General features: G+C 28.4%; 49 protein-coding genes (1 of these 49 running past the window's edge). 14 read left to right on the top strand and 35 right to left on the bottom strand.

Annotated features, from left to right (window positions below; translation table 11 throughout):
- The 6 genes from Q0Y03_RS05045 to nagA all read right to left on the bottom strand — a co-directional run.
- Positions 1–864, bottom strand: the start of a protein-coding gene (locus Q0Y03_RS05045; protein ID WP_297712749.1) for a helicase-related protein. It extends 894 nt beyond the left edge of the window; the window shows 864 of its 1,758 coding nt (coding positions 1–864); it begins with the start codon at positions 862–864; its stop codon lies off the left edge, out of view.
- Between the two features lie 465 nt (positions 865–1,329).
- Positions 1,330–5,553, bottom strand: a complete 4,224-nt coding sequence (locus Q0Y03_RS05040) for a discoidin domain-containing protein (protein ID WP_297712748.1) — start codon at positions 5,551–5,553, stop codon at positions 1,330–1,332.
- A 96-nt stretch (positions 5,554–5,649) separates the two neighbouring features.
- Entirely contained in the window at positions 5,650–7,551 is a 1,902-nt protein-coding gene (locus tag Q0Y03_RS05035) for a discoidin domain-containing protein (protein WP_297712747.1), read from the bottom strand.
- 403 nt (positions 7,552–7,954) lie between these two features.
- On the bottom strand, positions 7,955–8,806 hold the full coding sequence (gene fba, locus Q0Y03_RS05030) for a class II fructose-1,6-bisphosphate aldolase (protein ID WP_297712746.1): 852 nt from the start codon (positions 8,804–8,806) through the stop codon (positions 7,955–7,957).
- A 44-nt stretch (positions 8,807–8,850) separates the two neighbouring features.
- The gene (locus Q0Y03_RS05025; protein WP_297712745.1) at positions 8,851–9,375 is read right to left on the bottom strand and encodes a hypothetical protein; all 525 of its coding nucleotides are present in this window, start codon (positions 9,373–9,375) and stop codon (positions 8,851–8,853) included.
- Positions 9,376–10,515, bottom strand: a complete 1,140-nt coding sequence (gene nagA / locus Q0Y03_RS05020; RefSeq protein WP_297712744.1) for an N-acetylglucosamine-6-phosphate deacetylase — start codon at positions 10,513–10,515, stop codon at positions 9,376–9,378. It lies immediately after the preceding gene.
- A 181-nt stretch (positions 10,516–10,696) separates the two neighbouring features.
- Here nagA and Q0Y03_RS05015 point away from each other — a divergent pair, with 181 nt between their 5' ends.
- The 3 genes from Q0Y03_RS05015 to yajC are packed head-to-tail and all read left to right on the top strand — an operon-like array spanning position 10,697 to position 12,632.
- On the top strand, positions 10,697–11,875 hold the full coding sequence (locus Q0Y03_RS05015) for an SIS domain-containing protein (protein ID WP_297712743.1): 1,179 nt from the start codon (positions 10,697–10,699) through the stop codon (positions 11,873–11,875).
- A 44-nt stretch (positions 11,876–11,919) separates the two neighbouring features.
- On the top strand, positions 11,920–12,351 hold the full coding sequence (gene agaF, locus Q0Y03_RS05010; RefSeq protein WP_297712742.1) for a PTS galactosamine/N-acetylgalactosamine transporter subunit IIA: 432 nt from the start codon (positions 11,920–11,922) through the stop codon (positions 12,349–12,351).
- Between the two features lie 2 nt (positions 12,352–12,353).
- Positions 12,354–12,632 carry a preprotein translocase subunit YajC gene (yajC, locus tag Q0Y03_RS05005; RefSeq protein ID WP_297712741.1) on the top strand — a complete coding sequence of 93 codons (279 nt, stop codon included), beginning with the start codon at positions 12,354–12,356 and terminating at the stop codon, positions 12,630–12,632.
- 160 nt (positions 12,633–12,792) lie between these two features.
- Here the strand turns inward: yajC and Q0Y03_RS05000 are convergent, their stop codons facing one another.
- Complete coding sequence (locus tag Q0Y03_RS05000) at positions 12,793–13,959, bottom strand: AraC family transcriptional regulator (RefSeq protein ID WP_297712740.1); 1,167 nt, start codon at positions 13,957–13,959, stop codon at positions 12,793–12,795.
- A 365-nt stretch (positions 13,960–14,324) separates the two neighbouring features.
- Here Q0Y03_RS05000 and agaV point away from each other — a divergent pair, with 365 nt between their 5' ends.
- From agaV to Q0Y03_RS04985, 3 genes are read left to right on the top strand one after another with little or no spacing between them, the layout of a single operon-like run.
- The gene (gene agaV / locus Q0Y03_RS04995; RefSeq protein ID WP_297712739.1) at positions 14,325–14,801 is read left to right on the top strand and encodes a PTS N-acetylgalactosamine transporter subunit IIB; all 477 of its coding nucleotides are present in this window, start codon (positions 14,325–14,327) and stop codon (positions 14,799–14,801) included.
- A gap of 21 nt (positions 14,802–14,822) precedes the next feature.
- A complete protein-coding gene (locus tag Q0Y03_RS04990; RefSeq protein WP_297712737.1) occupies positions 14,823–15,638 on the top strand; it encodes a PTS sugar transporter subunit IIC in 816 nt (271 codons plus the stop codon).
- Positions 15,628–16,473, top strand: coding sequence for a PTS system mannose/fructose/sorbose family transporter subunit IID (locus tag Q0Y03_RS04985; protein ID WP_297712794.1), 846 nt, complete (start codon positions 15,628–15,630; stop codon positions 16,471–16,473). Before Q0Y03_RS04990 ends, Q0Y03_RS04985 begins: the two co-directional genes overlap by 11 nt.
- An 86-nt stretch (positions 16,474–16,559) precedes the next feature.
- Here the strand turns inward: Q0Y03_RS04985 and hcp are convergent, their stop codons facing one another.
- From hcp to Q0Y03_RS04965, 4 genes are all read right to left on the bottom strand, one after another.
- The gene (gene hcp / locus Q0Y03_RS04980) at positions 16,560–18,209 is read right to left on the bottom strand and encodes a hydroxylamine reductase (RefSeq protein ID WP_297712736.1); all 1,650 of its coding nucleotides are present in this window, start codon (positions 18,207–18,209) and stop codon (positions 16,560–16,562) included.
- A 99-nt stretch (positions 18,210–18,308) separates the two neighbouring features.
- Entirely contained in the window at positions 18,309–18,989 is a 681-nt protein-coding gene (locus Q0Y03_RS04975) for a Crp/Fnr family transcriptional regulator (RefSeq protein WP_297712735.1), read from the bottom strand.
- Positions 18,990–19,004: 15 nt separating this feature from the next.
- The gene (locus tag Q0Y03_RS04970) at positions 19,005–19,310 is read right to left on the bottom strand and encodes an ATP-binding protein (protein ID WP_297712734.1); all 306 of its coding nucleotides are present in this window, start codon (positions 19,308–19,310) and stop codon (positions 19,005–19,007) included.
- Positions 19,311–19,434: 124 nt separating this feature from the next.
- Positions 19,435–19,623 carry a two-component regulator propeller domain-containing protein gene (locus tag Q0Y03_RS04965; protein WP_297712733.1) on the bottom strand — a complete coding sequence of 63 codons (189 nt, stop codon included), beginning with the start codon at positions 19,621–19,623 and terminating at the stop codon, positions 19,435–19,437.
- 153 nt (positions 19,624–19,776) lie between these two features.
- Here Q0Y03_RS04965 and Q0Y03_RS04960 point away from each other — a divergent pair, with 153 nt between their 5' ends.
- Entirely contained in the window at positions 19,777–21,126 is a 1,350-nt protein-coding gene (locus Q0Y03_RS04960; RefSeq protein WP_297712732.1) for a [Fe-Fe] hydrogenase large subunit C-terminal domain-containing protein, read from the top strand.
- 79 nt (positions 21,127–21,205) lie between these two features.
- Here the strand turns inward: Q0Y03_RS04960 and Q0Y03_RS04955 are convergent, their stop codons facing one another.
- Complete coding sequence (locus Q0Y03_RS04955) at positions 21,206–21,478, bottom strand: CarD family transcriptional regulator (protein WP_297712731.1); 273 nt, start codon at positions 21,476–21,478, stop codon at positions 21,206–21,208.
- A gap of 55 nt (positions 21,479–21,533) precedes the next feature.
- Here Q0Y03_RS04955 and Q0Y03_RS04950 point away from each other — a divergent pair, with 55 nt between their 5' ends.
- Positions 21,534–22,775: a LysM peptidoglycan-binding domain-containing protein gene (locus tag Q0Y03_RS04950; RefSeq protein ID WP_297712730.1), complete on the top strand. Its 1,242-nt coding sequence runs from the start codon at positions 21,534–21,536 to the stop codon at positions 22,773–22,775.
- A gap of 72 nt (positions 22,776–22,847) precedes the next feature.
- On the opposite strand, the gene Q0Y03_RS04945 is transcribed toward Q0Y03_RS04950, so the two are convergent.
- Together Q0Y03_RS04945 and Q0Y03_RS04940 are read right to left on the bottom strand one after the other, a co-directional pair.
- The gene (locus tag Q0Y03_RS04945) at positions 22,848–24,698 is read right to left on the bottom strand and encodes an ABC transporter ATP-binding protein (RefSeq protein WP_297712729.1); all 1,851 of its coding nucleotides are present in this window, start codon (positions 24,696–24,698) and stop codon (positions 22,848–22,850) included.
- Positions 24,691–26,934 carry an ABC transporter ATP-binding protein gene (locus tag Q0Y03_RS04940; RefSeq protein ID WP_297712728.1) on the bottom strand — a complete coding sequence of 748 codons (2,244 nt, stop codon included), beginning with the start codon at positions 26,932–26,934 and terminating at the stop codon, positions 24,691–24,693. Before Q0Y03_RS04940 ends, Q0Y03_RS04945 begins: the two co-directional genes overlap by 8 nt.
- 183 nt (positions 26,935–27,117) lie before the next feature.
- Here Q0Y03_RS04940 and Q0Y03_RS04935 point away from each other — a divergent pair, with 183 nt between their 5' ends.
- Positions 27,118–27,558, top strand: coding sequence for a MarR family transcriptional regulator (locus tag Q0Y03_RS04935; RefSeq protein WP_297712727.1), 441 nt, complete (start codon positions 27,118–27,120; stop codon positions 27,556–27,558).
- Positions 27,559–27,656: 98 nt separating this feature from the next.
- On the opposite strand, the gene Q0Y03_RS04930 is transcribed toward Q0Y03_RS04935, so the two are convergent.
- A complete protein-coding gene (locus Q0Y03_RS04930) occupies positions 27,657–28,964 on the bottom strand; it encodes an NCS2 family permease (RefSeq protein ID WP_297712726.1) in 1,308 nt (435 codons plus the stop codon).
- A gap of 308 nt (positions 28,965–29,272) precedes the next feature.
- Between Q0Y03_RS04930 and Q0Y03_RS04925 the strand changes: the two genes are divergently transcribed.
- Genes Q0Y03_RS04925 through Q0Y03_RS04910 form a run of 4 tightly spaced genes read left to right on the top strand, consistent with a single transcriptional unit; the run spans position 29,273 to position 32,337 of the window.
- Positions 29,273–30,244 carry a metal ABC transporter substrate-binding protein gene (locus Q0Y03_RS04925; RefSeq protein ID WP_297712725.1) on the top strand — a complete coding sequence of 324 codons (972 nt, stop codon included), beginning with the start codon at positions 29,273–29,275 and terminating at the stop codon, positions 30,242–30,244.
- Positions 30,241–31,035: a metal ABC transporter ATP-binding protein gene (locus tag Q0Y03_RS04920; protein WP_297712724.1), complete on the top strand. Its 795-nt coding sequence runs from the start codon at positions 30,241–30,243 to the stop codon at positions 31,033–31,035. The genes Q0Y03_RS04925 and Q0Y03_RS04920 overlap by 4 nt, the downstream gene beginning before the upstream one ends.
- 3 nt (positions 31,036–31,038) lie before the next feature.
- Positions 31,039–31,881, top strand: a complete 843-nt coding sequence (locus Q0Y03_RS04915; protein WP_297712723.1) for a metal ABC transporter permease — start codon at positions 31,039–31,041, stop codon at positions 31,879–31,881.
- Positions 31,882–31,911: 30 nt separating this feature from the next.
- Positions 31,912–32,337 (top strand): Fur family transcriptional regulator, encoded by a 426-nt coding sequence (locus tag Q0Y03_RS04910; protein WP_297712722.1) that lies wholly within the window; start codon positions 31,912–31,914, stop codon positions 32,335–32,337.
- Positions 32,338–32,374: 37 nt separating this feature from the next.
- On the opposite strand, the gene Q0Y03_RS04905 is transcribed toward Q0Y03_RS04910, so the two are convergent.
- The 20 genes from Q0Y03_RS04905 to Q0Y03_RS04810 all read right to left on the bottom strand — a co-directional run bounded on the left by Q0Y03_RS04905 (position 32,375) and on the right by Q0Y03_RS04810 (position 56,739).
- Entirely contained in the window at positions 32,375–33,436 is a 1,062-nt protein-coding gene (locus Q0Y03_RS04905) for an aldose epimerase family protein (protein ID WP_297712721.1), read from the bottom strand.
- Between the two features lie 76 nt (positions 33,437–33,512).
- Positions 33,513–34,325, bottom strand: coding sequence for a nucleotidyltransferase domain-containing protein (locus Q0Y03_RS04900; protein WP_297712719.1), 813 nt, complete (start codon positions 34,323–34,325; stop codon positions 33,513–33,515).
- 108 nt (positions 34,326–34,433) lie between these two features.
- Positions 34,434–36,422, bottom strand: coding sequence for a type I pullulanase (gene pulA / locus Q0Y03_RS04895; RefSeq protein ID WP_297712718.1), 1,989 nt, complete (start codon positions 36,420–36,422; stop codon positions 34,434–34,436).
- Positions 36,423–36,725: 303 nt separating this feature from the next.
- Positions 36,726–37,922, bottom strand: coding sequence for an LCP family protein (locus tag Q0Y03_RS04890; RefSeq protein ID WP_297712717.1), 1,197 nt, complete (start codon positions 37,920–37,922; stop codon positions 36,726–36,728).
- A gap of 210 nt (positions 37,923–38,132) precedes the next feature.
- Positions 38,133–38,291 carry a zinc-ribbon domain-containing protein gene (locus Q0Y03_RS04885; protein ID WP_133015639.1) on the bottom strand — a complete coding sequence of 53 codons (159 nt, stop codon included), beginning with the start codon at positions 38,289–38,291 and terminating at the stop codon, positions 38,133–38,135.
- A 240-nt stretch (positions 38,292–38,531) separates the two neighbouring features.
- Positions 38,532–39,992 (bottom strand): hypothetical protein, encoded by a 1,461-nt coding sequence (locus Q0Y03_RS04880; RefSeq protein ID WP_297712716.1) that lies wholly within the window; start codon positions 39,990–39,992, stop codon positions 38,532–38,534.
- Position 39,993: 1 nt separating this feature from the next.
- Entirely contained in the window at positions 39,994–41,397 is a 1,404-nt protein-coding gene (locus tag Q0Y03_RS04875) for a HAMP domain-containing sensor histidine kinase (RefSeq protein ID WP_297712715.1), read from the bottom strand.
- Positions 41,378–42,079 carry a response regulator transcription factor gene (locus tag Q0Y03_RS04870; RefSeq protein WP_297712714.1) on the bottom strand — a complete coding sequence of 234 codons (702 nt, stop codon included), beginning with the start codon at positions 42,077–42,079 and terminating at the stop codon, positions 41,378–41,380. Before Q0Y03_RS04870 ends, Q0Y03_RS04875 begins: the two co-directional genes overlap by 20 nt.
- Positions 42,080–42,184: 105 nt before the next feature.
- Positions 42,185–43,141: a polysaccharide deacetylase family protein gene (locus tag Q0Y03_RS04865; protein ID WP_297712713.1), complete on the bottom strand. Its 957-nt coding sequence runs from the start codon at positions 43,139–43,141 to the stop codon at positions 42,185–42,187.
- A gap of 214 nt (positions 43,142–43,355) precedes the next feature.
- Positions 43,356–44,051: a nicotinamide riboside transporter PnuC gene (gene pnuC, locus Q0Y03_RS04860; RefSeq protein ID WP_297712711.1), complete on the bottom strand. Its 696-nt coding sequence runs from the start codon at positions 44,049–44,051 to the stop codon at positions 43,356–43,358.
- Complete coding sequence (locus tag Q0Y03_RS04855; RefSeq protein WP_297712710.1) at positions 44,048–45,022, bottom strand: PfkB family carbohydrate kinase; 975 nt, start codon at positions 45,020–45,022, stop codon at positions 44,048–44,050. The genes pnuC and Q0Y03_RS04855 overlap by 4 nt, the downstream gene beginning before the upstream one ends.
- Positions 45,023–46,015 (bottom strand): ADP-ribosylglycohydrolase family protein, encoded by a 993-nt coding sequence (locus tag Q0Y03_RS04850; RefSeq protein WP_297712709.1) that lies wholly within the window; start codon positions 46,013–46,015, stop codon positions 45,023–45,025. It abuts the gene before it with no gap.
- A 185-nt stretch (positions 46,016–46,200) separates the two neighbouring features.
- Positions 46,201–47,028 carry an energy-coupling factor transporter transmembrane component T gene (locus Q0Y03_RS04845; protein ID WP_297712708.1) on the bottom strand — a complete coding sequence of 276 codons (828 nt, stop codon included), beginning with the start codon at positions 47,026–47,028 and terminating at the stop codon, positions 46,201–46,203.
- The gene (locus Q0Y03_RS04840; RefSeq protein ID WP_297712707.1) at positions 47,025–48,731 is read right to left on the bottom strand and encodes an ABC transporter ATP-binding protein; all 1,707 of its coding nucleotides are present in this window, start codon (positions 48,729–48,731) and stop codon (positions 47,025–47,027) included. Before Q0Y03_RS04840 ends, Q0Y03_RS04845 begins: the two co-directional genes overlap by 4 nt.
- A gap of 275 nt (positions 48,732–49,006) precedes the next feature.
- Positions 49,007–49,558 carry an ECF-type riboflavin transporter substrate-binding protein gene (locus Q0Y03_RS04835; RefSeq protein ID WP_297712705.1) on the bottom strand — a complete coding sequence of 184 codons (552 nt, stop codon included), beginning with the start codon at positions 49,556–49,558 and terminating at the stop codon, positions 49,007–49,009.
- Positions 49,559–49,604: 46 nt separating this feature from the next.
- Positions 49,605–50,462 (bottom strand): S-adenosyl-l-methionine hydroxide adenosyltransferase family protein, encoded by an 858-nt coding sequence (locus Q0Y03_RS04830; RefSeq protein WP_297712704.1) that lies wholly within the window; start codon positions 50,460–50,462, stop codon positions 49,605–49,607.
- Between the two features lie 319 nt (positions 50,463–50,781).
- Positions 50,782–51,945 carry a galactokinase gene (locus Q0Y03_RS04825; protein WP_297712702.1) on the bottom strand — a complete coding sequence of 388 codons (1,164 nt, stop codon included), beginning with the start codon at positions 51,943–51,945 and terminating at the stop codon, positions 50,782–50,784.
- A 56-nt stretch (positions 51,946–52,001) separates the two neighbouring features.
- Positions 52,002–53,525: a UDP-glucose--hexose-1-phosphate uridylyltransferase gene (galT, locus tag Q0Y03_RS04820; RefSeq protein WP_297712701.1), complete on the bottom strand. Its 1,524-nt coding sequence runs from the start codon at positions 53,523–53,525 to the stop codon at positions 52,002–52,004.
- A gap of 64 nt (positions 53,526–53,589) precedes the next feature.
- The gene (locus tag Q0Y03_RS04815; RefSeq protein ID WP_297712700.1) at positions 53,590–54,810 is read right to left on the bottom strand and encodes an ROK family transcriptional regulator; all 1,221 of its coding nucleotides are present in this window, start codon (positions 54,808–54,810) and stop codon (positions 53,590–53,592) included.
- A gap of 198 nt (positions 54,811–55,008) precedes the next feature.
- Positions 55,009–56,739: a glycoside hydrolase family 13 protein gene (locus tag Q0Y03_RS04810; RefSeq protein WP_297712699.1), complete on the bottom strand. Its 1,731-nt coding sequence runs from the start codon at positions 56,737–56,739 to the stop codon at positions 55,009–55,011.
- A gap of 130 nt (positions 56,740–56,869) precedes the next feature.
- Between Q0Y03_RS04810 and Q0Y03_RS04805 the strand changes: the two genes are divergently transcribed.
- Positions 56,870–57,541, top strand: a complete 672-nt coding sequence (locus tag Q0Y03_RS04805; protein WP_297712698.1) for a helix-turn-helix transcriptional regulator — start codon at positions 56,870–56,872, stop codon at positions 57,539–57,541.
- The last annotated feature ends 130 nt before the right edge of the window (positions 57,542–57,671 follow it).

Genomic DNA, 57,671 nt, shown 5'->3' with positions numbered 1-57,671 from the left:
AGGTATATTTCTATGATATTCCTTAATTTCATAATCATCTTCACAATCCTCTAATACTTTAATTAATAATTCCTTAGCATTCATTGCACCACAAATATGAATTTCATTACATCTAAGCCCTAAAACTGCTCTACTCCATGCTATTCCTCTTTGCGTGTCATTAATCATTTGAATTTCATCAATTACAGCAATATCATAGCTTTGTTTTAAATTAACCTTTTCTATAGTACAAGAAACATGTGTTGAATTTTCTTTTATTATTTCTTCCTCCCCTGTCATCAAATCACAAACTATGCCTTCATTATTTAATTTATCATAGTTCTCTAAGGCAAGAATTCTAAGTGGAGATAAATATACGCCTTTTTTAGCTGTTTTAAGTCTTTCTACTGCATTATAAGTTTTTCCTGTGTTTGTATCTCCAAGATGAATGTATATTTTTCTTTTCATTCTTCTTGTTACCATATATTCATCTTTTGGATTGTCTGGGAATGCCTCTTCAAAAGCTTCCCCAATAAGCTTTGGTACATGTTGTTTAGTAAGAACTGTCATAACACCTGAATTTAAAAATGTATTATAATTTCCTCTAACTACTTCATAAAAATCAAAATCAGTATTATTTTTTTTATTATAATCTTCAAGTATTCTCTTAGAAGCATCTTCTAGTATTTCTTCATATCTATCACATACATCTTGATACTCCTTAAACCCTTCCTTTTCCATTTCTTTAAGTAATCTAATCTTCTTTCTAATAGAAGTTTCTTGTTCTATTAATGCTCCTACCTTAGAATGATGTACTATTTCTTCTATTTGATTTATTTGACTTTTTAATTTTTTAAATTCTCTTAATGCTGCATTCTTTTTCATTTACTTCCTCCGATATACTATTAATTCTTTTTATTACATAATTATTTTTCTATTTTAAATTCTATAACATCTATATCTATAGCCTTTGCTATTCCTTGAGCTATTAATCATTTTCTTCTAACGAATACAATATTAATAAATTTCTTACTTAATAATTACTTCCTTGTTTACATTCCTTAATATAAAACTATTATAAATCACTTTACATTATTACCCAAGTACAATTCTTATATTAATTTAAACACATCAACTTCATTAAATTGAAACACAATTGACAAATTTATATACTATACTTTAATCATAAAGTATTAAATAAATTTTCCCCCATTAAAAACGTTCCTAGAAAATACCTTCCCCCGGTATATATTCTAGGAACGTTTTTATTTTTACTTATAAAAAATATAAGAGCTAGCTAGAAAGGTATTATTTAATAACTTTCTAGCTGCTCCTTATTTAGCTTATATCCTATTTAACATTATTATTTATTCTTTTTTTATTAAATAAAAAGAATGTTCCTATAACTATTAATACTATAGAAGCTAATGCTACTACTATAGAATTAGTTCCTCCTGTTTGTGGTAAATTATTCGTATTAGAATTATTTTTACAAGATTCTTGTCCACCTGAATTATTTCCTGATTGATTTGTATTAGTTGATGGATCTTTAGTCTTTTCTTTTAAGTTCTTAATAGCTTCTTCTAAATTAGCTAAAGCTTTATCAACCTCCTCTTGAGTAGTTTTACTATTATCTAGTACCGCCTTTGCTTCGTTTAAAGAAGTATTAAATATATTCCAAGAAGCATCTGTATAATTATCCTGCTTTTTATTTTTGTTTGCATCATACAACTCTTGTAACTTATCTTTATTTACTTCTTCTGTTTGTGGCTCCTCTTGTTTTTCTTCTAATTCATCAATTGCTTTTACTAAACTATCTAAAGCATTATTAACTTGTTCTTGTGTTGCATTTTCATTTTTAAGGATTGCATCAGCTATTTTCAATGCATTTTGGAACGTATTCCAACTACTGCTTGTATAACCTTCATCCTTCTTATCTTTATTTGCGTTATATAAGCTTTCAAGTTCTGATTTATCAACCTTTGGATATGCTTTCTCAAGGTTGTCTTTTGCATCATTAAGTGCTTTAATAAGCTCATTAATCTTAGATTCACTTATATCAGAATTATCTTTAACTGCTGCTTCTAAATATTCTTTAGCTTTTTCAAATGTGTTCCAACTTTCTTCTGTATATTCATCCGCTTTAAGATTTTCTTTTTGTATACTAGTTAAAAGCTTTTCTGCTTCTGTCACATCTGCACGTTTTTCAAGTGCATTTAATGAATCTTCTAATGACTTTGTTGCTTCATTAACTTGATCTTGTGTAACAGTATTACTATTCATAAATTCTATAGCACGATTATATGCAGCTTTCATAACATCATAAGATGTATTTGTATAAGCGTTTTCATCTACTTTTTCAGCTTTCTCAATAGCCTTCTTAAGTTCATCCTTATTTACTTCTGTTACAACAGGAGCTTCTACAAGGGCATTTTTTGCACTTTCAAGAGCTGTTTTTGCAGCATCTACATCTGCTTGTGAACTATTGCTATTATCTTTAACAATAGCAACTGCTTCATCAAGTTTAGCCTTATATGAATCCCATGACTCTTTAGTATAATCTGATTCTTTTAATGCTTCATAAGATTCTATTAAATCTGCTAATTCTTCTGTGTTACCACGATCAACAAGTTTATCGCTTGATTTAGCCACATTTAACTCTTCAATTATTGTTTTGATACTTTCTGTAGTTCCATTAATTAATAAAGCTTCTGCTTCTTCTACTTTAGAAATTAATTCTTTAGCACTACTAGTTGTCTTTATAGCTACAACATCTTTTGCTTCTTTAATAGCTGTTTTAAGTTCACTTGTATTAACTAAAATTTCTTCTGCATTTTCTAGTTTAGCAAGCATATTATCAATATCTTCTTCTGTCTTAACATTTGATAATAAGTCATATCCTTCTTTCATTAATTTATTGAACTCTATTACACTATTTTTTGTAGCATTAGTAGTATCTACCTCATTTAGTTCAGTAAGTCTATCAATTAAAGTAGTTATATCAATAGATACTTCTGGATCCCTATTTTGTTTTCCCATAACTTCTAGCTCTATTATATGATTTGTATCACCTGCACTGCTTCCATGCATATAAACACGTACATATCTTGCTTTTGTTACTTCCTTCAATTTAATTGCTTTTCCAGCTTCAGTTTCTGCATAAGTAGAATCTGTTCCTACACCTAATCCATGTACATTTTCAGCATCTGAATTATAAACTATTACAGGATTATCAAAAGCTTCTGTTTCAGATAATGCTATAACAGTTCCATTGTATCTTCTTCCACCATTCCAGTAACGGTATAGGTTAATAGATTCAACATCACTAACTTTACCAAGATCAACTTGAATATAAGAAGAATCTTTACTATCATCTTTTCCAAAATCCGCATAGTCATTTAATGTCTTATTACCATTAACTGCATTTGATAATGGTTTATCTCCATTTACATTTACATTTTCATTAGTTTTTGTCCATTTACCAATAACCTCTTTATTTAATGCAAGATTAGTAGATACTTCTTTCTCTCCGAAAACCTTAATATCACCAACAGTCATAAACTTATTAACATTTTCAGCTTGCCAGTGATAAGACTCTGTTCCACTAATACGAATATTAGTAGCTTCAACTGGATCAAAGGTTATTTCAGTAGTTCCTCCATTTCCCTTTTCAGTAAATGATTCATCTTTAAATGTTTCTCCTGATTTAACCTCACTCCATGTTTTACCACCATCATTGCTTATTTCTAAAACATAATCGCGTAAGTTACCAGTACACTTCCAAATATTCTCTGATGCATTGTAAAAACGTTTTGTATAATCTACCCTATCAATGATATATGAACCATTAAGATCAATTTCTAGGTATGGATTACCCTTAGTAATACCATCACTTACTTCAGCGCTTGTCCAGAAAGTTGTAGGATCATTATCAAAAATCTTATCCTTATTTCCTTCACTAGTATTTGGTACACTTACTGTCATTCCGGTAGTATCTAGAGGTTTACGTTCATTACTTGGGTTAGAAAGTTCTCTTACTACATCATAACCGTAAGCAGTATCATATACAGTAACTCCAACTTTTCCTATAAAGTCTTTACTTCCAATTGTGGTTGCTCCAGCATTCACTTTAAAGTATCTATTTTCTTTATTATATGCAGATCCAACAAGCTCTCCATCAACATATAATTTTAGAATACCGTTATTTTCTTTTACACCAGTTATCACATGTTCAACATTATCATTAATAGCCTCTTCAGATATTGCTGTTGCACCATTTAATGTGAAGCATGCTTTTCCATCTTTATTGATTCCTAAATCATAACCATTTTCTTGTGAAACAGTACTTCCCTTTGATTCTGTCTTTACTGTTGCAGAAACAGTAAATCCATTGTTTGAATTAAGAGATTTTTCTGCATCTGATATTTTCTTACCTTCACTTACATCTATAGTATCACTTTCAATTACTTTATTATCTTTATGATAAGTTGTAGTAATTGTTTTATCTTCTAATTTATTTCCTGCTAAATCTTTAATATCTTTAGCCTTAATAGTTACAGTATTACCATCTTCAAGCGATTCTGTTAACTTAATAGTATATGTTATTCCATCTGCACTCTTATTAATAGAAGCTATTTTTGATCCTTCTACTTCAAATAATTTACCATTTACTTTTTCATTAAACTTTACAGTAATTGTCTTATCCCCATCTGTATAAGCTCTTGTATATTTAGGTGCTGTTGTGTCTCCATCCTTAGATACACGAAGAATTCTTACTTCATCGGGTTGTAATGTGATTTTGTATGTTTTTCCATACTCAAGTGTTCCTGTTGTATCTGTTCCTTCTGTAAGATTATATGAATGTTCTAAATGATACTTTAATTTACCTGCATTTTCTGCTACCCCCATAGTACGATCAAAAGTAAACGTAATTTCCTTAGGTGTTGTAGCAGGATTTCTTAATGAAATTATACCATCTGTTCCATCAAATCCTGAGAATCCATATGCATAGTTTTCTCCTTTTCCATTTCCACTAAGAGTAGTACCAGTGTTAGGATTTCCTCCAAACATCTTTGAATTTTTAAGCATACGATAGCTTTCTTCTGCCCATTGAAGGAATTCTCCTGTAACTTCATATTTACCTTCTGTCATAATACTATCAGAGTAATAGAGTTCCCAGAATGCAGTTCCACGAGTAGATAGCATATATAAATAATTCTTAAATTGCTCATCTGTTGCAGTAGTAAGATCCATTCCTGTTCCTTCTTTACCATATACAGGATCATGATTGTAAATATTAGATAATGGGAATTGGAATTCATGGTTCTTTATAAAATCATAATAAGCTGCATCACGATAAGTTATTTGACGATCCATCTTACTACTACTGCTTCCTGCATCTGCTTGGTCAGCAGTACATTGCAGCCATACGCTATTTGCCCATTGTAAATACCAAGGACTTGGATTTACATAGCATGTTAAAGAAATCCATAATTTATTTATATCTTGTCCATTTTCACGAACTAATTCAAACATATCAATCCATGCTTCCCACATATCTGTTACATGATACATATGTTGATATCCACCAGTCATATGACGATTAGCATATCCTGGAACCCCATCTGCAGCTGGAAAAGCATTATATTGTGCACGGTCTACAAAACCATCTCACTTCCAATAATTAACACCATATTCATTTTGCCAATCTACTGCCATTTCTCCAAAGTTTTTTACATACTCACGATCAGCAACATCAATTGAACCTCCAGCTTTACTTCCTTTTCCACTCTTTGTAAGAATATCAGCTAATGACCCATAGAAATTATATCCACCACGTGGCCCAATCCATATACCAAAATCACTTCCAAATTTATTAACAAGCTCACTTGAAGTAGTAAGTCCATTAGGGAACTTTGTGTTAAACTCCCAGAAACCTGTTTCATTTAATGACGTACCAGAACGTACTTCATCAAGAACATGAGTATCATTATAGTTGTTCCATCCATCATCTACTACATAAGATTCAATAGGACGAACCTCTACCTTGTTAAGCTCTCTATCTACCTCTATAAATGATTCAAGAATATTTTTATCATCAATTCTCATCATATTATCAAACCATGAATTGTACTGAATACGGAACTCAGATGGAGTAGCAATAGATGATATATACTCAAAGAAATCAGCTTGAATAACTTCATTTTCTGTGCTTCTTGCTGCACCAGCAACTGTTTGCCATGTAACATATTTTGCACTGCCATCCTCTGTTTTAGCAAGTTGATTATCTAATCCTAATCTTTCAAAAGACTTTCCTGAGTAATATCTTATATATCCAGTTTCATCTACAATTTCTGTATCTGTTAAAGGGAACTCAGAACCAAAGAACATTCCTTGAATATAAATTGGTTGTCCAAGATTTGCTTTAAACTGATCCATTTCAACAATACCACCAGCATCTGTTTGTATTGTCCATGTAGCATCGTTTTCATTTACATTCATTGATTCTAAATCAATATAATCAATTACCGCATCTGCTTTTTGAGAATCTGGAACACTGATTTCTAAATATTTACGCATAAAGTGATCACCTTCATACATAACAATATTTTCAGAAATAGTATATTCAACCCCTTTGAATGTATAAGGTTCAAAATTAAATGTTACTTTTTTACCTGTTTTATCAACATTATTTATTGTTGCATTAGTATCTGTAATAACAGGATCTCCATCTAATTCTAAATTACTTGTAGCAAACTCTCTATCATTTGCTACGATTGGTGCTTTTTCTTCATGTAAATTAAATTCAGCACCTCCTGCAAAATTTTGTCCATTATTTGAAGATGTAGCTACAAATTTTAATTGATTTGCACTTACTTCTTTATCTAAGTTAACATAAATAGGATTTACTCCATCATACTTAAAGTTACCTTCTGCTACTTTTGTCCATTCACTAGAATCTACAGTAAGTTCACTATCACTTGTTGCCGCCCAAAGCTCATACCCCTTAATATTTCCATTAGTACCTTCACCCTCTTGTCGTGGTGTGTAAGAGAATGATTGAAATTTTTCAACTTTATTTAATCTAAAAAATACATTATAAGGATATTCCTTACTACCTTGTCCTCCATTGTAGTTTGTATGCCATATTGATGATACATTTCCATCAATAAGATTAGATGCAGGTCCATCACTAGCCCCTGATTCATTTTGATAACTATCTGCTGTTGCAGTCCATTTATCCCTAGAAATAGCTGGTAATTCTATAGGCTTTGAGTCTTTTTTTGTTACTCTAATTTTAAATTCCTCACTACCTTCTGCTGGAATAAATTCAGTATAGCCATTACTTGTTCTCTTATTTGTAATTTTCTCTGTTTTTAACTTATCTTCAATCGTTGAAAAAGTACGTCCTATATAGTCATTTTCAATTATTAATTTCCCATCTTTATAAGTCGCACGAACTTTTCCTCCTAAAATCTCTGCCTTTACTGTCTTATATGGAGTCGAAATTAATGTTAGAGCCATAACTCCCGCCAATGTTGTAGCCCCTACCCTTTTAAGTTTATTAAACATAACTTTCTCCCTTCACTTTAATATTAATTTTTAGTTTAAATAATTACTCCTCCTTTCATTATTTTAATAGTCATACATAAATTTTATAACTTGCAGAACTCAAATATATAAAAAGCTAATGTTAACGCTTTCACAAAAGATTATACACTACTTAACTTTCATAGTATTTGCACTTCCTAGTTAAAATTTTATATTTTTTCATTATTTTATATTTTCTAACTATTTAATTCTAAATATTGGTAAATAAAAAATAATCTCCATTTTCTTTAGTTAAGTGGATTTTGGTTTTTCATTTAACAGTAAATTAATATAATTCTCCAAAGAAAAAAATAAGGTCAGCTTACACCAACCTTATTTAAATATTTAGTTATTTCTTTTAATTAAAAGCTTGTCTTTTTATATTTTATGCTTTATTTTGACAACCACAAACTTGAATTTTTTCTTTTACAAACTTCTTAACTTCTTCAAGCCCAGCTTTATTATACTTTTTAGGATCTATTTCATTTGGGTTTGCTTTTAAATATTCATTAACTCCATGTGTAAATGCAATTCTAAGTTCTGTAGCATAATTTACTTTGCATATTCCTCTATTGATAGCTTCTTGCACCTTTGAATCTGGAATTCCTGATCCACCATGTAATACAAGTGGAACTGATACAACATCTCTTATTTCAGATAGCCTTTCCAAATCTAACTTAGGTTCTCCTTTATACATACCATGAGCTGTACCTATAGCTATAGCTAATGAGTCAACTCCTGTTCTTTCTACAAACTCTCTAGCTTCTTGTGGATCTGTATATGCATCTCCCTCACCACCATCTAAATCATCTTCTTTTCCTCCAACTTTTCCAAGTTCAGCTTCAACTGCAATTCCTGAAGGCTTACACATATCTACAACTGCTTTAGATAAAGCTATATTCTCTTCAAAACTTTCATGGGAACCATCTATCATAATTGAAGTATATCCAGCTCTTAATGCTTGAGCCGCTAAATCAAAGCTTGACCCATGATCCAAATGCATAACTACTGGTACACTTGCACTACTTGCCGCAACCTTTACATTTGCTAAAAAATAATCTAATCCTGCATATTTTACTGTAGATGGAGTAGTTTGCATTATTACAGGTGCATTCATTTCTTCTGCTGCACTTATAACTGCCATTACCATCTCCATATTTTCAACATTAAAAGCACCTATTGCATAATGTCCTTCTTGAGCCCTTTTTAATATATTTTTTGTTGTAATTAGTTCCATAATATCTCTCCCTTTCCCATTAAACTTATCTTGTATAAAAATTTTTATTTGTTTTTCATTTTACTAAAAGCTATCCCATTAATTATTGCTGAATAAATTCCATATATGGCTACTATGAAACTTAAAATCATAAAAATCATATTATAATTTTGTTGTATAGCATTTATAACTATAAGTATGCTTAAAAGCACATAAGCACATAATTTCATAATGGTTTTCTCTTTTGCCTGGCTATTAATAATAATTTCTAATTTTGAAAGCTTTCTTTCTCTTTTAAAATTTTTTATAGATTTTAATTTTTTTAGAAATATTACCCTAAAATATAACTCTGCTATAACTGTAGCTGAAACACCAACTAAAATTGTACTTTGAAGTGTTTTAAAATAATCTCCTAATAAAATTAAAGCTATTATGATAATAGAATATCTATAATAAATGACTCTAAATTTCTGCTCAACTTGTGGAGATATAATATATCCATTTTTATCAAATGGGTTATAATAAACTGTATCTCCATACATATCTAGATAAATATTTTTTCCTGCTAAAGCTACAGTATTTTTATTCATTTACAACATCGCCTTCCCTAAACAATAAGTTTGATGAACCGAATAATCATCGTTAAGCACTACTAAATCACTATCATATCCAACACCTATTCTACCTTTGCGGTTATCAATACCTAAACATCTTGCTGGATTAATAGTACATGCATTTATCGCATAATTAAAAGGTACCATAGCTTTTTCTACTAATATCCTAAGACCTTCATTCATTCTTAATGTTGAACCTGCTAATCCTTTTGTACTAACTAAATGAGCACTACCATCTTCATATATTTCAATTTCATTTCCACCAAAAATGAATCTTGAACCTGGCTCAAACCCTTTTGCCATTAATGCATCTGTAATCATAATTCCATAATCAGGTCCCTTTGCATTAAAGAAATTATATAATGCTGTTGGAGTAGAATGATTACCATCACAAATAATTTCTCCATACATTCCATTAACTCTTAAACTAAATCCAACTAATCCATTTTGTCTATGATTAAATGGAGTCATACCATTATAAACATGAGTTTGAGATCTAGCTCCATGAGCAAAGGCAAATACTGCTTCTTCATAAGTAGAAGCTGAATGTCCTATACTTACAACTATTCCATTATCATATAAATACTCTGTTAGTTCATAATCTTCATCTGTCTCAGTTGCTAAAGTCACATATTTTATTAATCCCTTTGCTGCTCTTTGATAAGTTTGAAATTCTTTAACTGTAGGTTTTGCTATGAACTGTTTTGGTTGAGCCCCCTTATATTCCATATCAAGATATGGTCCTTCAAAGTGTATACCTAGTATCTCTGCACCTTCATATCCCTCTTCAACAACTTTCGCTACATTAGCTACTGCATTGGTTAAAACTTCTCTACTTTGAGTTATAGTTGTTGCTAATAATGCTGTAACACCTTCAGTTGGTATTTTCTTCGTCCAATTTCTAAGCCCTTCTTCATTAGCATCATTTGTATCAAATCCATATGCACCATGGCAATGAATATCTATAAAACCTGGAACAATTCTCCTATTTCCATATTCATATGCCCCATCTTTTTCATTATACTTGTAGATATTTATTATTTTATTATCATCAATTTCAATTTGAGCTGAAATAAATTGATCTGCTATCCAAACATTTCTACTTTGTATTAACATAGTATACCTCCTCTTTTAATATTACCTTTATTATACATAAGATTATTGTTACAATATTTGCACTTTTTAACATAGATATTATATCTTTTAGTACTTACATTGTATTTGTTAGAGTCTTAATTATAATTAAAATTAGTAAAGCTTTTGATAGCTATAATTAAAATATGGAGGGTATAAATTTATGAAGATTTTTAATATCAATGAAAATCAAATGAAAGATACTAAATCAACATTTACTTTAAATGAAATTTTTCAACAACCTAAAACATGGATAAAAACATTAGAACAAATTAAAGCTAATAAAATTTCTATACAATCATTTATAAATAACGTAATAACTAAAGAGGATTATGATGTAATATTAACTGGTGCAGGTACTAGTGAATTTGTAGGTAATGCATTATATTCTCATTTAAATACACTACTTAATTATAAAGTTAAATCATATGGTACAACTGATATAGTTGCAACACCTGAAAATTATTTATCTAGAACTAAACCAACTCTACTTATAAGTTTTGGCCGTTCTGGTAATTCTCCTGAGTCAATAGGAGCAGTTGAAACTGCTAATGTTGTTTGTGATAATATTTATCATTTATTTGTAACTTGTAATAAAAATGGTGCTCTTTCAAAAATGGCTGAAGACTTAGATAATTGTTATGCAATAAATCTTACTAACGAAACTCATGATCAATCATTTGCCATGACATCAAGTTTTAGTAATATGTACTTAGCTGCATACCTTTGCTTTAATCTTGATAATTTGGATGAAAAATCAAAAGAAATAACTAATATTTGTTTATCTACTCAAAGATTCTTAAATGGAGGTTTTGAAACTATAAATAAAATAATTAATGAATATAACTTTGAAAGAATAGTTTATTTAGGAAGTAATACTTTAAAAGGAATATCACAAGAATCTGCATTAAAAATGCTTGAATTAACAGCAGGGAAAACCGTTGCACTATTTGATACTCCACTTGGATTTAGACATGGTCCAAAATCAATTATAGATGATTCTACATTAACGGTAGTATATGTAAGTAATGATGAATTCACTTATAAATATGAATTAGATTTAATAAAAGAAATAAGTTCTCAAAGAAAAGGAAATAAATTAGCTGTTGTATCAGATAAGCATTCTGATGAATTAGCATCCTTAGCTGATTACTACTATGCTTATAATGCTGCTGGAAATCCAAATAACATTGAATTAGGTCTAGCTTATATTACATTCGCTCAAACTTTATCAACATTAAAATCTTTATCAATGGGAATAACACCTGATAATCCTTGTCCATCCGGAGAAGTTAACCGTGTTGTTAAAGGTGTTACATTATACAACTATACTCGTAAATAAATAACGAAAATAGTTTTTCAACTTATGAAAGAGAGGATAATAATATGATAGGAATAATAATTAGTGGACATGGAAATTTTGGTACTGGATTACAAAGTTCTTTAAAATTAATTGCTGGTATAACTACAAATATAGAATATGTTGACTTTTTAGAAACAGATTCTACAGAAAGCTTAAAAGAAAAATATAAAGTTGCATTAAACAATTTAAATAATTGTAATGATATTTTAGCTCTTACAGATTTAGCTGGTGGTTCACCTTTCAAAACTTTAGTTGAATTAAATAATGAAGTTGAGCAATCCATTCAAGTAATAGGTGGAACAAACTTACCTATGGCACTTGAAATAACTATGACTAAAAATATTATTAATGATTTGTCATCCCTAGCTGATTCAGCCTTAGATGTTGGTAAAAATGGAGTTGTTAAATTTGAGCTTATATCACATGAAGAAATTGAATGTGAGGATGGTATTTAATTATGATAAATTGGGAAGTTATTATTTGGACATGCATTACAATAGGAGTTCTCCTTGGAATAGCTGCATTACTTTTAACATTTATATCAGCACGAAATATTAAAAAGAAAGCTTCCGAACTTAAAAATCTACATTCTGATTTGAAGCCTGGAATGAAGGTTATGTTCTGTAGTGCAATTTACGGGAAAGTAATTAAAGTTAAAGATGACATAGTAGAAGTTGAAATTGCTAAAAATGTAATAGTTTCAGTATCTAGATATGCAATTCAAAGTGTTGATTAATTAACTATACAAAAAATTTATAGATAAATTAGATAAAATCAATTAATGAATAACTTTAATTTTTTGTACATTAGAATAAAAGTGGACAAATTTAATTATCAAGAATAACTTTGCCCACTTTTATACATTTTATTAGGCAACCTTGTTTAAAACAGAGCAATTAATTAAATACAGTTTGTGCATACTCACTAGGACTTATTTCATAATGTTGAGTAAATGCCCTAGAAAAATAATGTATAGAGCTAAATCCTAACATAAATGCAATTTCACTGATAGTATATTTATTTTCTTTTATCAATAATTTACTCTTTGCCAATTTTAAATCATTTATATACTTCTTTGGAGTTATATTTAAATTATTTTTAAATAACATTTGCAATGAAGATCTAGATATAGCAAACTTACAACAAATATCTTCTATAGCAATTGGTTCACAAATAGTTTCATCTATATATGATAGTATATCCTCTAATAACTCATCTTGAAAATGTTGATGAGACTCTTTAGGCAATTTATCATTTTCACTTCCTGAATAATCATATTGAAATAATCTAATAATTATTTCATGAAAATTACTTAAAATTAAATTTTGAGCGTATGGTGCTGTGGAAGATAAATTTTTTGCAAAATTTTTTACTGTCTTATAAAGATCTTTTTTACAATGAAATACTCTATTACAAATAGCACTATCATCATCACATTCCATATCAAATAATACTGTTAAATATGAACAAGATGAATCACTATTTACAGTTTGAGTATGAAATTGATTTTTTCCATAAATAATTAGATCATATGAATCTAATGTATAATTAACATCATCTATTGTTGTATCTAATCTTCCATTATCTACAAATGTTAATTCATAGACATTATGCTTCTCTCCTTTAAATTTATAATTTGGACTTTTAATAGTATAATAATATGCCATTATTTCTGGGATATTTATAGTTGGTAATATTCTATTATATACATATGGTGGATTTAAAAATTCCAATTTAATATTATAGTTACTAGAAATTATTAAATTAAATGTAACCTCTTTAGTCATTGGAATTATATTAAAACACATATTAGGTTTTATCTCTAAATTTCTATGCACCCCAAACAACTTAAAATCTCTATCACTATGTTCACTTATCAATATATAAGCCATTCCTTCTTCAAGTTCAATATATACTGGCTCTGAAAATTTATATAAACTTGAAATTACCCTATCACTAGTAATTACTTTTTTCCTTATTAGTTCCTTGCTAGATATATCTTTCAGTTCATCATAAACACTCCCATATTTTCTAAATTCAATGCTAGATGTTTTGTCATACATAGCAAATCTCCTCTCTTAAATACCACTTTGTTAATATTTTATTAATATCAACATGTCCTCATATACCCTCTTATAAAATACATTTATATTTTATATTTTATATTTTAATATACCAAAATCATTTGTCAAATTTTTGAATTTACTAACATTTTTATACTATATTGCACTTTTATATTATATTTCAATTTTAATTGCATATATATTTAATGTATATTTAGATATTTTTAGCCTTATGTAAACGTTTGTTAAAAAACATAAAACAAATGTTAAAAATTCTAAAGATTCTATATTATACAAATTCTATAATATTATTGTAGAGTTGATTACAAAAACATAACAAAACAATTTATAAGGAGGTGAATATTATGCCAAACATTGTTTTAACAAGAATAGATAACAGATTAATTCATGGACAAGTTGCTACTCAATGGTGTGGATCTATTGGTGCAAACTTAATTCTAGTTGCAAATGATGTTGTTGCTGGTGATAAACTTAGACAAGGTCTAATGGATATGGCTGCTCCAACTTATGCTTCTACTCGTTATTGGACAATCGAAAAAACTATCAACACTATTCACAAAGCTAGCGAAAGACAACTTATATTCATAGTATGTGAAACTCCTACTGATGTTTTAAGACTTGTTGAAGGTGGTGTACCAATAAAAAAGGTAAACATAGGAAATATGCACATGGCTCAAGGTAAGAGACAAGTTGCTGGATCTGTTGCTGTAGATGACAAAGACGTTGAAGCATTCAGAAAACTAAAAGATTTAGGAGTAGATCTTGAAATTAGAAGAGTTCCTACTGAAGGTGCAGAAAATATTGATAAACTTTTTAAATAATTACGAAAGGAGATTCGTGATATGGATTTTAATTTTATTCAGATTCTTTTAGTTGCAGTATTTGCATTTATTGCAGGTATAGATCAATTTAGTTTCTTGGAATCATTATATCAACCAATTGTATCTGGTGCTGTTATCGGAGCAATTCTTGATGATTTACAAACTGGACTTATCGTTGGTGGTACTTATCAATTAATGACAATTGGAAACATGCCTGTAGGAGGAGCTCAACCTCCAAATGCTGTTATAGGTGGAATAATGGCAGTTGTATTTGCTATTTCTTCTAACTTAGAACCGGCTGCTGCTGTTGGACTAGCTTTCCCATTCGCAGTACTGGGACAATATTGTGTAACTTTATTATTCACAATTATGTCTCCATTAATGTCAAAAGCTGATAAATATGCTGATAATGCTGATACAAAAGGTATCGAAAATCTTAACTACATGGCAATGGGTCTATTAGGATTATTCTTTGCTTTAGTAGTTGTTATCGGATTAATCGGTGGTTCTGCCGCTGGTGAAACTATAACAGCATTATCTGAAAAGCACGCTTGGTTCATGGACGGTTTAAGCGCTGCTGGTGGAATGATGAGATACGTTGGATTTGCAATACTTTTACGTATTATGTTATCAGGCGATTTATGGGGAATCTACTTTGCTGGATTTGGTATTGCTACTATTATAGGAAAAATAGATGGATTAAGTGGTTCAGCTCTATTAATCATAGCATTTATAGGAATTGCCATTGCTATCTATGACTTCCAAACTAGTGTAAAAATGAAGAGCAGTGCTGCATATGCACCAGTAGGAGGAGGAGATGACGAAGATGGAATCTAATTCAACATTATATAAAGATTTAACTCCAGCTAAACAACTTGATAAAAAAACTTTAAATCAAATGGTTTGGCGTTCATTATTCTTACAGGCTTCATTTAACTATGAAAGAATGCAAGCTGGAGGATGGTTATACGGTATATTGCCTGGATTAAAGAAAATCCATACTAATAAAGAAGACTTATCAAAGTCAATGAAACACAACCTAGAATTCTTTAACACTCACCCATTCCTAATAACTTTCGTTATGGGTATAATTCTTTCTTTAGAGCAACAAAAGGCAGATACTAACACTATCAGAGCCGTTAGAGTTGCTGCAATGGGGCCCCTAGGTGGTATTGGAGATGCAATTTTCTGGTTTACTCTAGTTCCTATTACTGCCGGTATAACTGCAAATATGGCTATAAGTGGTTCTCTAGCTGGACCAATATTGTTCTTAATAATTTTTAATGCTGTTCAATTTGGTATAAGATATTGGTTAATGTACTGGTCTTATAACTTAGGTTCTAAAGCAATTGATATATTAACTAAGAATGCTAAAGAATTTACTCGTGCTGCTTCTATGTTAGGTATATTCATAGTTGGTGCTTTAACATCTAACTATGGTGTAACTAAATTAGCAATTGAAATACCAAATGGTGAATCACCAATAATTATTCAAGATATATTAGATGGTGTATTACCTCAAATGATTCCTCTAGGATTAACATTATTACTATTCTTCTTACTTAAGAAGAAAGGTTGGAAACCAGTTACTTGTATAGTTCTTTTACTTGTAATAGGTATAGTTGGTGCATTAATTGGTCACTTATGTGGCTTCACAATGTGGGCAAAATAGAAATAACTTTAAAGAAGCTGGATTTTTCCAGCTTCTTTTTCATATATTAAAATACTTATTAATATTATTCCCTTTATTTAAAATTTCTATTCTTCCATAAACATTTTTAAATCATCTTCAACATTAGTAATACCACCAATTCCAAAGTTTTCAACTAAAACTTTAGCTACATTAGGTGAAAGGAATGCTGGAAGTGTTGGTCCTAAGTGTATATTCTTAACTCCAAGATATAATAATGATAATAATACTATTACAGCCTTTTGCTCATACCAAGCAATATTAAATGCTATTGGTAATTCATTAATATCTTCTAATTCAAATACTTCCTTTAATTTTAATGCTATTAATGCTAATGAATAAGAATCATTACATTGACCTGCATCTAAAACTCTTGGAATTCCATTTATATCTCCAAGATCTAACTTATTATATTTATATTTAGCACATCCTGCTGTTAATATCACTGTATCCTTTGGTAAAGCTTTTGCAAAGTCTGTATAATAATTTCTTGATTTAGCTCTTCCATCACATCCTGCCATAACAAAGAATTTCTTAATAGCTCCAATTTTAACAGCTTCAACAACTTGATCTGCTAATGCTAATACTTGTGCATGAGCAAATCCCCCTATAATTTCTCCTTGTTCTATTTCTGTTGGTGCCTTACACTTCTTAGCTTGTTCAATTATTGCAGAGAAATCTTTAACGCCATTTTCATCAGCTTCTATATGAACGCAACCTTCGAAGCCTGCTGCTCCTGTTGTATACATTCTTGATTTATAGCTTTCATTCTTTGGTGGCACTATACAGTTAGTAGTCATTAATATTGGTCCATTAAAGCTTTCAAATTCTTCTCTTTGCTTCCACCATGCATTACCATAGTTACCTACTAAATGCTTGTACTTCTTTAAGTTTGGATAATAGTGAGCTGGTAACATTTCTGAGTGGGTATATACATCTACTCCTGTTCCTTCTGTTTGAATTAATAATTGTTCAATATCTTTTAAGTCATGTCCTGATACTAAGATACCTGGATTTTTACCTACTCCTATATTTACTTTTGTTATTTCAGGATTTCCATAAGTTTCAGTATTAGCAGTATCTAATAATGCCATACCATCTACCCCTACTTTTCCTGTTTCTAATGTTAAAGCAATTAATTCTTCAACAGTTAATGAATCATCTAAAAGCTTAGCTAAAGTCTCTTGCATAAATGCATCTATTTCTTCATTATCATATCCTAAAGCATTAGCATGTTTTGAATATGCTGATAACCCTTTTAATCCATAAGTTATAAGTTCCCTTAATGATCTTACATCTTCATTCTTAGTTGCAAGAACTCCAACCTCATCACTATTTGACTTTTTATACATTTCTTCATTTGAAGATGTCTCCCATAAAGCAACTTCTGATAAATTTTCTTTATTATCTAATTTTTCTATTAACTCTCTTTTTATTCTTAAAGTTTCCTTTACTCTACCATAAAATACTTCGTTATCAAAATTTGCATTTGTAATAGTTGTAAAAAGGTTTAATGTAATAAAATGATTTAACTCTTTATCAATCTTTTTTCCTTCTTTTCTTACTCTTGTTGTTACTTCTGATAATCCTTTAGTAGCATATATTAATAAATCTTGCATATTTGCAAGTTCTGGACTTTTTCCACATACACCAAACTTAGTACATCCTGCACATCCTGCAGTTTCTTGACATTGAAAACAAAACATCTTATTTTCCATATTTAAAATCTCCTCTTAAAATGTATTTTTTAATCTCTATGTGATTATTCTACATATATACAGAAAAAGAATCTGTAACACATGTTACAGATTCTTTTTCTAATTAAATAATTCTTCTTCTAAACTTTCTATATCTAATATAATTATTTTTTTTCTATTAAACTCAATATAATTCATATCCCTCAAATTAATTAATTCTCGTGATAATGATGGTCTTGGAATACCTAATAATGATGCTATCTCCTCTTTAGTATTCTTTAATATAATAGAATTGCTTTTTTGCTCCTTTACTTCATTTAAAATATAGTTTATAACTTTTTGTCTTATACTTTTAAAAGATATGCTTTTTATTTTGGAATTTAAAATAAAAACTTTATCACTTAATAGCGAAATAAAATTTTCCAATATTTTTTCTTCATTAGAACACATTTTTAATACATCACTCTTATTTATAAAGAGTACTTTGCATTCACTCAATGCTATTACAGTCGCAGGATATGTCTTTGCTTTTGAAAATACTAAGGCTTCTCCAAATACATCTCCTTCAAATATTCTGCTTAATACTATATATTTTCCATTAGAATATAATCTTTGTATTTCTACAGTTCCATCCAATACTAATGATAAGCTTCTACATTCATCATCTTCATTTGCAATTATTTCACCTTTACTATATGTTTTTATATAATATTGGATTTCTTTCAAAACATTTTTTATAGTTTCATCACTTAATCCAATAAATAATTGATTTTTCTTTATTATTTTAATTATTTCTTCCATAGAATACTTCCTTTTTTATTGTATAGGTAATATAATAATAAATTCACTACCCTTTCCCTTTTCACTAACTACACTAATTTTCACATTTTTGTCTAACTCACTTATAGTAATCGTTATCGTTCTCCCAGCTTCAGTAAATTTAATAGCATTTCCAATTAAGTTTATTATACATCTTTCTATATCTAACTTATCACAATTTATAAATAACTCCTCAATCTCTGTGTCAACTATGATTTCTAATCCCTTAACCTCAGCAAGTTCAACCATAGATAAAGCTGTATCTTCAACAAGATTTACTATATTAACTTGAACCTTATCCAACCTATAAAACCCTGAACCTATTTTAGATGTATCACTAATGCATCTAATATTTTTACTTAATTATAATATATAAATATTATATATGCTATATGAGTTTTCCAAATAGAATTCTTTACTTTAATATTTACCTCCGATATATCAGACCAAACCCCATTATAAATTCTTCCTCTAAATTCATTTTATTTAGTCCACCATCAGTACCTATCCATAAATTTTTATCATTATCTTCTACTAATGAACTAATCATATTATTACTAATGCTATTATTATCATTTTTAATATTTTTAGTTAATAGTATATCTATCACTAGCATAAGCTTTATTGCAAAATATACATAATGAAATAAATACAAACATTAAAATTAAATAATTTAATTTTAATATTAAATTTAAGTATTTTCATATGGTAATAGAGATATACTAAATTATACAGAATTATTTATTCTTTCTATTTTAGGAGGTACATGATGAATAGTAAGTACACTGATCTGTTTGATATATTAATAAAATCTTATTATGATGGGAATTTTGATGAGACCCTTAATAAAATAATTACTTGCCATGAAAATTCTCCACAAGAAACTTTTGAAATAATTACTTCATTATGTGGAGTAAAAGTTGACTTTGATAATAATTATGTTTATAACTTAAAAAAAGCAATAACTAATTATAATGTAAATAAAAAAATAGTAGAAAAACTAGAATGCTCCTGTACAAACTGTAATCCTGATGAAAATAATACATATGGTTGTCAAAGAGCCTGCCCCTTTGATGCGATAAAATTTGATTCTGATAATAATACAACATTTATTGATAATAATGTTTGTATTGATTGTGGTATTTGTGTTGATTCCTGTAATAATGGACGTATTTTAGACAAAATAGAATTTCTGCCAATATTAGATTTATTAAAAAATAATAAAACTGTAATCGCTGCTGTTGCCCCTGCTATTATAGGTCAATTTGGTAGTGATGTTACTATGGATCAATTAAGAGCTGCTTTTATTAAAATTGGGTTTACAGATATGATTGAAGTTGCTTTTGCTGCTGACATGTTGACTATAAAAGAAGCAGTTGAATTTAATAAACATGTAAAAGGTCCAAATGACTTAATGATAACTTCTTGTTGTTGTCCTATGTGGGTAGGGATGTTAAAGAAAGTTTATAAAGAACTTCTTCCTAACCTTTCACCTTCAGTTTCTCCTATGATTGCAGCTGGTAGAGTAATTAAATCTTTAAATAATGATGCAAAAGTCGTATTTGTAGGGCCTTGTATAGCTAAAAAAGCAGAAGCAAAGGAAAAAGATGTTGCTGGTGCAATTGACTTTGTCTTAACTTTCCAAGAGCTTAATAATATCTTTGAATCTTTAGAAATTCATCCTAGAGACTTAAAAGGAATTCCATCTATAGAATATACATCTAGAGGCGGAAGATTATATGCTCGTACTGGAGGAGTTTCAATTGCGGTCTCAGAAGCCGTAGAAGAACTTTATCCGAATAACATTAAAAACTTTAAAGCTAGAAAAGCAGAGGGAGTTAAAGAATGTAAAGCAGTGCTTAATGATGCTTTAGCTGGTAAAGCAAATGCAAGCTTTATTGAAGGTATGGGTTGTGTTGGTGGTTGTGTTGGTGGTCCTAAAATTCTAGTTCCTCCTGAAGAAGGTAAAAAGGCAGTGGATAACTTTGCCTACGATGCTTCAATAAAAGTAGCTGTTCATAGTAAAATTCTTGATGATGTCTTAGATAAATTAGGAATAGACTCATTAAAAGATTTTGAAGATCCTAATAAAATAAGCATTTTGGAAAGAGATTTTTAATTATTCTATTAATTTTATATAATATAAAAATGAGTTATGCCTAATTGACATAACTCATTTTTAATAATAAAATTCTCTTCTATTTTATTTCCTCTTCATTAACAATAAAATCACTAAAATTATTTAAATCAGTATCTATTTCCTTACTATTACTTATTAATCTAATATTAGTAAATTCTACTCTACTAACTGGTAATTTAAGTTTCATAGTACTATTAACAATATCTATTTTATAATAATTTTGCCTCTCACCTTTAAACTCCATCTCTTCAATACAATCTACAACACCGATTCCTTGACCTGGATAAACAATTTTATCTCCTATATTAAACAAAGTTTCAATCTTGTTCATATACTGTAATATCAATAACAAAATTACCACACAAATGATTACGAGGTGAGTTACTATGAGTATAAAATCCAAAGAATACTTTCCACATAATTCAAATTCAATGTATATTTATAGAGGTTTTAATAATAATTTAATTAACTTCAAAAGTTCAATCGATTATTTTAATAATAATAAAATTCAGGTTAGATTTGATAACGGTACAACCAATAACGTAAATATTTACGAATATACTAATAATGGGATTAAACTTTCCTTTCAAATTAGAAATGCTTGTCATCATCAAAATTTCTTAGATGAATCTAATAATATGGATAATTATTTAATAAGGGAGCCTGTTGTTAAAAATAATATGTGGCTTTTATCTGATGGAAGCAAACGTTGTATCACTAACGTAGATATAAAAGTTAAAACTCAATTTAACTTATTTCCTTCAGCCTTAGAAATTGTTACTGTATCTAAAGATAAATCTAAATTTTCTGTAGATTACTATGTACTAGGCATAGGTCTTGTTAAAAGTATATATTATATAAAAAAAAGAGGATTATTATATTGTGAGCTTGAAGAGATAATAGAAAATTCCTCTTTCTCTGAAAATGTTAAAATATATTATCCTGATGAAAATTTAAATACTATTTGGTATTCAAATAAAACTTTAAACTATAATACCAATGAAGATATAACTTTAGGCTTTTCTAAGCTCCTCCAAACACCTCCTATAGGATTGCTCCCATTAATAAATCGTAATACAAAAATTAATAAAATGTATTATAATTATAAAGATAATTTTGCTCATATAGACTTTCACGAAGGTATTATAAATATTTTAAAAGAAAATATACTTAAAACAAAAGCCTTCTTTGATTGTATTTATAATACCTTAAAAAATTATTATAAAACTGAAAAAATATATATAACAATTAACAATCATCCTTATACAGATTATTTTAATCCTATTATCCCAACAGATGATATTAATATTATCCAGTGGAAAGTTCAAAACTGTAAATATCCCTTTACCTATGTAGTAAAAGATAAAGATACACTAATTAATATATCTAATAAATTTGATATTAGTTATAAGAAGATTGCTAAATTAAACAATATAAAAAATCTAAATAGACTTTCTAAAAGTCAAGTACTTCAACTTTATTCATCTGGTGTATATAAAATAAAAGAGGGAGACTCCTTAGAAACTATTTCTGAAATGTTTAATTTAAGCATTAATAAGATAATAGAACTTAATAATATATCAGATTTAAATCTTATTACAGTAGGTCAAAAAATTAAGCTATGTTAAAAACAAGGTGGGTTTTATAATCCACCTTGTTAAAGTTTAATTACTTATATTTGTTATTTTAATAGTTAACTTTTATGCTTCTGCACCTTCAAATTGGCTATTATAAAGATTTGCATAGAATCCATTCTTAGCTAATAACTCTTCATGATTTCCTTGCTCAACTATATCCCCATCTTTCATAACAAGAATAAGGTCTGCATCTCTAATAGTAGATAATCTATGTGCAATTATAAAGCTAGTTCTTCCATTCATCAAATTATCCATAGCCTTTTGAATTAATACTTCTGTTCTTGTATCAACAGAACTTGTGGCTTCATCAAGTATTAATATCTTAGGATTTGCTAGTATTGCACGGGCAATAGTTAATAATTGCTTTTGACCTTGTGATACATTACTTGCTTCTTCATTAAGTTCCATATCATAACCATGAGGTAATGTTTTTATAAAGCTATGAACATGAGCTGCTTTAGCTGCTTCTTTAACCTCTTCATCTGTAGCATCTAATCTACCATAACGTAGGTTTTCCATTATAGTTCCATTAAATAACCATGTATCTTGAAGAACCATACCAAACATTTTTCTTAAATCACTTCTTCTAAAGTCTTTAATATTATGTCCATCGATTAAAATAGCACCATCATTAACATCATAGAATCTCATAAGAAGCTTAACCATTGTTGTCTTACCAGCACCAGTTGGTCCTACTATAGCAACTCTTTGACCTGGTTTTACACGAGCTGTAAAATTGTTAATAATAGTTCTTTCTGGATTGTATCCAAAATGAACATTTTCAAACTCAACCTTTCCTTCTATCTCTTCAGTGCTTACTGGATGTTCAACGTCTAAACTTTCTTCTTCTTCATCTAAGAATTCAAATACTCTTTCAGCAGCTGCTGCAGTTGATTGAAGTACATTGGCTATTTGTGCAGTTTGAGCAATTGGTTGCATAAATGACCTAATATATTGAACGAAAGATAAAATATCACCAACTTCAATAACCTTTTTAATAGTCAGCCATCCACCAAGTATTGATACTATTACATATCCTAAGTTACCTACAAAAGTCATTATAGGCATCATCATACCTGATAAAAATTGTGATTTCCATGCGCTATTGTAAAGTGTATCATTAAGTTCATTAAATTTATTAATTTCTCTTTCTTCTGCATTAAAAGCCTTCATTACATTATGGCCAGAATAAACTTCTTCAACTTGACCATTAACATATCCTAAATACTCTTGTTGAGTCTTAAAATATCTTTGAGACTTCTTAACAACAAAAGCAATTAACCCTGCTGATACTGGTACTACAATTAATGAAGCTAATGTCATTATCCAGTTTATTGAGAACATCATTATAAGTACACCAATAAGTGTAGTTGCTGATGTTAACATTTGTGATAAACTTTGATTTAAAGTTTGGCTTACAGTATCAACATCATTTGTTACTCTTGATAATACTTCACCATGAGTCTTAGTATCAAAATATTTAAGAGGCATTCTATTAATCTTTTCTGATATTTCTTTTCTCATATTATAGGATACCTTTTGGGCAATTCCTGACATTACCCATCCTTGTACTAATGAGAAAATTACACTAACTAAATATAGTCCTACTAAAAATAAAATTATTTCTCCTATACGAGTAAAATTAATTCCTTCTGCATTAGTAGTTGTAACTTTTTTTACTAATCCATTAAATATCTCTGTAGTTGCTTCCCCTAATATCTTTGGTCCTACAATTGAAAATGCAGCAGAACCAATAGCAAATATTATAACTATTATTATTGATAATCTATAAGGCCTTAAATATTTCCCAAGAGTTTTCATAGTCTTTTTGAAATCTTTAGCCTTTTCGCCACCTCTTGCCATTCCACCCATTGGACCTCCACCCATTGGGCCTCTCATTTTATGTTTACTCATTTGAAAGCTCCTCCTTTGAAAGTTGTGATAGAGCTATTTGTTGGTAAACTTCACAGTTTTCCATAAGCTCTTTATGAGTTCCTTTACCAACAACCTTGCCTTCATCAAGAACTATAATTTGATTTGCATTCATTATAGTGCTTATTCTTTGAGCAACAATTAAAAGTGTACTTTCTTTTAATTCAGTATTTATTGCTTTTCTAAGTTTAGCATCAGTCTTAAAGTCTAACGCAGAGAAACTATCATCAAATATAAATACTTCTGGATTTTTAGCTATAGCACGAGCAATTGCTAATCTTTGTTTTTGTCCACCAGATACATTTGTACCGCCTTGAGCAATCTCTGTATTAAATCTTTCTTCTTTACTGTTTATAAACTCCATTGCTTGAGCAATTTCAGAAGCCTTTATCATATCTTCATCAGCTATATGATCTCCACCATACTTTAAGTTACTTTCAATTGTACCAGAGAATAAAAGTCCCTTTTGCGGAATAAATCCAATTTTTTCTCTTAAATCATATTGAGATACATTTTTTATATTTACACCATCAATCAATATTTCACCTTCTGTTACATCATAGAAACGAGGTATTAAATTAATTAATGTTGATTTACCACTACCAGTACTACCAATAAATGCAGTAGTTTCTCCTGGGAATGCTTTAAAGCTAACATTACTTATTACATCTTCATCTGCACCAGGATATCTAAATGAAACATTTTTAAATTCAATAGTTCCTTTTTCATCTTCATTAAACATTTGTAGTTTTTCAGAATCTTTAATTGCTACATCAATATTTAGAACTTCAGATACACGTTGAGCAGAAACCATTGCTCTTGGTAATATAACTGAAACCATTGATATCATTAAGAATGCCATGATTATTTGCATAGTATATTGCATAAATGCCATCATTGTTCCAACTTGCATAATACCTTCATCAATTCTATGTGCTCCAACCCATACAATTAATAATGTTATTGCATTCATAATGAACATCATTAATGGCATCATTACTGTCATAACTCTATTAACAAAAAGATTTGTTCTTGTTAAGTTTTTATTAGCAACTTCAAATTTTTCTTCTTCATGCTTTTGAGTACTAAATGAACGAATAACAAGCATACCAGTTAAACTTTCTCTTGTAACAAGATTTAGTCTATCAACAAGCTTTTGTACACTTTTAAACTTTGGCATAGCAAAACTGAATAATACAATTACTAAAAGTAATATTGATATTACTGCAACTACAATTACCCATCCCATTGATGCTCCAGTGTTAATAACTTTAATAACACCTCCAATACCTAAGATTGGTGCATAGAATACAATTCTTAATCCCATTACAACAAGCATAAGAATTTGTTGTATATCATTTGTTGTTCTTGTAATAAGTGATGCCGTTGAAAATTCATCAAATTCTGTATTTGAAAATCCTACAACCTTTTTAAATACATCTTTTCTTAAATTTCTACCTAATGCAGCACCAACTCTTGCCGCAATAAAACTTACAATAACTGTAGCCACCATACTAATTAAAGCAATACCTACCATTTTTAATCCAGACATAATTACATAGTTAGACTGAAGCTTATCAGTATTAATTCCAACTTCTTTATATTGTTCCTTAACATAACTAGTAGCAGCTTGAGTTATCATACTCTCAGGCATATCCTCTAATTTCTCATCTACATTTGCTAACATATTATCTATTTGTTCTTGAGACATCATACTTAGCATTTCAAAAGAATCCATAGTAGATAAATCCATGCCTTGTGGAGCCATATTATCAATACCAGGAACTCCTTCTAACCCTTGTGATTCTAACATTGAAACAATAAGCATTGGCTTTCCAAATATATCATTTAACTTGTCTATCTTTTCCTCTTTACCAGTATTTAACTTATAAGTACTTTCATTTTTTAATTCTGGATAATCTTTTACATACTTATTATACTCATCTGTAGTAAGATTATCTTTATCTAACAAAGTATAATTATCCTTGATAACATTTTTTTCATCATCATTCATGAAAATAAATAATTTTTCCATTTCCGATGATTTAATAACTTTAGGAACAGCATTTTCTACTCCGCCTTGTTGTATTCCTACATTAACTATATTGGACATATAGTCTGGCAATGATAAATCACATATAGCTTGAACAAATAAAAGTGCTATTGCAAGCATCATTGAACCAAGAAAAGGCTTTAAGTGTTTTAATAAATTAAGCATAAGCTCTCCTCTCCTTATTTAAATTTAATATATTTCTATTTTTATAATAATTATATTTTTATAACTATTCTCTGTCAATAAAAATTGTTACTTTTTATAATAGTTATATTTTTATAACTATATATTGTAAACTATTTTTTAATAGATTATAATATTATCAATTAGTATTGTAAGGAGGCTAACATGACTACTTTAAATTTAAATGATATATCTGATAATTTATATCTATTATTATTCTCTCTAAATAAACATATTTTTAACCCTAATGTTCTTGCAAAAAAATTTAATATTCCTCATTCACATATAAAAGTATTATTTTATTTAGTTCATAACGGACCACTTCCTATTTCTAAAATGGCAAAAGAACTTTGTATATCTAAGCCTAATATGACACCTGTAATCGATAAATTAGTTGAAGATGGCCTTGTTACTAGGGATTATAATCCTACTGATAGGAGAGTTATATTAATACAAGCTACGCCTAAAGCCCTAGAAGTTTTAAGGGAGGGTAAAGAATATATTAAAGAAGTAATAAAAGAAAAACTTTCTCCTTTAAGTGATGAAGATATAAGCAATTTATCTTCTTCTTTAGATACATTATTAACTGTAATAAAGAAATTTTAGAATCACCTTTATACTATATTTTTAAATATAAAAATTTGTTCTAAAAATAAAAGCTCACTTTGTCTCTTCATCAAAGTGAGCTTTTATAAAATTTAATTTTATATAAATACGAACTTCATTACAAATATTATTCCAATTATTACTGTAGTCCAAGTAACCTCTTTCCATCTTCCAGTAAATACCTTTAATATAATATATGATACAACACCAAATACTATCCCATCTGAGATTGAATATGCAAATGGCATCATTATTATTGTTAAAAATGCCGGAATTGCTTCTGTATAGTCTTCTAAATCTAACTCCTTTATATTTTCAATCATAAACAATCCAACAACAACTAAAACTGAAGCTGTTACTGCTGAAGTAATTACTCCAAATACAGGTGATAAGAATAATGCTAAGAAAAACATAAATGCTGTAGATATTGCTGTTAATCCTGTTCTTCCACCTTCTGCTACACCTGCAGCACTTTCAACAAAAGTACTAACTGTACTTGTTCCAAGACATGCTCCTACTGTTGTTCCTACCGCATCTGCTAAAAGAGCCTTTTTAATATTAGGAACCTTTCCATCTTTATCTAGCATATTTGCTTTAGTTGCAACACCTACTAAAGTTCCTATTGTATCAAACATATCCATAAATAATAATGTAAATAATGCTATTGCCATATCCCAAGAGAAAATATTATTCCATTCAAATTGCATAAATGTTGAACTTATTGATGGTGGCATACTAAATATTTTATTAGGAATATCTATTATGCCCATTGGTATACCTATTACTGCTGTTATTATCATTCCTAAGAATAAAGCCCCTTTAACTTTTCTTGCTACCAATATTCCTGTAACTACTATTCCTATAATTGCTAAAAGTCCTGTTCCTGACGTAATATTACCTAAAGAAACTATTGTTCCATCATCAGCAGGATGAACAACTATTCCAGCTCCTTCAAGTCCAAGTAATGCTATAAATAATCCTATTCCAACAGAAATAGCTCTTTTAATATTTACTGGAATTGAATCAACAATAGCCTCTCTCACATTAAATACTGTTAATAATAAGAATATTAATCCTTCTAATAAAACTGCCGTTAATGCAAATTGATATGAATATCCCATTGATAAAACTACAGTATATGCAAAGAACGCATTTAATCCCATACCTGGTGCTTGAGCAAAAGGTAATTTGGCATATAACCCCATTACTAACGTTGCAACTATTGCTGATAATGCAGTTGCCGTAAATACAGCTCCTGAATCCATTCCTGCAGCTGATAAAATTGAAGGGTTGACTATTAATATATATGCCATAGTCATAAATGTAGTAATACCAGCTATAAATTCTGTTTTAACATTTGTATTGTTTTCTTTAAGCTTAAAGAAATTATTTAAAAAATTGTTCATTAAAATATAATCTCCTTTTTACCTTTTATTACTTAAAATTTACTCATTTCTCTAATTATATAACGAGTTTACTTTTATATAATAGCAGAAATTTTTAAAATGCCAATACTTTTAACGAACATTTCTTCATTTTTTTATTCATTCGTTCACACATAATAACTTTTTATACATTTTTATATTTTTTTTAGATATATATATACTATTCCCTAGAAATTAAAATAAAATTTTTAATTTACTTTTTTGATAAAAGTAGTATAATGTTTATTATAATTGCAAATTATTATCATTTGACTTTAGGAGGACAGGTTATGAAATTAAAATTCCCAAAACTACTGACACTACTTATTACAACATCATTCTTATTTATAGGTTGTAATAATGTAGATTCAAATAAAACTAATGAAGATACTTTAAATATAGTAACTTCTTTTTATCCACTATATATATCAACAATTAACATTACAAAAGATATTCCAAATGTAACTGTTACAAATATGACTAAATCACAAACAGGATGTCTTCATGATTATCAGCTTACACCTCAAGATTTAAAAACATTAGAAAAGGCTGATATTCTAGTTGTAAATGGTGCTGGAATGGAATCTTTTTTAGATGATATAATTTCACAATACCCTAATCTTCAAATAGTTGATGCAACTAAAGGTCTCTCTCTTCTAGAAGATGATACTCACAGCCATGATGACCACGATCATGATCACGATACTGAAGATGAGCACTCTGAAGATGATGGGCATGATCATGAATATAATGCTCATGTATGGGTTAGTGTAACAGGTAACATAGAAGAAGTTAAAAATATTTCTTCTCAACTTGAAGATTTAAATCCTGAGAATAAAGAAGCTTACGAAGCAAATACCAACACTTATGTTTCTAAATTAGAAGACTTAAAAAACGAAATGCATGCAGAGTTAGATAACTTACCAAATAGAGATATAATTACATTCCATGAAGCATTTCCTTACTTTGCTGAAGAATTTAATTTAAACATAGCTGGGGTTATTGAAATAGAACCTGATTCTGAACCTTCAGCAAAAGAAATTGAAGAGATAATTAACACTATAAAAGCTAAAAATATAAACTCTCTATTTACTGAACCTCAATATTCTTCTAAGGTTGCAGAAACTATCGCTACTGAAACTGGTGCTACAGTTTATGAACTAGATCCTATAGTAACAGGAGACTCTACTACTGATGCTTACGATGATTATATAAATAAAATGAAAAAAAATCTTGATGTATTAAAAGAGGCGTTAAAATGATAAAAAAAGCTAACTTTAATAAAAATAATAGCTGCAATAACTTTTGCTGCACAAAAATTGAAAACTTTTCTGTTACTATTGGTAATAATGAAATACTTAAAGATGTAAATCTCCATATTCATTGTGGAGAACTTACATCTATTATTGGACCAAACGGAGCTGGTAAAAGCACACTACTTAAAGCCTTACTTGGAGAAGTTAAACATTCTGGAAACTTAAATTTTATTGGGCAAAATGATAATAAATATCATCAACCTATAATTGGATATGTTCCTCAATATTTAACATTTGATAAAGATACTCCTATTAGTGTGCTTGATTTATTTGTCTGTTGTAAGACTTCTCTGCCTTCATGGCTAAGACCTAAAAAGAAAATACGTGAAGATGTATTAGAAAGCTTAAAAAGAGTAAAAGTTCCTCATTTAATAGATAGACGTCTTGGAGCTTTATCTGGTGGAGAACTCCAAAGAGTTCTACTTGCATTAGCTCTTGATCCAATTCCTAATATACTACTATTAGATGAGCCCGTATCTGGAGTTGATCAAAATGGACTAGAATTATTTTATGAAATACTTATGGACATCAAAAAGAATTATGATTTATCAATTATCTTAGTTTCTCATGATTTAGATTTAGTTTATAAATATTCTGACCGTATAGCACTTGTAAATGGCACAATAGTTTGTTCTGGTACTCCAAAGCAAGTTTTTAATAATCCTGCTACACAAAAAATATTCGGATTATCATTAAATCATTCTAATGGAGACTCATCTAAAACAGGAGGAATTTAAGATATGTTTGATTCTATATATAATTTTATTCATCTAATACTACCATTTCAATGGCTATCTTTTGATTTTATGAAAAATGCTTTTTTAGCTATTTTAATAGTTACTCCTCTTTTTGGACTTTTAAGTACTATGGTTGTTAGTAATAAAATGTCTTTCTTTGCTGATTCCTTAGGTCATGGAGCTTTTACAGGAATAGCTATTGGAATTCTTTTAGGTGGTATTGACCCGATGTGGGGAGCAACACTATTTTCAGTTTGTTTTGCAATATCTATAACAATAATAAAAAACAAGGGAACTTCATCAACAGATACAATAATTGGAGTTTTCTCATCTACTGCAATAGCTTTAGGCTTAGTACTTATGAGTTTTTCTAGTAGCTTAAGTAAATTTTCATCTTACTTAGTTGGAGATTTACTTAGTATAACTCAAAAAGAAATTATTTTACTATTTGTTGTATTTATTGTTGTTATTGTACTTTGGACTTTAATATTTAATAAACTAATTATAACAAGTTTAAATCCCTCACTTGCAAATAGCCGTGGTATGAATACCTTATTAATAGAAATTATATTTACTTGTACCATAGCTGTTATAGTTACTTTAACTGTAAGATGGGTAGGTTTATTAATAATAAACTCCCTTTTAGTTTTACCTGCTGCCGCAGCTCGTAATATTTCTAAAAATGTTCGTCAATATCATTTATTTTCAGTATTAATTGCTGTATTCTCTGGTATTACAGGACTAATAATTTCATATTATTTAAACACTGTTACAGGCGCAACAATTGTTCTTGTATCAGCAGTAATATTCTTTATCACTTTAATTATTAGGCGCAAATTTGTATAATATAAATAAATACTGCCTGGAGGTAATAAATTGAATAATGAAATTAACTTTAGTGATATACTTAAATCAAAAGGATTAAAAATAACTAAGCATAGAACCTCTGTACTTCAGGTACTATCTGAAAGTACACAACCTCTTAGTGCTGAAGAAATATATTCAAAATTAAAGGAAAATTCAATTTCTATAAATTTATCATCAATTTATAAAATATTAGATTCCCTCTCTAATAAAAATGTAATTTCTAAATGTATTTTAGGAGATGACAATAGAACATCTTATGAAATGAATACTTCTGAACATAGACATCACTTGATTTGTAAACAATGTAAAGAAGTATTTCCTATAACCGATTGTCCTCTTTGTGTTTATGAAAAGCATCTAAGAGATGATATGGATTTTGATGTAACCGAGCATCGCCTTGAAATATATGGTTATTGTAGAAACTGCAAAAAATGACTAAGGAGTAGAATTCTCGCTTAGTCATTTTTATTTACTATTTATTAACAATGCCTATTTTATAAATTGTAGTATGTTTATATTCTTGTCCAGGTTTTAACACTATATTAGAAAAACCTGAATGATGTAAACTATCTGGGAAGTATTGTGTTTCAAGACATAAGCCTTGCCTCTTTTTATACTTCACTCCACCCTTTCCAATTTCATTCTCATTTAAAAAATTACCTGTATAAAATTGTATTCCTGGCTTTGTAGTAAATACTTCTAATAATCTTCCACTATTATCCTCTATAACTTCTGCAGCCTTTTTAAGCTCTCCTGTATAGTCATCAATAATCCAGTTATGATCATATCCATTCCCATTAATTAATTGATCATATTCTTTATCTATATCTGCTCCAATACACTTTAAATTACTAAAATCCATAGGTGTTCCTTCTACACTTCTTATTTCACCAGTAGGTATGCTTTCAGAATCTGCCGCAGTTATATTTTTTGCATAAATTCTAACCTTATGATCTAATACATCTCCTGAAGCATGACCTTTTAAGTTGAAGTATGAATGATTAGTTAAATTTAAAACTGTGCTTTTATCACATTTCCCATAATAATTAATAATCAATTCATTTTCTTTTGTTAACTTATATTCAACAGTAACCTCTAAATTTCCTGGATACTCTTCTTCACCATCTTTACTTAAGTAAGATAGCTTTAAATATTCTCCATCTTTATCCTTTAAAACTTCAGAATCCCAAACTACTCTATTAAATCCTTTTAGACCACCATGAAGATGGTTGTTACCATCATTTTGAGCAAGTTTATACTTGATTCCATCTACCTCAATTTCAGCTTTTCCAATTCTATTAGCACAACGTCCAATAATAGCACCAAAATATGTTGTGGTAGTCTTATAATCTTCAAAATTATCATATCCCAAAACAATATCATCTTTTGCTCCGAATTTGTCTGGTGTAATTAGTGATAATATAATACCGCCATAGTTTGTTATTTTTATACTTGTACTTTCATTAGATAACGTGTAAACATAAACCGTTTTTCCATCAATTTTATTTAAAAGTTCTTCTCTTTGTACTCTCATTATTCCCCTCCATTAATCTAATTATTATATCATATCAATTATAGCAATCACATACACAACTGTAAACATTATTAATTTAACTTATTAAATTTTCACTTTTAAGAATTACATCTAACTCCATAATAATTTCGTTAATATCTTCTAATATTACATTATCACATTTTGAAATATCTTTAATTAATTTCTCAATATCTGCTAATGCATTATTAGGTAGTTTCTTACACATAGTATTAACTATATTTAAAAGCCTTTTTTCTCCTGGATGTGGAATTTCATTTATAGCAAATATAATATCAAAATAACTATCTAAAAAATAAGCTATTCTATTATTTAAATTTACTATATCATTTCTATTTATAGCTTTTTCTATTTGATTATAATATGATGAGAAACTTCTTTTTAATATAGGATAATTTTTACTAACTATATTTCTTTTAAGCTCTGTTGGATAACCTGTAGTATATTTCTCTTTAAGTTCTTTAAACCTTCCATTTCTATCAAAAACTATTAATGAATTAATTACATTGTGCCAAAAACATGTGCTATATCCAATATATGCATTGTATTTTTCTAAAATACTTTTTAATTGATTTTCTAACCAATTAAAATTAAAATAACCTATATCAATTTGTATTGATGAGTTCCTTAATACAAATTCATCAGATACTCCCCAAAAAGTATTATTCATCTCCATCAAATCAGAAAACTTTTTTACAATACTTTCTCTTTTTTCAACTGATATATCATTTTCTGTAATTATATTTATATCAATATCTGAGGAATTATCCTTTCTACCACTTGCACATGATCCAGCTAAAGTTATAGCAACTACTTCACCTAATCTTTTAAATTCATTAACTATCTGATAAACTATCATATTCATTCCCATAAACCTCACCCCTTTTTATTAGTTTAAAATACAATATAGAATGCAACTAATTAATTTCCATATTAAGTTACATTCTATATACTCTATTCTATTACCTATATATTTGATCTATTGTTTTATTAATACCTTTATGGATTTTGGAGCAACACTAACTATATCATAATTTAAGACTTCTATAACTTCATTTCCTGCCTTTTTATCATTAACAAATACTCCCCAATTTTCTCCGTTAAGCTTTACCTTTTCCTCTGTTTCATTTGCATTTATTATAACTGCTATTTTAGAACACTTATCATCTATATTCTTAGAATCTATTATATATGCAACTAAATTATCAGATTCAAAATCTTTTCCCTTTTCTAAGAAATGAATATTTTTTTGTATATCTTTATTGCTATTCATTCTAAATGCTTTATATTTTTTTCTTAATGAAATTAACCCCTTATAGTATTCAACTAAATCCTTATACTCAATTTTTCTATCCCAATAAATTTTATTTACATTATCAGAAGAAGCAAAACTATTTTCTACAGGTTTTCCATCTTCATCAACCTTAGTTCTTGCCATCTCTTCTCCAGCATGTATAAAACTTATTCCTTGTGAAGTTAATATTATACCAGCTATTAATTTATTCATTTTTATTAATTCTTCTTTACTAGCTTCTGGTGATACTATTTGAAGTTTATCCCATAAAGTATAATTATCATGTGCAGATGCATAAGTTATTGTTTGATAAGGTTCATTAGCCCAAAATTCATCTGAATATACTATATTATTTTTATCTACTTCTTTATGTGGTGTTGATGCAACAATGGCAAATTTTATTGTTTCTTCAAGCCCAGCTTTTCCATTTGCAAAGCCAGCCTCTTTTTCATAAAAAACATGCCCCTTAACTCCATCTCTACAATCATCACTAAAAGCTGCTATTTGTAATTCATCAAATTTATAAGTGTTTTTCTTTAAAGCTGCATCATCTTCTTTTAAAGGGCTTGGACCTCCCATCCACCCTTCACCATAGACAATTATGCTTGGATCTATTTTGTTTAATTCTTCTCTTATTAACTTCATAGTCTCTATATCATGTATACCCATTAAATCAAACCTAAATCCATCAATATGATATTCTTTAGCCCAGTATACTACTGAATCTATCATATATCTTCTAAACATATATCTATCTGATGCTGTTTCATTACCACAAGCTGAAGCATTACTATAGTTTCCTTCTTCATCTTGTCTATAGTAATATTTAGGGACAGCTTTATTTAAACATGAATCTAAGCTAAAAGTATGATTATAAACAACATCCATAACCACTCTTATTCCAACCTCATGTAAAGCCTTTATCATCTCCTTAAACTCCCTTATCCTAACATCACCTAAATATGGATTCGTTGAATAAGACCCTTCAGGAACATTATAATTTTCTGGATCATATCCCCAGTTAAATTGTGGTTTATCAAGCTTTGTTTCATCTACTGATCCATAATCAAAAGATGGTAATAAATGAATATGTGTGAATCCCATATCTTTAATATGATTTATTACAGTCTTTATATTAGTTCCTGGAATATAACTATTACTCTCAGTAAGTCCTTTAAATTTACCTTTAAATTCATCTTTTATGCCTGAAGTCTCATCTATGGTTAAATCTCTTACATGAGCCTCATATATTATAGAATCTGTAGGTGCCTTTAGTTCTGGCTTTGCATCATCTTCCCAACCTTCAGGATTAGTACTCTTCAAATCAATTACCATTCCACGTTTACCGTTAACCCCTGCTGATTTAGCATATGGATCAACAACTTCATTAACTTTTCCATCTATAGTAACTAAATAATTGTAATATTGACCATTTAAATCTTTATTAATTTCTAACATCCAAGTTCCATTAATACTTTTATTCATATTATACGCTTTAATTGGTTTACAGCTATAATTATATCCATCATCGCCATATAGCACTAAATCAACTTTTTCTGCTGTTGGTGCCCATAAAATAAACTTACTTTTTTCCTTTGAATAAACTACTCCTAGTTCTCCATTATAGTTATATAATCTTTCAAATTCACTATTAAATATTAATTCTCTCCCCATTTCCTCATCTCCCATTAAATTAAGTCTACTTTAGATAAACATAAGTTTGGAATCGTTACCAAATGTATGTTTAATATAATTTTATACCAAATTTATTTTTATATCTATAAAAAACTAGACTTTTTTTATTTTTATTATATATTCTCATAAAAATATATATTTCAAATCGAAGCTTCAGTTAACTTTTTGTATATCTTAACCTTAATAGCAATAATAAATTAAAGATAAAATAAGGGGAAAACTTATTTTATCTTTAATCCCTAATGTTTCATCATCAACCTCTCAATTAAGTTTTATATTTACTTACTCCCATTCTCCATTAATATATTCCTCATCATCTTCATATGATTCATTATTCTCTTTATTTTTTTCATAATTTATACTACTATCTGAAGTACTATTTTTATAATCACTTTCATAGTTATAAATCCATTCACCTGTTTTATATTCATTAAGTGCTTCTCTTAAAGAGTTATAATCAAATTTACTTTCATCTGGCTCTATACCATTAAATATGAAATCATGCAAAATCTCGGTATTTTGCTCTCTATCCATTATAAATACCCATCCAACTTCTCCGCCATAATTCATATCACTAGCTAATTCTGTAACTGGTATATGAACTTGTTTTGTCTCTAAGCTTGGAAATTTATAAATTGTATATGCCATATTTAAAGCATCTAAAATATCTATATTAGTATTTATATAATCAAGCATACTATTCATAACCCCAAAATACTTTGTTGGTTTTGTTTCTCTTAACTTTTCAGCAACCTTAAATAATACCTCTCTTTGTCTTTCAGTTCTCTCAAATTCATCTCCTACACCTTTCCTTATTCTTGCATAAGATAAAGCCTGTTTTCCATTTAACACTTGCAATCCACTCTCTGTAACAGGACAATCATTTCCACCTGTAGATTCACCTATATACTTATTTAATTCATCCAATTGATAATCCTTAACATCAATTTCTAATCCACCTATTTGATCGATTATAGTTTCAAATCCCCAAAAATTTATTATTATATATTTATCTATACTTATATTGTATGTTTCTTGTATTGTATCCTTTAATAAACTTATTCCACCAAAAGCCATAGCTGCATTTAACTTATAAGGTCCATATCCATCAATATTAACTAAGGTATCTCTAAATAATGATGTTAATCTTATTTCTTTTTTATTATTATCTAAAGTCGCAATTATAATAGAATCTGCTCTAGCACTTTCCTTTAAATCTCTGGCATCTGTTCCAACTAATAATACATTAGTAATACCGTCGACTTCCTTATAATCCACTTCCTCTTCACTTTTCTTCTCTACAGTCTTTACTTCTATTTCATTTGGCTCTGCATATATTTTACTTTTCACGTAATTATAGTATCCTATACTCACTCCAACAACAGCAGCAAGTACCACAAATACAGCTGAAATTATTATTCTATTTCTTAATGAATATCTTTTCTTCTTTTTCTTATTTTTCTTCTTATTTTTATCCATCCTTACTGCCTCCTAATATGTTGGATCGCTACTAACTTTCTTATTTTACCATATTTTCTACAATTTATATAGTCACTTATATAATAATTAACTATATATTTATATTTAGCTTATTTCATTATAGATATAATCTAAAAATTGAAATCAAAAAATATTTTTATATATCAAAAAAAGATTGTAAGAAAAATTCTTACAATCTTATAATTTCAATTACTTTCTGTTGTTTTGTTGAGCTTTTCTTGCTCTTCTGCAATCAACGCATCTTACTGGTTCGTTATCAAAGCCTTTTTCTTTGTAGAAAGCTTGTTCCCCTTCAGTAAATAAAAATTCTTTTCCGCAGTCTCTGCATACGATAGTCTTATCTGCCATTATAAATTCCTCCATTTTCTTAAGATTTATCATGGTTAATAACATATCTCTTGAATAGGAGAAATTTTATTAATCTATTTTAAATCTTTTAACTAGTCAAAATTTGACTTCTTCTTAATTATATCACATATATTATTTTTTACAATACTTTTATAAATTTTATTAAAATTTTTCTCATTTTGTAATATATTGTTTTTGTAAATTTGAACAATATATTTCCATAGATATTTGAATTTAATTTTAATCCTCTGTTATTAATTCACCATCAATAAAAGCCTTTTCCCATTGTTCTACATAACTTCCACTACACCATTCTGACATTATTATTTCATCATCTTCACCTATAGGTATTGTAACTAAAGGTTCTGTTATTATATTTCCATTTTCTATTTTATAAACTGCTATATAGCTGTCAAATTGAACTAACACAATCTTACATAAAGGCGATATAAATGCATCTTTAAAAAATCCTAATTGTTGCTTTAAGTTTTTCCATGATATATAAAGAGAATTATAATTTATAAATCTACTATCTGGCAGTATTGATACATTAAAACTTTCTCCTGCATCATCCATATCTTTAGGCAACAAATTTGCAACAAACCTCCATCGTCCTACACTTCTTTCGATGGCTAAATTATTATAATCTATTGAATAAATATTTAATTTATCAATTTGCTCCTTAGATAAACTATTAATTTTATTTTGAAATTCCTCTAAATATTTTTCCTTTTCAGTACCAATAAATATTTCGTCTACTTGTAGTCCATTTTTAATATTAATGTTATTTATAGGTATTATTTGATAAATTGGATAATTTCCTTCAAAAGAATTCCCTTCATATTTTCCTATCGCTATATAATCATTTCCAACAAATTTTATAGTTTTATATTCACTTTTATCTAAAATTAAATATTCAACTGTATTATTTCCTACTTTTTCATCATATTTTCCTACTTGAAATTCATCATACTCAAAGCCATTCATACTCTTTTGATTAACTTCTAATTTCCATATTCCATTTAATCTAGGGAAAATAATACTAGTTTTTTCATATATACTTCCTATTCTCCAGTTATCATGAGATATCCATAAAGTTCTATACTCATCATTACTATATACTCCATCATCAATTTTTTTACCTGGAGTTTTAATCCCTAACATAACTCCTTCTTTTGCATCAGCCTCTTCTTCATCAGTTTTATCTCCTATAGAAATATTATTATCAGCATCATCAAAATTAACATTTTTATTTAATTTACTTAATTTAAACAAACTACTTTTATATAATAATATCATCTCAGTATCTGAATTTAAAAAGAATTCACCTATCATTTGATTTTCATCAATAATAGATATTAAATCTACTGTCTCTCTACCATTCATAAAAGTGTTCATAGTTAAATTACTCTCGTATGAAATAATATAATCTCCTTTAACAGCCTTTAACTTATAACGAATATTAGATTTATAATTGCCTACAATATCAATTTTATTGTTACCTAGCTTTATTTCACCTCCAATTAAAGAATTATTCTCTTCTTCACCTTCCTCTTTCTCTCCTAATTGCTCTATTGAATCAATTCTCCACGTCCCAGTAAAGTTAAAAACATAATTACTCTCCTCATTACTATTCTTTGATTTACATCCAACAAACAATATTATAACAAGAGATAATACAATCAAAAATTTCCTACTCATATTATATCTCTCCCTGATTTAAAGGAATTCTAATTACTATTTCGGTTCCTTCATTTTCCTTACTTATAACCTCTAAATTTCCTCTATGCAAAGTTACTATTTCATCACTTATAGATAGACCTATTCCATTTTTTGATTTACTATTTTTCCCTTTATAAAATTTATCTTTTACCCTTGGTAAATCTTTGATACTTATTCCACTTCCGTTATCCTTTACTCTAAATACTAAATATCCTTCTTCAATTTTAGCATTTAAACTTATTTTTCCATTTTCTTCAGTAAACTTAAAAGCATTATCTATAACATTACTTAAAACCTGTTTAAGCCTATTTTCATCAAAATAACCTTTACCAATATTCTCATCTATACTTATACTAAACTCTTTACCTTCTCTTTCAGCTCTTGGCCTCATATAATTTTCAATATATTCTATAAAATCTTTTACCTTATGCTCTTTTATATTTAAGGAAATAACACCATTTATAAGCTTAGAAAAATCTAATAATTCTTCTACCATTTCAGTTAATCTATCACTTTCCTTTTCAATAATATCAAGTCCTAAAGCTACTGTATCCATATCACTACAATCATACTTTAATGTTATGACCCACCCCTTAATCGATGTTAAAGGTGTTCTTAATTCATGTGAAACTGAAGATATAAATTCATTTTTCAACTTTTCTCTCTTTTCAACTTCACACCCCATATAATTCAATGTTTTTGACAATTGAGCTATTTCAATATTATCAGTAACATCACTTCTAATGTTTAAATTTCCTTTTGCCATCTCCTTTGCAACAGCTGTTATCTTTTTTATTGGAGATACAATATCTTTAGCTATTATTAAACTCATTATTATTCCTAATGCTATTACAATTATTGAAATTACTAAAAATAGCTTACTAAAGGAATTTATTAATTTTTGTACTTCTTTTAGTGAAAAAATTATTCTAACTATACCTATGGTTTCATTTGGATTTATTTTTGATTTAATGGCTTTAGAAACTATCATTATTTTTTCATTATAATAGCTTACATTTCCAGTCCATACACCAACATCTCCTGCTTTAGCCTTTGTAATATCAGGCGTACTTAAAATTTCAGGATTTCTTATTCCATATGAATCCATTAATAATTTTCCATCTGAATCTAATATCTCTACTTGCTCTTGATTTGTACTCCAAAAAACATCCATATTTTCATATATATTATCTATTAATTTATTGTTAGAAAAGTATTTTTGATAAAAATTAATATACCCTTCTAACTGATTAACTAAAGTATCTTGAGTAGTTTTATAATAGTATCCTCTTAAACATAATAACGTTAATAAATCTAATATTAAAACTGTTAATATTATAACTATAAGAAAATTTTTTAACAGCTTACTTCGTATACTCTTCACACTCTTCGCCTCTCCATCTATATCCAAATCCCCATATTGTCTCTATATATCCTTCTTTAGATGAGTAGTCTTCTATTTTACTTCTAAGTCTTCTTATATTCACATCTATAATTTTAGAATCTGCAAAATAATCTTTTCCCCATATTAAATCTAATAATTCATCTCTTGAAAAGGCTCTATTAGGATTTTCTATAAATAATTTTATAATTGAATATTCTTTTGGCGTTAAATCAATCTCCTTATCACCCTTAAATATTTTTTTCCCATATGTATCCACAGTAAATATTCCATTTTTTAAAACCTTTTTTTCATCATTTACACCAATTCTTCTTAATATAGCCTTTATTCTAAGTAACAATTCCATTGGATTAAAAGGCTTTAGCATATAATCATCTGCACCATATTCAAGCCCCATTATTTTGTCCATATCTTGCCCCTTTGCAGTTAACATTATAATACCTACCTTCTCTTTTTTTTCTCTAACTCTCTTACAAACTTCAAACCCATCTATGCCTGGTAACATAACATCTAATATTATCAGAACTGGATCTTCTATATCTAATATCTTTAGCCCATCTTCACCATTATCAACTTCTAAAACCTCAAAGCCATTTCTCTTTAGGTTTATTTTTAAAAAACCTCTTATACTATCTTCATCTTCAATTATTAATATTTTTTTCATATACTTTCCTTTCAACTCTATAAAACTAATATTTATATTCTTTAAATCTACGAATAAAATACCGGATAAATATAATCATTCACCCAGTATATATTAACAACATTTCTACTTTAATGTCCTAAATTCATACCCTAAAGACTTTAAGTAATCTATAACTTCTTGTAATGATTGTGCTGTTGTTTTCTTTGCATTGGTATCATGCATCAATATAACTAATACATCATCATTTCCAGCTAAATCTCTTATAGTTCCTTTTAATCTATTTACTAATTGCTCAACACTTCTGTCATTCCCTTCAGCATCTCCATTCAACGCATTCCAATCTATACAACTATATCCATTTTCTTTAAGAAGCGGATCTAATGCTTTAGTATTCCATGACATATGACCTCCAGGCAATCTAATAACACTAGTTCTGAAATCGTCACCTAAAACAGACTTCATTGCATCCTCTGATTTTTTCATATCATTTATTACTACTGTTGGATTAGCAACTCTACTTGGATATAAAATACTATAATTATGACAATATCCATGATTTCCAATGGCGTGTCCTTCCATAACCATTTCTTTCAACAATTCCTTCTGTATATCGCTTTTTTCAACATTACTACCTAATACAAAAAAGGTAGCTTTTACATTATTAGATTTAAGAGTTTCTAATATTTCTTGAGTTACTTCAGTTGAAGGACCATCATCAAAAGTTAAATATGCAATCTTTTTTCCATCTTCCCTTAAATAATTCCATTTATTAAACATATTCTCTATTTCTTTAGCATTATCTGCATATAAATCATTTTCATAAGATGTATATACTAGGTTTTGCTTATTTGTATCAATATTAATATTTTCTCTATTCTGAGAATCTCCATAATTGCTTTCCTCATTAGTATCTAGGGAAACTTCATTATCAATAGAACTTCTATTTTGCTCAGATACATCTTCATTATCCTCATTATATAGTTTATTTCCGTTAGAATATTCCATCCCCAATATAAAAGTTAATAATAAAACTACTATTAAAGCACTATTTCTTATTATAATTTTATTTAATTTATACATTTTCAATTCCCCCTAGCTACTTCTTATATAGTTCTACACTTTATATTATACCTATATAGAGCTAAAATTAATTTACAAAAATGTTACAACAAAATTATAATTTATAGTAGTTGCTTAAATATTTTCTTAATTTGTTTTATTTTACTAAATATAATTGAAAAAGCCAAGCATTAGCTTGACTCTATAAAATCTCAAAATTCTAAATGTAGTTTATCTATATTTTTAATACCTCAACATTATTGGCAATTTTATTCCAATTATAATAACCATATAGGGAGTTTAATAAATTAGTAAGCTTCATAACTATTATAATAACTGCACTCTTATCACCAGATGCATATACCATTATCCACATTACTATTGATAAAGCATTCACTCCAACCCACATTAACCATTGCTCAGAAAATCTCATTAAATAAAGAATACTCGCCACAACAGAAACTACAGTTGTTAAAGAATCCATAAATGCTAAATTTCCACCTAATAAATTTAGTACCTTCGCATATAAAATTACACATAGTAATGTCCCCCCAAAAGATAGTACTATTAATTTACCAGACATAGCTTTAAAACGTATTTTACCATCATCATCTTTATTTTTATTCCATAAGTATATGGCTATAGCACTAACTGGAATGCTAAATAACATATTATACATTACTTCTCCATAAAGCTTTACTTCCATACATTGATATGAATATAATAAGCAATTAATAATTGCAAAATATAGTCCTGCTATCTTTCCTTTTGCACCTAAGACTAGGTTAAGACTTCCTGTTAAAGTCAGCACTAATAAAAATGCTGTATCACCATTTAAATACCAAATAACAGTCATAATTGTACATACTGTTATTAACCATAACTTTTCAAACATCGTCCAATCTGCGAAATAATTTTTAATTTTATTCATAATAGTGATTCCCCTCTTTGTATTTTAAATTTATCAAAACATTCTCTACTAAGTTTAGCCCCTTGTATTTGCACTACCTCTGCAGCCACCTTATTAGCTAATTTACATACATACACAAAATCATATCTAAGATTATCCTCCAAATAATTATCCTGATAACTATCTAAAAAAATGTCCTTTGAATCTACTAAAGAATATGCTGAAATAATTGCACCAATATGACTATCACCAGCCCCTATTGTATCTACAACATTCACATTTTCTCCTTTTATATGCACAATTTCTTGCCCATCATAAAATACTGTTCCTCTTTCACCAATTGTTACAAATACAATATTCTTAGTTAATTCATATAAAAATAAAATGCTATCATTAACATTATCCTTTTTAGTAAAATCCAAAGCTTCCTTTTCATTAAGATGTAATATTGGATTAGTTGAAAATATCTTTTTCATTGTATTTTTATCTATATCATTAATAACTGGACCTGGTGCAAAAAATATATTCTTATCCTTTTGATCTATTAACCAATCTGCTATTATATCATCCTTATCTTCACAAATCTGATAACCAGCCACATATATATTTTCATATTCACTCATATTTAATCTATTAAACCATTCCTCTTTATGAAATCCTTCAATACCCTTAACAGTAATAAATGTTCTCTCGCCATTATCTTCTACTAAACATAAACAATAGCCATTATCCATTTCTAAATCACTTATTAAAACATCATATCCATCTTCACTTAATGTTTTTCTTATTATATCTGCATACATTCCAGAGCCTATTGGCACAAATAAATCATGATCAACATTAAAACCTTTTAATATATTTGCAACATTATAAGCACATCCACCTACAGTTAATTTTCTTTCAGTACACAAAACATCTTCACCACTTTTGGGTAGATTAGGTATTTTCATAATAATATCTACTATTGCGGCTCCAAGTACTAAAGTTTTCACTTAATTGCAACTCCTTCCTTCCATTAAGATAGAAATATATCTTTGAAAATCAACATCATTTGCATTGTCTAAAACATCAATATACTCTTTCTTTATATAATTTACTCCCTTAAAGGCTCCACAAATTGCAGTTGCCATTGCTCCAATAGTATCAGTATCTCCTGCTAAGTTTGCACAAAGCAAAGAACATTTATTAGGATCCTGTGCATAATAAGCTATAGAAATTGCAGATGGAACAGATTCACTAATATTTACGCCAGCACCAACTATGTCATATAATTTTTCTAAAAATAGATCCTCATTATCCTTATATTTATTTGCTAAATAAATGCCTAATCTTATTCTTTCTGTTAATGATGGACTATAAGTTTCTGCACCTAACTTTCTAGCAATAGGCTCCATTTCAAAAATATCTTTTATAACAACTTCAAAATCAGTATTTTCAATAGCTGAACTAACAGCCACTGCTATCATAGCTGCTCCTGCAATTGATATATCACTAGTATGAGTTACTTCTGAAACTCCATAAACAAAGTTAGCTAACCTTTCTTTATCATCAGCATTAAAAAGACATCCTATTGGTGCAATTCTCATAGCTGATCCATTTGACAATGCCTTATCTGTAACTACTTTTGAATCTATTCCATCTCTAAAATTAGCTAATGCAACCTTTGAAGTAGGTCCTAAAATATTATTTTCAAATGCTTTTTCTTTTTCAGCCCATTTTAAAAGTCTTTCTGCAATATCCTTAGAGTTAGGCTCAAAATTTGTACTATTTAATGAATCTACTAATACAAGTGCTTGTCCAGTATCATCTGTAAATTGACCTTTTTTATAATTACAAGCTACACTATTTTCTTTAGGCCCATCTAATAAACCTTCAATTTTCCCAAAATATTTTCTTACCTTTTCCCTGCCCCATAGTTCTGAAGGCATTCCCATGGCATCTCCTAATGCCATTCCATATATAGCTCCCGCAATTTTATTTATCACTCTTACCACTCCTAACCTAACAGGCTCTATTAAATTTATACTCATTTATGTAATGTTATTGCAATACAATTGTATATACAGTTGTATTGTTATGTCAATATATAATTAATAATAAAAAAAATTAGTACTATAACACTTTATAGCACTAATTTTTTAAGTTTATTTCAAAAACCCCTGTTTAAAATTTAAATAAATGGATTATAGAAACGTCCACCATTTATTATTGTAGCAAATATAGCTATTACTAATATAAGACTAACTATAGCTATCGCTATATAATCCCCTTTTTTAAATGGTCTTCCATTATACCAAGTACGTTTTTTATTACTTCCAAATGCTCTAAGCTCCATAGCAGAACTTATAGTTTCTATTCTGTCTAAACTTGAAAATATTAACGGCATTAATATAGAAGCTGAATTTTTAATTCTTTTTGTTAATTTTTCTTTTTTAGACATATCTATTCCTCTAGCTTGTTGTGCAAATGATATATCTTGATAATCACGTTGAACATCAGGTATATATCTTAAAGCTATTGAAACCGAATATGCAACTTTATAACTTATACCTATCTTATTTAATGAAGCTGCAAACTCACTTGGATTAGTGGCAACCATAAATAATAATGCCATAGGTATTATTGAAAAATACTTTAAAGTTATATTAAACTGATAGAATAACTGCTCACTTGTTACAGTATATGGTCCTGCAATCTTAAATAGATCTGTTCTACTTCCATATATATTAACACCTTCATATGGTGAGAATATAAATATTGCTACATTATTTAATAATAAGAATATTAATATAAAGTAAAGAACAAATGAAACTTGTTTAAATTCTACCTTCGAAATCTTAAACACAATTATACTTACAACAAACATACCTAAAAGTACACGAGTATCATATGTAACCATGGAAGCTAAAGCCCAAATAATTAAAGCAATTAACTTTGACGCTCCTGTTAATCTATGAATAGGTGAATCTATATCTGAATATCCAATCATTGTACTCATATTCCTCTAATCCTCCTATCATAATCAATAAACTTTTTAACAAACATTCTTGGATTATCTAAATTAGCCTTTACAGCTAATTCATATAGTGATGTTTCCTTTAAGTTTGCTTTATTTATTACTTCTTCATCTGTAAGAACATTAGCTGCTATATCATCAGCTAATTTTATTCCATCAGATAATACAATTGCTCTGTTAGTATATTCAAGCATTAAATGCATATCATGAGTTATCATTATTATTGTTACACCTTTTTGATTCAATTCTTTTAAGAATTCCATAATCTCTGTATAATGTTTAAAGTCTTGCCCTGCTGTAGGCTCATCTAAAATAATAACTTCAGGATTTAATACTAAGATTGATGCAATTGTTACACGTTTCTTTTGCCCAAAACTTAATGCAGAAATCGGCCAATTACGGAATTCATATAAACCACAAATCTTTAATGTTTCAAAAACTCTATTTTTAATTTCCTCTTCAGAAATGCCTCTAATTTTAAGTCCTAAAGCTACCTCATCAAAAATCATAGTCTTTGATATCATTTGATTTGGATTTTGCATTACTATTCCTATTTTTTCTGCACGTTCTTTAATAGTATCATTAACTAAATCTCTACCATTAAATAATATTTTTCCTTCTGTTGGTTTATAAAATCCACATATTAACTTGGAAATAGTTGATTTACCGGCTCCATTTCTACCTACAATACTAACCATTTCACCCCTATTAACTTTAAAGGAAACACCATGTAATATTTCCTTTCCTGATTCATAGGAGAATTTTACATCTTTCATTTCAAGAATAGCTTCATTATTTACTTGTTGTTTATCTTCTATAGTATCTTCATACCACTCTTTTAATTTTTCTCTACAGCTATCTATATTTAATGTATCAATATGTTCTGGATGCATTTTAGGTATAATATTGCATCCTGCATATTTTAATGCTGTAATATATAGTGGTTCACGTATTCCTGTTTCAACTAATAGATTTGAACTTAATAACTCTTCTGGAGTTATATCAGCAGCTATTTTACCATTATCAACAACTATTATTCTATCTACTGGACAATGTAATACATCTTCTAATCTGTGTTCTATTATTAATATAGTCTTATTAGTTTTCTTTTGAATTTGATCTATTAGTTCAATAGCACTTTTCCCAGTTGCAGGATCTAAACTTGCAAGTGGCTCATCAAATAAAAGAATATCTACGTCACCTACCATAACACCAGCTAATGTTACACGTTGTTTTTGTCCTCCTGATAAACTATAAGGTGCAGAACTTAAATGAGTATCTATTCCTACAATTTCAGAAACAACTTTAACTTTTTCTTTCATTTCCTCTTGTGATACACAATCATTCTCTAACTTAAAAGCTATATCTTCAGCAACTGTTAACCCTATAAATTGACCATCTGGATCTTGAAGTACAGTCCCTACTGAGTTTGATAGTTCAAATATACTCATTTCCTTAGTTTCTTTCCCTTTAACTTTTAAGCTACCAGAAATTTCACCTTCATTGGAAAATGGTACAAGTCCATTTATACAATTTGAAAGAGTACTTTTCCCTGAGCCTGATGGTCCTACTATAAGTACTTTTTCTCCTTCATATATAGTTAAATTTATATTATTCAATGTTGGCTTTGCTTGAGCTCTGTATTGAAAAGTAAAATCCACGAACTCAATTACAGGTTTTTTCATAGCAAATCTCCTCGTCTTTTTGTATATAAACTTCAATGATATTAATCTATTTTTATTAATTACTTTAAAGCTTAATAGATTGTCTATTAAATACTTTTTCTAAGTTACTTAATTAAAATTTTATCATTAGCAAAATTTTTAATTAATAACCTCCATTAAAGATAATACTATATTTTTAATCATATGTATATTCTGAAAAAGATTTTATAATATAAAATCTTCTTTAATTATTAAAAATACCAGAGACTTAAAGACTCCGGTATTTAAAATAGATATTATTCTCTATCTAAGCTTCCTTTTTTAACTCTAGTCTTAGAATAAGTATATAATAATATAGTACCTAACACTCCAACTGTAATTGCATTTGAAGCTGCTGCTACAGCTCCTTGCGCATAAACTTTATTAGCTGGTTCTGCATATATAGCTATATCTAATGTTGGTGCAATTAAAAGCCATGCTATAGCATTAGCAATGATTTGGTAAATGTTAAAAATTATCATTTCCTTTTTATTAAATTCACCTTCATTAACCTTTAATTTTTCCCAAGCTAATCCTATAATAATACCAACAACTGCCGATGCAATAACCCAACTAAACCAAGGCGAACCATAAAACACTAAGTCTTTTAACGCATGTCCTATAAACCCAATAGCAACGCCTGCAAATGGTCCATATACTATTGCCATTAAAGCTAAAAATGCATAACATGTTTCAATATTAGTATTTGGTATTCCTGTAGGAATTGAACCAAAACGACCTAATATCATAAATACAGCTGCTCCTATACCAATTGCAACAATAGTCTTAATAGATAATTTATTACCCATTATGTCTCCTCCTTTTCATATACATTATGATTAATTAAATTTAATTTTATTCGTAAACTACTTTCGGAGCCTTTCTAATAGAAATTATCCAATTAGTTCCCGTTTGTATGTTATATGCTTTAGAGAATGAACCTTGATTTATAGCAACAGCTAAATTATCTAATGAATTAACATAAACTAAAGTTTCTCCAACATGAACATCTGCAAATGATTTTGCATATATCATTATATTTCTATAAACTTCTCTTGTATCATTTTTTATTGAAACTTCTACTCTATCTCCATAATTTATCCCTAAACTAGTAAATAATTCTCTACCAATATTTGTCCAAAGGCTACCAAATCTAACATCTAAAACATCGATTGTTCCAGTTACTATATCATTATTCTTACTTGATTCAACTACTGGTAATTCAATAATTTCATCAACTGGAATTTCTGGTCCAACTTGTTCAAAGTTTATAACCCCTGAAGCAAGTCTTGCACCCGTATATGCATATATATCTCTTCCATGGAATGTATAAGATGCTCCTGAATTAGGTAATCTATTTATAGTTTCATCTATTTCTCTAGCTTCTACAATTCCACACATACGCTTGATATGAGTAAGTGTTCCATTATCCGGTGTAATTATGTACTGACCTTTTACAGTCTTAACTGCTATACTCTTTCTATGTGATCCAACCCCTGGGTCTACTACAGAAACAAATACGCTTCCTTCTGGCCAATAAACTACAGTTTGAATTAGTCTATATGAAGCCTCCCAAATATTATACTGTGGTATTTCATGAGTTAAATCAAATAATTGTAATGTTTTATCTACAGAATATGCAACTCCATACATTGCACTAACTGCACCATCCGCTATACCAAAGTCTGATTGAAATATTAAAGCATTTTTCATAAAATAAGCCTCCTAAATATAATGTCATATTCCTAGTATAATGACGAACATTGTCTTAGTCAATCTTTTTTTTATTCGCTATTATGCGAATATTAATTTCATCCTCTTTTTTAGCAATACTTTAAAATTATACTTTTATATTAATTTATAGTCAATATCTTTATCTATATATTATGCAATTAAAAGGCAATAGGAAAAACTAATAAAATTTCTAAATTTTAATTTAATAATATAAAAACATAAAATGACTGTCTTTAATTACTTGGCCCTTATTTCACTTCTCTAAGGCTAATTAATTATAAGACAGTCATTTTTAATTTTATAGTGCGTGAGTTCCCTCACCTATATTACTTGTATAAAATGATGGTGTAATTCCTGTAACCTTTTGATACGCTACTGATACCTTTTCTTTAAATTCTTCAACTTTATTATCAATTACTAGAGCAATTGCACATCCACCAAACCCAGCACCTGTCATTCTAGATCCTATACAACCTTCTATCTTTAATGCTTCATGCACTAATGTATCAAGATGAAGACCTGTAACTTCATAATCATTTTCAAGAGACATGTGAGATGCTGTTAACAACTTACCAAATCCTAATATGTCATTATTCTTCAACATTTCCATACTATTTTTAACTCTTTCATTTTCAGTAACAACATGATTAGCTCTTCTTTTTAAAGTTTCATCATTAATAAATGATTCTATATCATCTATTGTTGCTTGACAAAGATTATCTAATTTTTCAGATTTATTTTCATTTATAATTTCAAGAGCCTTCTCACACTCTGCTCTTCTCTCATTATATTTTGAATCTGCAAGTTCTCTTCTCTTATTAGTACTCATTATAACTAAACTATATTCTCCTAAATTTAAAGGTGCATATTCATAATAAAGAGAGGCACAATCTAAAAGTATTGCATGATCTTTCTTTCCTACTGCAACTGCAAATTGGTCCATAATTCCACAGTTAACACCAACAAATTCATTTTCAACCTTTTGGCAAATCTTAGATACCTCAACTCTATCTATTTGCTCTGGATTTTCTAAATAAAGTATTATATATGCCATTAATACTTCAAGTGCTGCTGAAGATGAAAGCCCTGCTCCGTCTGGAATATTGCTATATAAAACTATATCCATTCCTGGTACTTTATGACCTAAATCCTTAAGTGCTTTTATAACTCCCTTTGGATAATTTCCCCAATCATCTTCTTTCTTATAAACTAATTCTTCCTCTAAATTAACTATTACTTCCCCAGCAACATTCTTTGATCTCATTCTTATTTTATTATCATCTCTTAATGATAAAGCTGCATAAATTCCAACTGTCAATGCTCCTGGAAACACAAATCCACCATTATAATCTATATGCTCACCAATTAAATTAACTCTTCCTGGAGATAAGAAAGTTTTTATATCTCTATTATCTACTCCATATTCATTTTTAAATAACTCTATCATTTTCTCTTTATTCATATTCTTTTTAAACCTCTCTACAAATCTATTATTTCTTAAATTATCATTTACATATATTAAAGCACTGTGCTTAAGAATTTTTCTAACCCAGCTTGTCCTTTTTCATTTCTCTTAAATACTCCAGCATCTTCAAGAACTTTTGCAAATATATTTCCTACTTCCTTCCTCAATAACTCTTTAGCTTCATCATAAGTTAATGAAGAATTTTCAGACATCATTTTTTCTATCCATGGTATATGCTTGTTGACTTCATCATTATTTTCTGCTTCTATTCTATTATAAATTAACTTACCACAAAGAATTTTAGCTATAGTATCTAATTCTTTTTCTAATCTTCCTGGTAAAACAGCAAGTCCCATAACTTCAATTAATCCTATATTTTCTTTCTTTATATGATGAAGCTCTTTATGAGGGTGGAATATACCATCTGGATGCTCTTCTGAAGTTCTATTATTTCTTAAAACTATGTCTAATTCAAAAGCCTCACCTTTTCTTCTTGCAATTGGAGTTACAGTATTATGTGGTGTATCTCCACTAAATGCTACTACTTCATTTTCTTCATCAGAATAATTTTTCCATGCTTCAAATATCTCCATAGCTAAATCTATAACACTATTTTTATTATTTCCTTTTATTCTAACTACAGACATTGGCCATTTAACAGTTCCAATTTCAAGATCTTTATATTTTTTACTTTCATAATATTTTTCTACAATAGCCTTTTCCATAGGGAATGCGTGTCTTCCCCCTTGATAATGATCATGAGTTAATATTGAACCACCTACAATAGGTAAATCTGCATTAGAACCTATAAAATAGTGTGGTAAAACCTCTGTAAATTCAACTAATCTTTCAATTGAGTCTCTTGTTAGTCTCATTGGTTCATGTTCTCCACTAAAAACTATACAATGCTCATTATAGTAAACATATGGGGAGTATTGTAAGAACCATTCTTTATTAGTTAATTTCATAGGAATAATTCTATGATTTTGTCTTGCTGGATGATTTATTCTTCCTGCATATCCTACGTTTTCTTTACAAAGTAGACACTTTGGATATGTTGCTTGTTTCATAAGTTTTGCTTTAGCAATTTCCTTTGGATCTTTTTCTGGTTTTGATAAGTTAACAGTAATCTCCAAATCACCATATTCAGTTGTAGCTGGCCACCAAAGATTTTTAGCTATTCTCTCAGTCATTATATAATTTGAAGCTTTGCTCAAATCATAAAACCACTCTGTAGCTTTTTCCTTTGATTCATTTTCATATTTATCATAAAAAGTTTTAACAACTTCACCTTCTCTTGGCATCAACAATCCCATTATCTTTGCATCAAATAAATCTCTGAAAGTAATCGTATTTTCCTCTATTAATCCTGTTTCAGCTGCATAATCTAAAATATTATTTAATATTTTAACTACACTATCTTCTACCTCCCCTTCTACTTCTCCTTCAAAAGGTGCTTCTACTTTTAATAAGTCCATCAATGCATTTCTAGTTGGAATTACATCCCATTTAGAAATCATCTCCTTTTTTAAAGCAAATTTTAAAAGCCTTTCAATTTCATACCCAATCTTACTCATAATCTTCACCATCCACTCTTAATTTAATACTATTTAAAATATATTTTAAATTTAATACTATATCTTACTTTATATTCTTATAGCTAAATATCTCTTGAATAACTAATGTTGCTGCACCAACTACAGCAGCATCTCTACCTAATAAGCTTCTAATTATTCTTACATTTTCACTTGATAATTTAAGCCCTCTGTTTTTAACTATTTCACTTAAGGTTTCAATAGTATGTGTTGTATTTTCAAATATCTCTCCAACAACAACTATTGCTGTAGGATTTAATATATTTATTAAATTTGTAATAGCTATCCCAATGTATCTAGCTGCTTCCTTTAGTATTGTTATAGATAGCTCATCACCATCATTGGCTGCTTTACAGATATCTTCTATCGATAAATCGTTTATATCATCTATAGCTTTACTAAGGGAACTATTTACGCCTTGCTTTATAAGTTTAATAGCCTTTCTGGTTATATTGTTATTAGATGCAACAGTTTCAAGACAACCATAATTTCCACAATTACATTTATCACCATCTGCTTCTACTACTATATGACCTATTTCTCCTGCACTAAAATCAACTCCATAATAAGGCATATTATTTATAATTATCCCTGCTCCTATACCATTTGATATATTTAAAGTCACAAAGTTAGCTATATCCTTTGTTGCACCAAACCAACTTTCGCCTAACGACATTGCTCTTACATCATTATCTACATATACAGTTAAGTCTAGTGCTTCTTCTAACTTTTCTTTTATATCTCTGTTTTTCCAACCATAATATAAAGCATGTATAGATATTCCAGTTTTTGCATTAACTATACCATGTAAAGCTACACCTACTCCTAATATCTTCTCTTTATCTATTTTGCTGGATTTCACCACTTCATTAATTAAATTAACTAACTTCTTAAGTACTAAATCATAATCATATCTTTCCTCTTCTATTCTCATTGACCTCTTTATTATTATACTAGCTGAAAGATTAGTTATAACTACATCTATTACCCCAACTCCTATACCTACACCTACTACATATCTAGCATCTGGATTAAACTCTAATATTATTGGTGGTCTCCCTCCACTAGATTCCCCTATCTTGCTTTCTATAAGAAAATTATCTTCAATTAAAAATTTTGTTATATTGGTAACACTAGCAGGAGTCAAACCTGTTAATTTAGCGATTTCTGCACGTGATAGGCTTCCATTGTCTTTTATAATTTTAAGTACAGCTGAAACATTTAATTGTTTCATTAACTCAAAACTACCTCTTAATATTTTACTCATCTTATCACTTCTTTATTAATTATTTTAATAAAGTCTACAAAAAAATTTTTTCTCTTTTTTAAAGACTTTTGAAATTGTTTTCTTAATTTAATGTTATCATATCTTTATTTTTTGTCAATATATTTTAAGTTAACTTACTATAAAAGCTAGTACAAAATTTATACTAGCTTCCTCTTTTCTCTTATTAATCTAAAATTATTATTTAATAACCTTGTATATTTTAAAAGACAATTTATTTAACTTTATTTCTCTTAAGTCTTCAACACTTCCTGTAATTAAATTTACTGCTTTTAATTCTGAATTTATATTTACTAAAGTATTCTCATCTCCATTGTTAAATATACATAGAATTTCTTCACTACCTAAAACTCTTTTAAAAGCTATAATATTATTTTTACAATAAACCTCTTCAAAATCCCCATTTATAAAAACCTTATCACTTTTTCTAATATTAATTATATTTTTATAAAAATTAAATAATTCTCTATTTTGCCTTTTTTCTTCCCAAATCATACATTTTCTATTTTCAGGATCATCTCCCCCATCTAGTCCAACTTCATCTCCATAATATATATATGGAACACCTATATATGAGAATTGATATGCTATAGCAAGTTTTATTCTATTAATATTTCCATCACATTCATTATAAATTCTTTTTGTATCATGGCTTCCTATTAAATTCCACATTTGCTTAGTTATACTATCCATATATAATACTCTATTTTCTGCCATTATATCTAGAAACTCTCTTCCACTTATAATCCCTTTAGCAAAAAAATCTATAATAGCATTTTTAAAAGGATAATTCATTATTCCATCTAACTGGTCTCCCTTTAAAAAAGAATTAGCTTCATGCATTATCTCTCCAATTATTATTGCATCACTTTTAACATCCTTAACTCGTTTTCTAAACTCTCTCCAAAATTCATGTCCAACTTCATCACAAACATCAAGTCTCCATCCATCTATTCCAATTTCCTTAATCCAAAACTCTCCTACCTTTAATAAATACTCTCTTACTTCTTTATTATTAGTATTAAGCTTAGGCATATTATCACAGCCATTAGCAAAAGTATAGTACTTATTTTTCGATTTCTTCACTGGCCATGTATCTACAAAATACCATTCTTTATATTTCGATTCTTGTTGATTTTCTATCAAATCTTTAAAAGCAAAAAAATCTGATCCTGAATGATTGAACACAGCATCAAAAACTATTTTAATTCCTAAGTTATGTGCCTTTTCTACCAGTTCTTTTGCTTCTTCTAATGTTCCAAACTGATGATCTATATTAAAATAATCTTCAGTATTATACTTATGATTAGTATCAGATTTAAATATAGGTGTAAGATAAATTAAATTAACACCTAATTCTTCTAAATAAGGTAACTTCTCTATTATCCCACGTAAGTCTCCACCATAAATACTTCTTCTATGAACTTTACCTTCTCCCCATTGACCAGTTCCCTCAAGATTTATTAAGGGATTTCCATTATAGAACCTATCAGGAAATATTTGATATACAATAGCTTCTTGTAACCACTTAATTTCTTTATACAAATCTTCTTCTGCTATATAAGGAAACTGAAAAGAATTCATATCATTATACTTAAACTCTGGATTTACAAATCCTCTTTCATTATATTTAAAGCTTTCTCCATTCATATCAATAAATTCAAAATAATATCTATATCTATTTCTAAAAACTGATATTTCTGTTTGATAATATGTGAAAAGTTCCGTTTCTGCAACTACATTCATAACTTTTTTATTATATGAATTTTCCCAATCATATCTATCTTTATAATAAATATAACATTCCTTAACATCATTTTTCGCTACTCTAACTCTTACAACCAAAGTATCCTTATCTTTTCCATAAGAATAAGGAGTATCTAAAATATGAAAAACAGCATATTTATTCATAAACTTCACCTCTATTTTTAAAACATTTATATAATTTATTATAAAAATTTTTCATACTCTTGATTGTATATTTATAATATAATATATATATAATTAATATGATTTTCTATATTATGGGGGGGTAATTGTTATGTATGAAAGTTTTATTTCTGACTTAAATATTTTTAGTAATGAATTTTCTTCTTTTATTGACACTAGTAATAGACCTGCTATTCTTCATAAAATTAAACAAAAACATATTGGCGAATTAGAAGATGAGTTAAATATAGAAGATAAAAAAATTGATTTATATATATGGAATGCAATATTCTCTAAAGAAATTATAAGACATGGTATTTCTAAGAAATATCTTCATACTCTTTATAATGAATATTATGTTAAAATCCCAACTCTTAATGATTTAAAATCTCTTCAAGAATTAGAAATAGAAATGGCTGAAGCCTACCTTGAGTTTTTAATTAGTGATATAGAAGTTAAGGACAACTTTATAGTAAACAAACTTCTTCAGCACCTTCATATGAATATTGAAAGTTTTATGTCTCTTGAAAAAATATCTGAACATCTTGGAATAACACCTGAATATGCATCAACTTGTTTTAAAAAACATATGGGAATATCTCTTATGAAATATTCTAAGAAAATTAAAATAGACAGAGCTAAGGTTTTATTACTTACAACAAATAAAAGCATCCTTGATATATCAATATCATTAGGGTTTTATGATCAAAGCCATTTCTCAAAAACCTTTAAAGCATTTGAAGGTATGTCTCCCTCCAAATTCCGCAACACACATTATAACTAAATTGTTCGTTAGAGCTTGAATGCCGTGATGCCGAAAAAATTGATTATATAATCTCCAGGAAGGAATATAATTTCACTAAGAATTTATATTATTATTTCCATAAAATCTACTAAAGCTTCGAAGCTCCTAA

The organism is Clostridium sp. (genome assembly GCF_026168755.1).
Classification (GTDB): domain Bacteria; phylum Bacillota; class Clostridia; order Clostridiales; family Clostridiaceae; genus Clostridium.
Note: the sequence above shows the minus strand (reverse complement) of the source record. Positions and strands in the feature narration are given on the sequence as shown.

What these genes read in the sequence shown, in the direction of transcription:
- Q0Y03_RS05040 (WP_297712748.1), bottom strand. Translation starts at nt 5,553, where the DNA reads ATGTATCATGTAACAGATATGTGGGAAGCATGGATTGATATGTTTGAA.
- Q0Y03_RS05035 (WP_297712747.1), bottom strand. Translation starts at nt 7,551, where the DNA reads ATGTTTAATAAACTTAAAAGGGTAGGGGCTACAACATTGGCGGGAGTT.
- fba (WP_297712746.1), bottom strand. Translation starts at nt 8,806, where the DNA reads ATGGAACTAATTACAACAAAAAATATATTAAAAAGGGCTCAAGAAGGA.
- Q0Y03_RS05025 (WP_297712745.1), bottom strand. Translation starts at nt 9,375, where the DNA reads ATGAATAAAAATACTGTAGCTTTAGCAGGAAAAAATATTTATCTAGAT.
- nagA (WP_297712744.1), bottom strand. Translation starts at nt 10,515, where the DNA reads ATGTTAATACAAAGTAGAAATGTTTGGATAGCAGATCAATTTATTTCA.
- Q0Y03_RS05015 (WP_297712743.1), top strand. Translation starts at nt 10,697, where the DNA reads ATGAAGATTTTTAATATCAATGAAAATCAAATGAAAGATACTAAATCA.
- agaF (WP_297712742.1), top strand. Translation starts at nt 11,920, where the DNA reads ATGATAGGAATAATAATTAGTGGACATGGAAATTTTGGTACTGGATTA.
- yajC (WP_297712741.1), top strand. Translation starts at nt 12,354, where the DNA reads ATGATAAATTGGGAAGTTATTATTTGGACATGCATTACAATAGGAGTT.
- Q0Y03_RS05000 (WP_297712740.1), bottom strand. Translation starts at nt 13,959, where the DNA reads ATGTATGACAAAACATCTAGCATTGAATTTAGAAAATATGGGAGTGTT.
- agaV (WP_297712739.1), top strand. Translation starts at nt 14,325, where the DNA reads ATGCCAAACATTGTTTTAACAAGAATAGATAACAGATTAATTCATGGA.
- Q0Y03_RS04990 (WP_297712737.1), top strand. Translation starts at nt 14,823, where the DNA reads ATGGATTTTAATTTTATTCAGATTCTTTTAGTTGCAGTATTTGCATTT.
- Q0Y03_RS04985 (WP_297712794.1), top strand. Translation starts at nt 15,628, where the DNA reads ATGGAATCTAATTCAACATTATATAAAGATTTAACTCCAGCTAAACAA.
- hcp (WP_297712736.1), bottom strand. Translation starts at nt 18,209, where the DNA reads ATGGAAAATAAGATGTTTTGTTTTCAATGTCAAGAAACTGCAGGATGT.
- Q0Y03_RS04975 (WP_297712735.1), bottom strand. Translation starts at nt 18,989, where the DNA reads ATGGAAGAAATAATTAAAATAATAAAGAAAAATCAATTATTTATTGGA.
- Q0Y03_RS04965 (WP_297712733.1), bottom strand. Translation starts at nt 19,623, where the DNA reads ATGCTAGTGATAGATATACTATTAACTAAAAATATTAAAAATGATAAT.
- Q0Y03_RS04960 (WP_297712732.1), top strand. Translation starts at nt 19,777, where the DNA reads ATGAATAGTAAGTACACTGATCTGTTTGATATATTAATAAAATCTTAT.
- Q0Y03_RS04955 (WP_297712731.1), bottom strand. Translation starts at nt 21,478, where the DNA reads ATGAACAAGATTGAAACTTTGTTTAATATAGGAGATAAAATTGTTTAT.
- Q0Y03_RS04950 (WP_297712730.1), top strand. Translation starts at nt 21,534, where the DNA reads ATGAGTATAAAATCCAAAGAATACTTTCCACATAATTCAAATTCAATG.
- Q0Y03_RS04945 (WP_297712729.1), bottom strand. Translation starts at nt 24,698, where the DNA reads ATGAGTAAACATAAAATGAGAGGCCCAATGGGTGGAGGTCCAATGGGT.
- Q0Y03_RS04940 (WP_297712728.1), bottom strand. Translation starts at nt 26,934, where the DNA reads ATGCTTAATTTATTAAAACACTTAAAGCCTTTTCTTGGTTCAATGATG.
- Q0Y03_RS04935 (WP_297712727.1), top strand. Translation starts at nt 27,118, where the DNA reads ATGACTACTTTAAATTTAAATGATATATCTGATAATTTATATCTATTA.
- Q0Y03_RS04930 (WP_297712726.1), bottom strand. Translation starts at nt 28,964, where the DNA reads ATGAACAATTTTTTAAATAATTTCTTTAAGCTTAAAGAAAACAATACA.
- Q0Y03_RS04925 (WP_297712725.1), top strand. Translation starts at nt 29,273, where the DNA reads ATGAAATTAAAATTCCCAAAACTACTGACACTACTTATTACAACATCA.
- Q0Y03_RS04920 (WP_297712724.1), top strand. Translation starts at nt 30,241, where the DNA reads ATGATAAAAAAAGCTAACTTTAATAAAAATAATAGCTGCAATAACTTT.
- Q0Y03_RS04915 (WP_297712723.1), top strand. Translation starts at nt 31,039, where the DNA reads ATGTTTGATTCTATATATAATTTTATTCATCTAATACTACCATTTCAA.
- Q0Y03_RS04905 (WP_297712721.1), bottom strand. Translation starts at nt 33,436, where the DNA reads ATGAGAGTACAAAGAGAAGAACTTTTAAATAAAATTGATGGAAAAACG.
- Q0Y03_RS04900 (WP_297712719.1), bottom strand. Translation starts at nt 34,325, where the DNA reads ATGGGAATGAATATGATAGTTTATCAGATAGTTAATGAATTTAAAAGA.
- pulA (WP_297712718.1), bottom strand. Translation starts at nt 36,422, where the DNA reads ATGGGGAGAGAATTAATATTTAATAGTGAATTTGAAAGATTATATAAC.
- Q0Y03_RS04890 (WP_297712717.1), bottom strand. Translation starts at nt 37,922, where the DNA reads ATGGATAAAAATAAGAAGAAAAATAAGAAAAAGAAGAAAAGATATTCA.
- Q0Y03_RS04885 (WP_133015639.1), bottom strand. Translation starts at nt 38,291, where the DNA reads ATGGCAGATAAGACTATCGTATGCAGAGACTGCGGAAAAGAATTTTTA.
- Q0Y03_RS04880 (WP_297712716.1), bottom strand. Translation starts at nt 39,992, where the DNA reads ATGAGTAGGAAATTTTTGATTGTATTATCTCTTGTTATAATATTGTTT.
- Q0Y03_RS04870 (WP_297712714.1), bottom strand. Translation starts at nt 42,079, where the DNA reads ATGAAAAAAATATTAATAATTGAAGATGAAGATAGTATAAGAGGTTTT.
- Q0Y03_RS04865 (WP_297712713.1), bottom strand. Translation starts at nt 43,141, where the DNA reads ATGTATAAATTAAATAAAATTATAATAAGAAATAGTGCTTTAATAGTA.
- pnuC (WP_297712711.1), bottom strand. Translation starts at nt 44,051, where the DNA reads ATGAATAAAATTAAAAATTATTTCGCAGATTGGACGATGTTTGAAAAG.
- Q0Y03_RS04845 (WP_297712708.1), bottom strand. Translation starts at nt 47,028, where the DNA reads ATGAGTACAATGATTGGATATTCAGATATAGATTCACCTATTCATAGA.
- Q0Y03_RS04840 (WP_297712707.1), bottom strand. Translation starts at nt 48,731, where the DNA reads ATGAAAAAACCTGTAATTGAGTTCGTGGATTTTACTTTTCAATACAGA.
- Q0Y03_RS04835 (WP_297712705.1), bottom strand. Translation starts at nt 49,558, where the DNA reads ATGGGTAATAAATTATCTATTAAGACTATTGTTGCAATTGGTATAGGA.
- Q0Y03_RS04830 (WP_297712704.1), bottom strand. Translation starts at nt 50,462, where the DNA reads ATGAAAAATGCTTTAATATTTCAATCAGACTTTGGTATAGCGGATGGT.
- Q0Y03_RS04825 (WP_297712702.1), bottom strand. Translation starts at nt 51,945, where the DNA reads ATGAATAAAGAGAAAATGATAGAGTTATTTAAAAATGAATATGGAGTA.
- galT (WP_297712701.1), bottom strand. Translation starts at nt 53,525, where the DNA reads ATGAGTAAGATTGGGTATGAAATTGAAAGGCTTTTAAAATTTGCTTTA.
- Q0Y03_RS04815 (WP_297712700.1), bottom strand. Translation starts at nt 54,810, where the DNA reads ATGAGTAAAATATTAAGAGGTAGTTTTGAGTTAATGAAACAATTAAAT.
- Q0Y03_RS04810 (WP_297712699.1), bottom strand. Translation starts at nt 56,739, where the DNA reads ATGAATAAATATGCTGTTTTTCATATTTTAGATACTCCTTATTCTTAT.
- Q0Y03_RS04805 (WP_297712698.1), top strand. Translation starts at nt 56,870, where the DNA reads ATGTATGAAAGTTTTATTTCTGACTTAAATATTTTTAGTAATGAATTT.